This window comes from Nocardia camponoti (assembly GCF_014646135.1).
Lineage (GTDB): Bacteria > Actinomycetota > Actinomycetes > Mycobacteriales > Mycobacteriaceae > Nocardia > Nocardia camponoti.
The window spans coordinates 1029022-1086692 of the sequence record NZ_BMMW01000002.1 but is presented as its reverse complement, the minus strand read 5'-3'; the positions used below and the strand labels follow the sequence as shown (position 1 = coordinate 1086692).

At 65.4% G+C, this 57671-nt stretch carries 46 protein-coding genes, 1 tRNA gene and 1 pseudogene (2 of these 48 only partly in view); 22 read left to right on the top strand and 26 right to left on the bottom strand.

Going from position 1 to position 57671, the window contains the following annotated elements; translation table 11 throughout:
• On the top strand, nucleotides 1-1109 hold the 3' portion of the coding sequence (locus tag IEX78_RS12945; RefSeq protein WP_188829139.1) for a polysaccharide biosynthesis protein. Its footprint begins 307 nt before the window's first position; only the last 1109 of its 1416 coding nucleotides appear in the window; its start codon lies beyond the left edge, outside the window; its stop codon occupies nucleotides 1107-1109.
• A gap of 614 nt (nucleotides 1110-1723) precedes the next feature.
• On the opposite strand, the gene pgfA is transcribed toward IEX78_RS12945, so the two are convergent.
• Complete coding sequence (pgfA, locus tag IEX78_RS12940; RefSeq protein WP_188829138.1) at nucleotides 1724-2908, bottom strand: cell envelope lipid trafficking protein PgfA; 1185 nt, start codon at nucleotides 2906-2908, stop codon at nucleotides 1724-1726.
• A gap of 108 nt (nucleotides 2909-3016) precedes the next feature.
• On the opposite strand from pgfA, the gene IEX78_RS12935 reads away from it, so the two are divergent.
• Nucleotides 3017-4198: an acyltransferase family protein gene (locus IEX78_RS12935; protein WP_188829137.1), complete on the top strand. Its 1182-nt coding sequence runs from the start codon at nucleotides 3017-3019 to the stop codon at nucleotides 4196-4198.
• Between the two features lie 986 nt (nucleotides 4199-5184).
• Here IEX78_RS12935 and IEX78_RS24735 read toward each other — a convergent pair.
• From IEX78_RS24735 to IEX78_RS12915, 4 genes and pseudogenes are all read right to left on the bottom strand, one after another.
• A pseudogene (locus tag IEX78_RS24735) lies at nucleotides 5185-8496 on the bottom strand (alpha-(1->3)-arabinofuranosyltransferase); the annotation flags it as partial.
• Nucleotides 8497-8578: 82 nt separating this feature from the next.
• A complete protein-coding gene (locus tag IEX78_RS12925) occupies nucleotides 8579-8752 on the bottom strand; it encodes a DUF2613 domain-containing protein (protein ID WP_188829136.1) in 174 nt (57 codons plus the stop codon).
• Between the two features lie 42 nt (nucleotides 8753-8794).
• Nucleotides 8795-9883 carry an isochorismate synthase gene (locus IEX78_RS12920; RefSeq protein WP_188829135.1) on the bottom strand — a complete coding sequence of 363 codons (1089 nt, stop codon included), beginning with the start codon at nucleotides 9881-9883 and terminating at the stop codon, nucleotides 8795-8797.
• A gap of 39 nt (nucleotides 9884-9922) precedes the next feature.
• Nucleotides 9923-10375: a universal stress protein gene (locus IEX78_RS12915; protein WP_373291578.1), complete on the bottom strand. Its 453-nt coding sequence runs from the start codon at nucleotides 10373-10375 to the stop codon at nucleotides 9923-9925.
• A 128-nt stretch (nucleotides 10376-10503) separates the two neighbouring features.
• Here IEX78_RS12915 and IEX78_RS12910 point away from each other — a divergent pair, with 128 nt between their 5' ends.
• The 3 genes from IEX78_RS12910 to IEX78_RS12900 all read left to right on the top strand — a co-directional run bounded on the left by IEX78_RS12910 (nucleotide 10504) and on the right by IEX78_RS12900 (nucleotide 13495).
• Nucleotides 10504-11670 carry a glycoside hydrolase family 3 N-terminal domain-containing protein gene (locus IEX78_RS12910; protein ID WP_188829133.1) on the top strand — a complete coding sequence of 389 codons (1167 nt, stop codon included), beginning with the start codon at nucleotides 10504-10506 and terminating at the stop codon, nucleotides 11668-11670.
• Between the two features lie 76 nt (nucleotides 11671-11746).
• A complete protein-coding gene (locus tag IEX78_RS12905; RefSeq protein WP_188829132.1) occupies nucleotides 11747-12346 on the top strand; it encodes a TetR/AcrR family transcriptional regulator in 600 nt (199 codons plus the stop codon).
• A 15-nt stretch (nucleotides 12347-12361) separates the two neighbouring features.
• Nucleotides 12362-13495 carry a DUF5685 family protein gene (locus IEX78_RS12900; RefSeq protein ID WP_188829131.1) on the top strand — a complete coding sequence of 378 codons (1134 nt, stop codon included), beginning with the start codon at nucleotides 12362-12364 and terminating at the stop codon, nucleotides 13493-13495.
• Between the two features lie 323 nt (nucleotides 13496-13818).
• Here the strand turns inward: IEX78_RS12900 and IEX78_RS12895 are convergent, their stop codons facing one another.
• Nucleotides 13819-15780, bottom strand: a complete 1962-nt coding sequence (locus IEX78_RS12895; RefSeq protein WP_188829130.1) for a VanW family protein — start codon at nucleotides 15778-15780, stop codon at nucleotides 13819-13821.
• A 310-nt stretch (nucleotides 15781-16090) separates the two neighbouring features.
• On the opposite strand from IEX78_RS12895, the gene gnd reads away from it, so the two are divergent.
• Nucleotides 16091-17122, top strand: a complete 1032-nt coding sequence (gene gnd, locus IEX78_RS12890) for a phosphogluconate dehydrogenase (NAD(+)-dependent, decarboxylating) (RefSeq protein WP_188829129.1) — start codon at nucleotides 16091-16093, stop codon at nucleotides 17120-17122.
• 53 nt (nucleotides 17123-17175) lie between these two features.
• Here gnd and IEX78_RS12885 read toward each other — a convergent pair whose 3' ends face one another.
• Nucleotides 17176-18498, bottom strand: coding sequence for an acetyl-CoA C-acetyltransferase (locus IEX78_RS12885; RefSeq protein WP_188829128.1), 1323 nt, complete (start codon nucleotides 18496-18498; stop codon nucleotides 17176-17178).
• Nucleotides 18499-18593: 95 nt separating this feature from the next.
• On the opposite strand from IEX78_RS12885, the gene IEX78_RS12880 reads away from it, so the two are divergent.
• The 4 genes from IEX78_RS12880 (at nucleotide 18594) to IEX78_RS12865 (ending at nucleotide 22424) form a co-directional block, all read left to right on the top strand.
• Nucleotides 18594-19952 carry a 3-oxoacyl-ACP reductase gene (locus IEX78_RS12880; protein ID WP_188829127.1) on the top strand — a complete coding sequence of 453 codons (1359 nt, stop codon included), beginning with the start codon at nucleotides 18594-18596 and terminating at the stop codon, nucleotides 19950-19952.
• Nucleotides 19953-20810: a MaoC/PaaZ C-terminal domain-containing protein gene (locus IEX78_RS12875; protein ID WP_188829126.1), complete on the top strand. Its 858-nt coding sequence runs from the start codon at nucleotides 19953-19955 to the stop codon at nucleotides 20808-20810. It begins immediately after the preceding gene.
• Between the two features lie 761 nt (nucleotides 20811-21571).
• Complete coding sequence (locus IEX78_RS12870; protein WP_188829125.1) at nucleotides 21572-21781, top strand: hypothetical protein; 210 nt, start codon at nucleotides 21572-21574, stop codon at nucleotides 21779-21781.
• 199 nt (nucleotides 21782-21980) lie between these two features.
• Complete coding sequence (locus tag IEX78_RS12865; RefSeq protein ID WP_188829124.1) at nucleotides 21981-22424, top strand: DUF6301 family protein; 444 nt, start codon at nucleotides 21981-21983, stop codon at nucleotides 22422-22424.
• Nucleotides 22425-22467: 43 nt separating this feature from the next.
• Here IEX78_RS12865 and IEX78_RS12860 read toward each other — a convergent pair whose 3' ends face one another.
• Genes IEX78_RS12860 through IEX78_RS12850 form a run of 3 tightly spaced genes read right to left on the bottom strand, consistent with a single transcriptional unit; the run spans nucleotide 22468 to nucleotide 23590 of the window.
• Nucleotides 22468-22731 (bottom strand): hypothetical protein, encoded by a 264-nt coding sequence (locus IEX78_RS12860; protein WP_188829123.1) that lies wholly within the window; start codon nucleotides 22729-22731, stop codon nucleotides 22468-22470.
• On the bottom strand, nucleotides 22712-22948 hold the full coding sequence (locus tag IEX78_RS12855; RefSeq protein WP_188829122.1) for a FitA-like ribbon-helix-helix domain-containing protein: 237 nt from the start codon (nucleotides 22946-22948) through the stop codon (nucleotides 22712-22714). Before IEX78_RS12855 ends, IEX78_RS12860 begins: the two co-directional genes overlap by 20 nt.
• 60 nt (nucleotides 22949-23008) lie before the next feature.
• Nucleotides 23009-23590 carry a cysteine hydrolase family protein gene (locus IEX78_RS12850; protein WP_188829121.1) on the bottom strand — a complete coding sequence of 194 codons (582 nt, stop codon included), beginning with the start codon at nucleotides 23588-23590 and terminating at the stop codon, nucleotides 23009-23011.
• Nucleotides 23591-23663: 73 nt separating this feature from the next.
• Between IEX78_RS12850 and IEX78_RS12845 the strand changes: the two genes are divergently transcribed.
• Both IEX78_RS12845 and IEX78_RS12840 read left to right on the top strand, forming a co-directional pair.
• The gene (locus IEX78_RS12845; protein WP_229683920.1) at nucleotides 23664-24635 is read left to right on the top strand and encodes a GlxA family transcriptional regulator; all 972 of its coding nucleotides are present in this window, start codon (nucleotides 23664-23666) and stop codon (nucleotides 24633-24635) included.
• A gap of 357 nt (nucleotides 24636-24992) precedes the next feature.
• Nucleotides 24993-25496: a hypothetical protein gene (locus tag IEX78_RS12840; RefSeq protein ID WP_229683919.1), complete on the top strand. Its 504-nt coding sequence runs from the start codon at nucleotides 24993-24995 to the stop codon at nucleotides 25494-25496.
• Nucleotides 25497-25715: 219 nt separating this feature from the next.
• Here the strand turns inward: IEX78_RS12840 and IEX78_RS12835 are convergent, their stop codons facing one another.
• From IEX78_RS12835 to IEX78_RS12820, 4 genes are all read right to left on the bottom strand, one after another.
• A complete protein-coding gene (locus tag IEX78_RS12835) occupies nucleotides 25716-26150 on the bottom strand; it encodes a Fic family protein (protein ID WP_188829119.1) in 435 nt (144 codons plus the stop codon).
• Between the two features lie 205 nt (nucleotides 26151-26355).
• Entirely contained in the window at nucleotides 26356-27435 is a 1080-nt protein-coding gene (locus tag IEX78_RS12830; RefSeq protein ID WP_188829118.1) for a HigA family addiction module antitoxin, read from the bottom strand.
• 25 nt (nucleotides 27436-27460) lie between these two features.
• Nucleotides 27461-27760 carry a type II toxin-antitoxin system RelE/ParE family toxin gene (locus IEX78_RS12825; protein WP_188829117.1) on the bottom strand — a complete coding sequence of 100 codons (300 nt, stop codon included), beginning with the start codon at nucleotides 27758-27760 and terminating at the stop codon, nucleotides 27461-27463.
• 150 nt (nucleotides 27761-27910) lie between these two features.
• Entirely contained in the window at nucleotides 27911-29746 is a 1836-nt protein-coding gene (locus tag IEX78_RS12820) for an acyl-CoA dehydrogenase (protein ID WP_188829562.1), read from the bottom strand.
• A 199-nt stretch (nucleotides 29747-29945) separates the two neighbouring features.
• On the opposite strand from IEX78_RS12820, the gene IEX78_RS12815 reads away from it, so the two are divergent.
• Together IEX78_RS12815 and IEX78_RS12810 are read left to right on the top strand one after the other, a co-directional pair.
• Nucleotides 29946-30560 carry an alpha/beta hydrolase family protein gene (locus IEX78_RS12815; RefSeq protein ID WP_188829116.1) on the top strand — a complete coding sequence of 205 codons (615 nt, stop codon included), beginning with the start codon at nucleotides 29946-29948 and terminating at the stop codon, nucleotides 30558-30560.
• A complete protein-coding gene (locus IEX78_RS12810; RefSeq protein WP_188829115.1) occupies nucleotides 30557-31018 on the top strand; it encodes a flavodoxin family protein in 462 nt (153 codons plus the stop codon). The genes IEX78_RS12815 and IEX78_RS12810 overlap by 4 nt, the downstream gene beginning before the upstream one ends.
• Nucleotides 31019-31073: 55 nt before the next feature.
• Here the strand turns inward: IEX78_RS12810 and IEX78_RS12805 are convergent, their stop codons facing one another.
• Together IEX78_RS12805 and IEX78_RS12800 are read right to left on the bottom strand one after the other, a co-directional pair.
• Nucleotides 31074-31748 carry a class I SAM-dependent methyltransferase gene (locus IEX78_RS12805; protein ID WP_188829114.1) on the bottom strand — a complete coding sequence of 225 codons (675 nt, stop codon included), beginning with the start codon at nucleotides 31746-31748 and terminating at the stop codon, nucleotides 31074-31076.
• Between the two features lie 25 nt (nucleotides 31749-31773).
• On the bottom strand, nucleotides 31774-32826 hold the full coding sequence (locus IEX78_RS12800) for a glycoside hydrolase family 183 protein (RefSeq protein ID WP_188829561.1): 1053 nt from the start codon (nucleotides 32824-32826) through the stop codon (nucleotides 31774-31776).
• Between the two features lie 315 nt (nucleotides 32827-33141).
• Between IEX78_RS12800 and IEX78_RS12795 the strand changes: the two genes are divergently transcribed.
• Nucleotides 33142-33639 carry a flavin reductase family protein gene (locus IEX78_RS12795; protein WP_188829113.1) on the top strand — a complete coding sequence of 166 codons (498 nt, stop codon included), beginning with the start codon at nucleotides 33142-33144 and terminating at the stop codon, nucleotides 33637-33639.
• Between the two features lie 49 nt (nucleotides 33640-33688).
• Here IEX78_RS12795 and IEX78_RS12790 read toward each other — a convergent pair.
• Nucleotides 33689-33759: transfer RNA gene (locus IEX78_RS12790), tRNA-Gly, on the bottom strand.
• 101 nt (nucleotides 33760-33860) lie between these two features.
• On the opposite strand from IEX78_RS12790, the gene dcd reads away from it, so the two are divergent.
• A complete protein-coding gene (gene dcd, locus IEX78_RS12785; protein ID WP_188829112.1) occupies nucleotides 33861-34460 on the top strand; it encodes a dCTP deaminase in 600 nt (199 codons plus the stop codon).
• Here dcd and IEX78_RS12780 read toward each other — a convergent pair.
• Nucleotides 34373-34885 (bottom strand): hypothetical protein, encoded by a 513-nt coding sequence (locus tag IEX78_RS12780; protein WP_229683918.1) that lies wholly within the window; start codon nucleotides 34883-34885, stop codon nucleotides 34373-34375. The two genes, dcd and IEX78_RS12780, sit on opposite strands and share 88 nt — an antisense overlap.
• A 161-nt stretch (nucleotides 34886-35046) precedes the next feature.
• Here IEX78_RS12780 and IEX78_RS12775 point away from each other — a divergent pair, with 161 nt between their 5' ends.
• The 3 genes from IEX78_RS12775 to IEX78_RS12765 all read left to right on the top strand — a co-directional run bounded on the left by IEX78_RS12775 (nucleotide 35047) and on the right by IEX78_RS12765 (nucleotide 39573).
• Nucleotides 35047-36300 carry a helix-turn-helix domain-containing protein gene (locus tag IEX78_RS12775; RefSeq protein WP_373291576.1) on the top strand — a complete coding sequence of 418 codons (1254 nt, stop codon included), beginning with the start codon at nucleotides 35047-35049 and terminating at the stop codon, nucleotides 36298-36300.
• Nucleotides 36301-36389: 89 nt separating this feature from the next.
• Nucleotides 36390-37637, top strand: coding sequence for a pyridoxal phosphate-dependent aminotransferase (locus IEX78_RS12770; protein ID WP_373291574.1), 1248 nt, complete (start codon nucleotides 36390-36392; stop codon nucleotides 37635-37637).
• A gap of 664 nt (nucleotides 37638-38301) precedes the next feature.
• Nucleotides 38302-39573 carry a YibE/F family protein gene (locus tag IEX78_RS12765; RefSeq protein WP_188829110.1) on the top strand — a complete coding sequence of 424 codons (1272 nt, stop codon included), beginning with the start codon at nucleotides 38302-38304 and terminating at the stop codon, nucleotides 39571-39573.
• Between the two features lie 206 nt (nucleotides 39574-39779).
• On the opposite strand, the gene IEX78_RS12760 is transcribed toward IEX78_RS12765, so the two are convergent.
• Both IEX78_RS12760 and IEX78_RS12755 read right to left on the bottom strand, forming a co-directional pair.
• Entirely contained in the window at nucleotides 39780-41024 is a 1245-nt protein-coding gene (locus tag IEX78_RS12760; protein ID WP_229683917.1) for a DUF7159 family protein, read from the bottom strand.
• A 114-nt stretch (nucleotides 41025-41138) separates the two neighbouring features.
• Nucleotides 41139-42461 (bottom strand): UDP-glucose dehydrogenase family protein, encoded by a 1323-nt coding sequence (locus IEX78_RS12755; RefSeq protein ID WP_188829109.1) that lies wholly within the window; start codon nucleotides 42459-42461, stop codon nucleotides 41139-41141.
• A gap of 132 nt (nucleotides 42462-42593) precedes the next feature.
• Here IEX78_RS12755 and IEX78_RS12750 point away from each other — a divergent pair, with 132 nt between their 5' ends.
• A complete protein-coding gene (locus IEX78_RS12750; protein ID WP_229683916.1) occupies nucleotides 42594-43118 on the top strand; it encodes a YdcF family protein in 525 nt (174 codons plus the stop codon).
• 55 nt (nucleotides 43119-43173) lie between these two features.
• Nucleotides 43174-43944: a DUF3800 domain-containing protein gene (locus tag IEX78_RS12745; protein WP_188829108.1), complete on the top strand. Its 771-nt coding sequence runs from the start codon at nucleotides 43174-43176 to the stop codon at nucleotides 43942-43944.
• Between the two features lie 213 nt (nucleotides 43945-44157).
• On the opposite strand, the gene IEX78_RS12740 is transcribed toward IEX78_RS12745, so the two are convergent.
• The gene (locus IEX78_RS12740; RefSeq protein ID WP_188829107.1) at nucleotides 44158-47322 is read right to left on the bottom strand and encodes a (Fe-S)-binding protein; all 3165 of its coding nucleotides are present in this window, start codon (nucleotides 47320-47322) and stop codon (nucleotides 44158-44160) included.
• A gap of 446 nt (nucleotides 47323-47768) precedes the next feature.
• Here IEX78_RS12740 and IEX78_RS12735 point away from each other — a divergent pair, with 446 nt between their 5' ends.
• A complete protein-coding gene (locus IEX78_RS12735; RefSeq protein WP_229683915.1) occupies nucleotides 47769-48479 on the top strand; it encodes a DUF8020 domain-containing protein in 711 nt (236 codons plus the stop codon).
• A gap of 1078 nt (nucleotides 48480-49557) precedes the next feature.
• On the opposite strand, the gene IEX78_RS12730 is transcribed toward IEX78_RS12735, so the two are convergent.
• From IEX78_RS12730 to IEX78_RS24535, 5 genes are all read right to left on the bottom strand, one after another.
• A complete protein-coding gene (locus IEX78_RS12730; protein WP_188829106.1) occupies nucleotides 49558-50877 on the bottom strand; it encodes a S1 family peptidase in 1320 nt (439 codons plus the stop codon).
• Between the two features lie 90 nt (nucleotides 50878-50967).
• Nucleotides 50968-52326 carry a S1 family peptidase gene (locus IEX78_RS12725; RefSeq protein WP_188829105.1) on the bottom strand — a complete coding sequence of 453 codons (1359 nt, stop codon included), beginning with the start codon at nucleotides 52324-52326 and terminating at the stop codon, nucleotides 50968-50970.
• Between the two features lie 91 nt (nucleotides 52327-52417).
• On the bottom strand, nucleotides 52418-53680 hold the full coding sequence (locus IEX78_RS12720; protein ID WP_229683914.1) for a hypothetical protein: 1263 nt from the start codon (nucleotides 53678-53680) through the stop codon (nucleotides 52418-52420).
• Nucleotides 53681-53703: 23 nt separating this feature from the next.
• On the bottom strand, nucleotides 53704-56181 hold the full coding sequence (locus tag IEX78_RS12715; protein ID WP_188829104.1) for a LuxR C-terminal-related transcriptional regulator: 2478 nt from the start codon (nucleotides 56179-56181) through the stop codon (nucleotides 53704-53706).
• Nucleotides 56178-57671, bottom strand: partial view of an Hsp70 family protein gene (locus tag IEX78_RS24535; protein ID WP_188829103.1) — the 3' portion only. It continues 528 nt past the right edge of the window; only the last 1494 of its 2022 coding nucleotides appear in the window; its start codon lies beyond the right edge, outside the window; it ends in the stop codon at nucleotides 56178-56180. Before IEX78_RS24535 ends, IEX78_RS12715 begins: the two co-directional genes overlap by 4 nt.

Here is a 57671-nt window from a genome sequence, read left to right as displayed (position 1 = left end):
CGACGGTGTTGAACGTTGGGGTGTGGGCTGCTGCTGGCGCGTTGAGTGCGGCGCCGGTGCTGGTGCTCGTTTCCGGCGAGCAGGGAATCTTGCAGGGGCACAACAAGTTTCGTGCGCTTGCTGTCGTGTTGGCCGTTGCTGGATCGGCTCGCGTCGCACCTGCGTTGTGCGCGTTGGCGGTCGGCGGGACGGCCGCGACTGGGCTGTGGGCGGCGACCGGCGGCATCGCTGTCGCGGCGGTGATCGCGGGACGCATCGCGCGCGGGAGTGAGCGAGGCGGAGCGCGCGCCGGCTCGGCGACGGTAGACGCGAGCGGGGGGCTTAGCGATCCATCGGCGGTCGACCGGCCACGTGCGCGCGACGTGTCGGGCCTGAGTTGGACCGACCAGCAGCCGGAAATCGAGCCGCAGGCCGTGCGCGGGGCGCCGGAGCTGAGCGGCGTGAGTGGGCGCGAGCACCCGGGGCTCCGCAGTACCTCGGATATGGCAACCGCATCGACGGCTACCCGACGCGTCGGGGTTGTTCCCGTGCTGCGGGCCGTGCAGGTACAGGCCGCGCTTATGGCACTCTCGTCGGCCGATCTCATTGTTTCGCGGATCGTGCTTGATCCCGACAATGCGAGCCGGTATGCGCTCGGTGCCATCGCTACCAAGATCGCGTTTTGGTTGCCCGCCGCTGTTGGGGTTGTGCTTTACCCGCGGATGGCGCAGCCTGCGCACTCGGCGCGGGCGATCCGGGACGCGCTAACGGTGCTCGTTGGAATTGGCACGCTCGCGGTGATCGGGGCGGCCATCGCGGCACCGCTCGCGCCGTTATTCGCGGGGTCCGATTATGCGCCGATTCAAGGGCTCCTGTGGATGTTCGCGCTGGATGGGGCGATATTGGCGGTGCTGCAGGGGGCCATGTTGTCGGCGATCGCGGTGGAGCGGACGGCGTTGGCGGTGGTCACTTGGATCGGACTGGTCGTCGAGGTTGTCGCGATGCTGACCGTCGCGCACTCGATCAACGGACTGATCACAACCGCAGTGTGCGTGGCTGGGGTCACGACGGCGATTGTCGTGGTCGCGGTGTTGCGGACGGGTGCTCGCACGGTGCGGCAACCTGAGTAACGACGGTTGATCGTCGGGGCTGCGGAAGGGGCTCGCGTGGTGGGCCGGGGCGCCGACCACAATTGTCGTGGTCACGGTGCTGCTGACTTGGGCTCGCGCGGCCGGGGTGACCCTGATGGTCGGGGGCGGTGCAGCAGACCGGAACTCGCCGTCGAGCAGCTGGCGTGACAACCGCAATTGTCGCCGTCGCCCGCGGTGCGGGACGGCGCTCGTGGTGGTGCAGCCTGGGTGACGGCCGCAATCTGCGGTGGACTGGTCCTCGCTGTGGAGCGGCCTGGGTGACAACCGCAATTGTCGCCGTCGCCCGCGTTGCGGGCCGGCGCTCGTGGTGGTGCAGCCTGGGTGACGGCCGCAATCTGCGGTGGACTGGTCCTTGCCATGGAGCACCTGGGTGACAACCGCAATCATCGCGACCACCGCGCTGCGAACAGGGGCCTCGCAAGTAGCCGAATACTCAAGCCCTATGGCATAAACGTGCACGTTCGCGCCCTAACCCCCGAATTCAGGGCCTAAAGCCGCGAATCCGCACGAATATGCCACATTTTGTGCAACCACCCAGTTGCACAAACAGAAACGGGCCCACGAAATGTCGTGGGCCCGTCCGCGAACTGAACTTACTTGTCGCGTTTGTCCAATTCGATCCGCTCAGTCGGGGCGTCGTAATCGCCGCGTTCGAACTGGGTCGTTGGTGCGTCGTCGTCATCCCAGCCGGTCAGGTCCTGGGTGTCGCCGTCGTGCGGGTTCGGGGCGCCCCCTCGCGGGGCCGCGTGCGCGGGCGTCCCGCGACCACGCCACAAACCGAGGAACAAGCCGCCTGCCAGCGCCAACACGCCAAGCACCGCGAAGATGATCGGGAGGATTCGGCCGAACAGGCTGATCTTGTCGGTGTTTTCCTTGGCGATCGCGAGCTGCGATTCCACCGTCGCTTCATCGAAAACGATGTGCGACTTCAGCGCGGTGACGTCCTGCTGGTTCGGTGAGCGGCCGTAGAACAGGTGGATTGCCTCGCCGCCCTTGACGACAGTGCCGGTCTGCGGCTCGACCCAAAGGTCGCGGACGTTGGTGTAGTAGCGCGTCATCGTGACGGGGTCGGTGCCCTCAAGGCCCCACTTATTCGCGGGCAGCGTGAGCCGGTTCGTCGGCGACTGAACAACGTCCCAGGTGCTCGTCACGGGGATGACGGTCTGGAAGTGGTACACCTTCGTGCTGTTGATCTCGGTCTCTTCGATGAAGTTGGCGTCGAAGGACTTTCGCACGTTGATGTCGAAGTACGGGTAGGTCTTCTTTTCCGTGCCGATCGGGAAGCGGTAGCCGAGGCCGGTGTGCTGCACGGGCTCGTTCACCGAGCCGTCCTTGTTGACGGTGACCGCGATCGACCCGTTCGGATCGGCGGCGACAGGTTCGCCGGACTTGCGGTCGATGGTGACGCGGTCGACGGTCGCCGTCAGCAGCCCGGTGTCGCCCTGCACATCGGTGCGACGCAGCGTTTGACCAGCTTGGAGCGTCATTTCGGTCGCGTCGGAAGGTTCTTCGACGGTCACGAAGCGCTGCGAGACAAGCGGGACGTTTTTGTTGACAACCGGGCCGCCGTCGCCACTGGTGAGCGACTTCGAATCGAGCACTAGGCTCTCTTCCCCAGGCTGGTTGACCGCGATCGTCGTGATCTCAAGGTCGAGTGGAGTCTTGGCGACCTTGCTGACCGTATACGTGGGGATCATCAGCGCGGCGACCAGCAATGCCGCACCCAGACCCACGAGCACGCAGGCGACCGTCCTTCTGGTTCCGGCACTCAGTGCCATGCAAACTCTCCTCGTTGTTCGACCACGGATTTGCCGACACTAACAGTCTGCCGCTACTACCGGCCGCGCTGCGCCCGCCAAATCGCCGACCAGGCACACTGGATTCCGATGTCTTCTCAGCCAACGCCCCGCACGTTCATCCCCGCACTTGAGGGGATGCGCGGGTTGGCGGCGCTCGGGGTGCTGTTCACCCACGTCGCGTTCCAGACCGGCGCGACGCGAATCCCGGTTTTCGGGCCGCTCGCAGAACGCTTCGACATGGCCGTCGCGTTGTTCTTCGCGCTGTCGGGATTCCTGTTGTGGGCACCGCACGCGGCGGCCGCGCGCGGGCTCGGGGTGGCGCCGAGTGCCGGACGTTACCTATTGCATCGAGTGGCGCGCGTGCTGCCCGCGTACTGGGTTGTCGTCGTTTTTGTCCTACTTCTGCTGCCGGGGGCGGCGCATTCGGCGAACCTTCGCGTGTGGATTTCGAACCTGTTCTTGCTGCAGGTTTTCGTCCCGTTGACCTTGACAGACGGGCTCACGCAAATGTGGAGTTTGTCGGTCGAGGTGGCGTTTTACCTCGTGCTGCCGTTGCTCGCGCTTGCCCTTGTTCGATTGAAAGGCGACGCCGCTCGCTGGCGAATTCCGCTCATCGCAGGTTCCGCGATTGTGCTGCTGACCTGGAACTTCTGGCCCGTCCCGACCCCCGACGCGATCCACGCCGACAACTGGCTGCCCGCCTATCTGCCCTGGTTCGCGGCCGGGATGCTGCTTGCCGAACTCGCGCAGTTGCCGAGTGCGCAGGGGGCGCGGTGGGCGAGTCGGTCGATTATGTGGCCGTTGGCGCTTGTCGCGTTTTGCCTGTCGGCGACGCCATTCGGCGGCCCCGCCGGACTTGAACGCGCCGAACCGTGGCAGTACGCGGCGAAGATGGCGTTGGGCATGGTGCTCGGGTTCGCGCTGATCGCCCCGCTTGTTTTGCGAGCCGAGCCGCACCGCATGCTCGACTCGCGCCCCGCCGCGACGCTCGGCCGCTGGTCATACGGCATTTTCCTGTGGCACCTTGTGCTGCTCACGGTGGTTTTCCCGGTGTTCGGGCTGGTCCCGTTTAGCGGCAATTTCGGCTACGTGCTTGTTTTGACGACCCTGTTGACGTTGCCGCTCGCTGCCGCCAGTTACGGGCTGGTCGAAGAGCCCGCGCGGTTGGTTGCGCGGCGCCTGGACCGTCGCGGTGGCAAGGCGGCCACCGCGACCGCCGCGACGGCGATCACCGCTGGGGCCTGCGCCCAGAGCGAACCGCCCATGTAAGGCAGGCCCGAGCGCCAGGTGCCGGTCGACAGGGCGGCCGCCGAAGCAAGAGTACCGATGCCCGCGATCCACGGCAGTGCGCGTTGGGTTTCGCGGAACCTGGTGCACGCCAAGGTAATTGCCGCGATGACAGCGCCCGCCGGTCCCGAGATGACGGTGAGCAGGGCGACGACGCCGATGCCGCCGACCCAACGTGGGGCCCAGGTTGGGACTGGTTCCGTGTCGATTACCTCGCGCTTACGACGGGGAATTGCCAAGAGCGCCAACGGGATTAGGAGAAAGAGGCCGCCGAAGATCGCGCCGCGATAGATGCGGTCGGCGGGAAAGGAGACGGTGATGGGGCTTTGGGTGCTCGCTGGCAGCACCCAGGCTTGTTGCCAGCCGTTGACGACGATGGGTTTCAGTAGGGTGCCGTCGGGGGTGCGGGCTTCCCAGCCGACGTTTGTACTTAGCGGCAGGACAAGGAGTTTCGCGTTTGATGAGGTGGTTTCGCTCGGCGCGGGACGGTTTTCTGGACTGACTGTTCCGGAATGAGGGCTCGCGTGGTTGTCGCGAACGGGATCGCGTTCCGGACCCAGCGCGACGTCGTCAGGGTGCGGGCCGCCGCTGGGCGCGGGCTGTGTCGGGTCGGGGGTGCCAGCGCTGGGCGTGGGTGGCTTCGGGTCGGGAGCGCCGGTGTTGGGCGCGGTCTGTTTTGGATCGGCGGCGCCGGACTGGCCGTCGACGAGGTCGGTGCGGGTCAGGCGGACTTCGTCGACGGTGAAGAGGTCGCTTGGGGTCACGATTAGGTCCGGGTGGCCCGGGAGTAAGTCGATTGCCGCGGGGTCGCAAGGTGTCGCGGAAACTGGTGCGCCGCTTCGCAATTCGTCAGCTGTCGCGGTTACCGACGTCGGCACCGTCCGACCAGCGACCGTCAAAACTGGGCCCGCGTCGCAGCCGATCGTGATTTCCCGGTCGCCCGGCAGCGGCGCGGGATATGCCGGACCGACGACCGCGACTTCCGCCAGCCCTGTTGGCTGCGTGAGCACGAAACCTACTGCGGTGCGGTCTAATACGTCGGTCCACGTCTGGATCGTCAGCTCGATGTGGTCGGTGACCGTGGGGAAAAGGTCGACGCGAACGGGTTCGCCATTCTGGTGTTCCGGCAGGTCAACGACCTGCGGGCCGTTGCCGAGATTCACCGCGACCGACGTCGCCGTCGCTGGCAGCTTGCCAAGCGCGGTGGTGATGTCCAAGCCGGTGACGAGTTCCGGTTCCGGAAGGTCAAGTTCCAGTGTGGGTTTCGGGCCCGCGACGGTTCGGACGGTCGTTTCCGGTGCGATCCACGCAGTACGCGGGTCGCCGTCGGTCGCCGCGAATGCGGAGCCGCGCAGGTCGGCGATGTCGGCCTTCCCTCGCGCGATTGGCCGGGCGGGGTCGGCGAGAAGGTCCTCAAGCGCGGGGCCGGGTCGGGCGCGAACCGTGACGGATGGCGTGACGACCAGCGGCTCCGGCACAGCGAGTGTGCGCTCGAAGACGCCGGGCTCTTCGGCGGGGAGCCCGAGCCCCTTGGCGCATTGCACGCGGTCGGGACCGTCGAAACATGAACTGCGACCGGGGAATTCCTGTCCGAGACTCCATCCGGTAGGCGTGACGGCGACGTCCGGCAGCACAATGCGGTGACGAATGTCGACGCGCTTGGGTGCGTCGCGCACGGAGTAGTCGTCGAGGGTTAGCTCGCTAATCCCGAATTGCCCACCGGCCGTGCCCTTTTCGGTGCGTGACGCGGTGATCTGCACCCAATCCGTTCGCCCGGCGGGCAGCGCGACGTTGACCGCCTCGCCCGCCTCGGGAATGCGCGCGGACACGGTGCCGCGCGCGGTGCGCACCTCGACCCACTTCACCGGATCACCAAGGGCCGCAGCACTTGTCGTGAAGTTGAGCGACCCGCTGGTGATGGGTTTGTCGAGATCGATGCGCAGCCACTGGCCGAGCGCGGGTTCGCCGCCGTTGCTGATCCAGGAGGTGGACGGGTCACCGTCGACGGCGGCGGCGGTCGAATTGGCTGGCGCCGAACCGCCGATTTGGGTGGCGTCGGCTGCGGAACTCGACGCGGTCACCTTCGCCCCCGACCATTCGCCGCGCACGAGGGGCGTGTCGGCGACCGGGTAGTCGGGGATGAGGTTGTGCGTGCGGCGGGCGTCGTCGGCGGCGCGCACGGCGGAGTTGTGGTTGTCGACGCGCCCGAAGTCCGTTTCGCGGTCCATTGGCGTGTCGGTGAGGAGAGTTGGTTGCGGGGGCAGCCCGGCGCGTTCGGCATCGGCACGGAAAAGGTAAGGGGACAAAGGGTTTTCGCCGTCGCGTCGCAGTCGTTCGAGGACTTCGGGACCGCCCTCGACGACGGGGACGGAGTTGAGGTCGACGGTGTAGGCCCCGGCGAGCGATGCGGGCGCGCCAGTGCCGCTGAGCACAGTGGTTGGCGATCCCGCCGGAGCTGAATCTGGGCCCGCCGCGTTGCCGCTGTCGCGCGGATTCGGTGTCGCGTGCGCGCCCGGCGCGGCCGAGGGGCTCGCGGGTGTCCCCGGCGGCGGCACCTCAACCCGGTAAATCTCGATCGCCGGGTAGGCCGGTTGCAAGTCGTTGTCGACTACCAAACCCGCGTCCGACGCCTTCGGGCCGATCAGGCTGCCGAACTGTGCCACCTTCGTCAATCCCGGTGAACCATCAATTGCCGCGTGGACCAGCAGCGGGCGCGTTGAGCGGGAAGTTTCGGCGTCCAAGTCGTTGCGCACAACGAGGACGCCGATGCCCTGGTTGGCCAGCGTCGCGGCGAGTCCGGCCGACGGGCGACCATCCGCGATCAACCGCTGCACCGAATCCATCGCCCGAATCGCGCCCGGCGGGTTCAGCGGCACCGAATCGCGAACTGCCCAAGGGGTTTTCGCGAGCGCCTGTAAGGGCTCGTCGCGGGTGAGTCCCCATATTTGGCTGCCGAAGGGCGCGCCCGGGACGACGAGCGCGCGGGTGTCGGCGGCGTTGTGTTCGAGCCATGTGGCGGTCTCCGACCAGTACGCGGGCACTTCGTCGTAGGCGCCGCGCGGGGCGAGCCGACCGGTCCACGCGAGCGACGTCGCCAGCGTCAGCGCCGCGACAACCAACGCCGCAACGGCGACAACCCGGTCGCGTTCGGGGTGCGCCAACGCGCTTCGCCACTGTTTGAACGGCACCGAACCGGGCAGGTGCACGTGGCCTAACAGGTGCGCGAGGCCGAGGACAAGCGGCAGTCGAATGAGCGGTTCAAGCTTGTGGACATTGCGCAGCGGCGCGCCGCCCGCGTCGAGGAAAACGCGCACCGATTCCGCGAACGGGCCGCCCATCGCACCGACGTAACCAGCGCAAATGCCAGCGAGACCAACGCCGAGAATCAGCACGAGTCTGCCGCGATAGGGCATGGTCGACCGCGCGAGTCCGGCCATGCCAGCCGCCGCGAGCAGCCCGGTCGCGAGGACAGCCGCCGGTTGCGTGACCAGCACCGCCCCGGCGATCCGCTCGGGCGAAACGAAGGGTGTCCAACTGTCGGTGCCGCGCAAAACCTCGCTCAGCGACGCCCACTGCGTGGTGACGCCCGACGATTCGATGAAGTCGAGAAACGGCGGACTGACCTTGCCGAGCAGCAGCAGCGGAACGACCCACCAGAACGTCGCGAGCACGCAGAGCGGAGTCCAGGCCAGCGTGAACCGAACCCACCGCCGATCGGGCCGATACGAGGCCCACCAGATCGCGGCGGGCAGAAACGCGGCAACAGTAGCGACGGCATTAACCGACCCCATGAGCGCAAGCGCGAGCGCACTCCCGGCAGGAGAGAGCGCCCCACCCCTCCGCGCAATCCCCACCCCCAACGCCGCAGGCGCCAACAGCACCCACGGCGCCAGCATCATCGGCAACGTTTCCGACGAAATCGAGCCAAGGGTTGTCAAAACTCTCGGCGAAAGCGCGAAAACGATGCCCGCGATTACCCGCGAACCCCGCGCCCCGATGCCCAGCGTTTCGCACAGTCGGACGATGCCCCAAAAGCCCGCGAGCAGCAGTAATGCCCACCAAATGCGCTGGGTTGCCCATGCGGGGACCGACAGCAGGTCGCCGAGAGCGAAGAATGCGCCGTGTGGGAAGAAGTAGCCGTACGCCTGGTTTTGGACCTGGCCCAGCGTTGCCTGACTGTTCCACAGGTGCGCGGCGCGCGCGAGGAAGCCGAGTGGGTTTTCGGCGAGGTCGTACTTGGTATCTGCGACGGTGAGCCCGGGTGCCTGCGCGAAGGTCAGTACGAAGGCGAGGACTACCGAACCGACGAACCAGCGCCAACCGAGCGGCGCTCGATTAACGGGTGACGCGCTGGCACCTAGGTCAGCGGCTGCCGTATTCAGGAGCGTTGAGCAGCGACGAACCCTTGTCGCCGCTGCGGTCGATCGAAGGCGCGGTGTTCTGCTGGACAGCGGCCGTGATGGCGAAGACGGCGATGGCGCTGAGCAGCGCGCCGCCAGCCGCACTGGCCACAGCCGGAACAGCAAACGACTTCATCGCGCACTCCAAATAGTCGATGGGGTTCTTCCAGCCGCCAACCTAGCAGGTGGGCCCGTCGGTCGGGACGGGGCAGGCTAGCGCGCCGAGCAGCGTCGCGAACTTGGCCGTTGTCTCGGCGAGCTCGACGGCAGGGTCGGAGTCGGCGACGATCCCGCCGCCAGCGGTCGCGCGCAGGGTGCGTCGATCGGCCGACAGCTCGCCGCCGCGAATCGCGACAACCCACTCGCCGTCGCCGGACGCGTCGCACCACCCGACCGCACCGCCGTAAAACCCGCGCTGTTCCTCGGCGACGATCGCCTCGCGCGCCTCAGCGAACGGCGTCCCGTTCACGGCAGGCGTCGGATGCAGCGCGATCGCCAGGTCAAGCGCGGTTGGCGCGGGGTCGGCGAGGGTGCCGGTGATCGGGGTGGTCAGGTGCCACACGCTTTCGGTTTGCATCAAAACCGGCTCGTCCGGGATCGACAGTGAAGAGCACAACGGCGTGAGTCGCGAACGAATCCAGTCGATCACATACCCATGCTCGGCCTGATTCTTCTTGCTGTTCAACAGTTCTTGCGATTGGGCGACGTCGGCAACCGGGTCGGCGAGACGAGGCAACGTGCCCGCGAGCGGATGCAAACTCACCTGATTCCCACGTCGAGTGACAAGCACTTCGGGTGTCGCGCCGAGCACGAAAACCCCGGCCTGTCCCGCAGCCGCAAGATCAACGGCGTAGACGTGCGCGTTAGGCCGAGCCGTAAGCAGATGCGCCGCAACAACTTCCGGCTCAAGCGGCTCATCAGCGGCGACGACCATCGACCGCGCGGCAACGACTTTCTCCAAAGCGCAACCAGGATCACGCAATTGATCAACTAACGAGGCAACCCGAGCGACATGCGAAGCGCCACTTGGCAATTCCGCAACGACCCGCATCGCAGGCAACGCGGGAACCGCAGCAGGCTGCCACGGCCCAGCCGTATGCGCCGACCACTCCGGCTCCCATAACGCAACCGGCTCACGCATGTCGAACGGCAGTGCCCCCACAACCAAAGTGCCTGCCGCCGCGGCCGATTCAGCGTCGGCGAATACCGTGCGCATCCCGGTAGCGCGCAGCACCGAGTCCGGCTGGGCGAGCAGGAAATAGGTCATAACTTCGACCCTATAACCGGCCTAGACGTGACGTGGCGCTCACTCCGGCGGCGGAACGAGCAGCACCGGCCGGTGCCCATGCTTGAGCACGGCTTCGGCGACACTGCTGTGCACCAGCGCTTTAAGCCCGCTGACCCCGCGCGTACCAGCGACGATGATGTCGACATCCAACTCGTCGGCGGTATCGACGATCGCGTTCCAAATGGTGGTCCGCGACTCGACCATGCGCGCCTCGGCGTTCATCCCCGCGGCCCCAGCCAGCGCGACCCCTTCCGCGTTGATCTCCTTGGCGTCGGTAAACGCGATGTCCTCGCGCTCGCCGTCGGGCACCCAGTCGGGTTGCATCACCCCGGCCATGCCGGAAACGCGCGCGGCTTGGCGAACCATCGGTTCCCACGCGGTGAGCAGAATGGCGCGGTCGGCGGCAAGGAACCGGCCCGCATACTCGATGGCCCGCTTCGCATGCGGCGACCCGTCGTAAGCGATAAGCATCCGATCGCAACTCATGACGACCTCCAGCCTCGGCAGCAACGCCTCTACCTCGAAGATTACCCCCGAACGCCGCGATTGAACCCTGCCGCTACGGGGCTTCGGGAGCGCGGCGGGCTACGGTGGATGCCATGCGGAAATCGCCTGTGGTCTTCTTCGCAGTTCTCGCCGCCGTCGCGACTGGGTGTTCGAACGGGGGCTCGTCGCCTTCCGACACCACCAGCGCGGCAGCGAGTTCTTCGGTCATCGCGCAGACGGGCGGCCCGACCGACGTGCCGTTAAAGGACGGTTGCGGTGCCGACTACCTCGGCAAACTCTCGCTGCGCGAGAAACTCGGTCAGCTGCTCACCGTCGGCATCACCGGCCAGTCCGACGCGCTCAACGCCGTCGGCACGGACGGCGTCGGCGGCATTTTCGTCGGCAGTTGGACCGACCCGAGCCTGCTCGATGCCACCCAACTCGACGCGGTGAAGGCCAAGGCGAAGGTGCCGTTGATGGTCACCATCGACGAAGAGGGCGGCCGTGTGTCGCGCGCGAAGAACAAGATCGGCGCGTCCCCGTCAGCGCGGGTGATCGCCCAGACACAGACCCCCGAACAGCATTACGAGAACACGCTGACCAGGTCGAAGGCGCTGGTCGGCCTGGGTGTCACGGTCGACTTCGCCCCTGACGTCGACGTCAGCAGCCAGCCCGACGACAGCGTGATCGGCGACCGTTCCTACAGCAGCGACCCGCAGGTCGTCACCACCTACGCCGACGCCTACATCCGCGCTTCCCAAGCCGCCGGTTTGGGCGCGGTCATGAAGCATTTCCCCGGTCACGGCTCGGGTTCGGGCGACTCGCACACCGGCTCGGTCACGACGCCGTCGCTCGATCAGCTGCAAAACGTCGACCTCGTACCGTTCCGCAACCTCGTCACCTCGGGTGCCGCGGTGATGGTCGGCCACCTCGACGTCCCCGGCCTCACCGAACCCGGCGTGCCAGCCAGCATCAGCCCGGCGGTCATGAAACTGCTGCGCGACGGCACCGGCTACAACGCGCCCCCGTTCACCGGCCCGATTTTCACCGACGACCTGTCGGGCATGGCCGCGATCAGCGATCGACTTTCGATCGAGGAAGCGGTCGAAGCCGCGCTGGTCGCCGGTGCCGACAACGCGCTGTGGATTTCGTCGAAGGCCGTGCCGAGCGTGCTTGACCGGTTGGAGCAGTCGGTGTCGGATGGCAAACTGACGACCGACCGGGTCGACGCGTCGGTGCTGCGGATGGCCCGCTACAAAGGCGTGCAGCTGGGCTGCTAGCGCATTCGCGGCAACTGAGCACCGGCCATCTTACTTTCAAGTAAGATGAGTATTTCACCCTGCGGTAGGAGTGTGGATGGCTGGCGGTACCAAACGACTTCCTCGAGCGGTGCGCGAGCAGCAAATGCTCGATGCGGCCGTTGAGGTGTTCGCGCGCAAGGGCTTTCACGAAACGTCGATGGACGCGATCGCGGCCGAGGCCAAGATCTCCAAGCCCATGCTCTACCTGTACTACGGGTCAAAAGACGAACTTTTCCGCGCGTGCATTCAGCGCGAAGGGCTGCGCTTCATCGAGTCGGTCGCGCCCGCTGGCAACCCGCAACTGAGCCCACACGAACAGGTGCGCACCGCGCTGGAAGGGTTCCTCGATTTCGTCGACCGCAACCGGCAGTCGTGGCAGGTGCTGTATCGGCAGGCAATCGGTCAGCAAGCGTTCGCATCCGAGATCGAAAACGCACGCGAGCGGGTCATCGAACTCACCGCGAAACTGCTTGAGTCAAGCGCGAAGCACGCCGAGCCGGGCACCAATTTCGAAGTGGTCGCCGCCGCGGTGATCGGTGCGGGCGAGGCCATCGCCGACCGTGTCGCGACGGGGCGCATCGAAGTCGCCGAAGCCGTTGATCTGCTCGATGACCTCGCATGGCGCGGTTTGGCAGGACGCAAAAAGGCCGAATAAGGCATGCTTTGACCCATGTTCGGGGTGTTGAAGCCGTGTGTGCACGGGGCGGCGAAATACGGCATTGATCCGGGGGACTGGCAGGCGCACATGTGCGGGCTATGTCTCGGGTTGCGCGATGGGCACGGCCAGACCGCGCGGGCGGCAACCAACACCGACGCGGTGGTGTTGAGTGTGCTCACCGAGGCGCAGGGCGTTAGTGCCGAACGGCGAACGGCTGGGCCGTGTGCGCTGCGTGGGATGCGTCGCGCGTCGGTGCTCGCGCCTTCGTCGCCCAGCGTGCAGTTGGCCGCCACCGCGTCATTGTTGTTGGGCGCGGCCAAGATTCGCGATCACGTTGTCGACGGTGACGCTGGTCGGGTTTCGCGGGTGCCGATGCGCAGGGTTGCTGGGGGATGGGCGGCGAGTGCGCACGCGTCGGCGGCGGGGATCGGCCTTGACCTCGCCCCGCTGGTCGCGGCGATCGATGGCCAGCAGGAATTGGAAGCCTCATCTCGCGACCTCGACGCGCTCACCGGACCGTCGCAGGTGTGTGCGAGCGCGTTCTTTGGGCACAGTGCGAAGCTGGCTGGTCGGCCGGAAAACGTTGCGGGACTTGAGGAAATCGGCCGCGAGGTTGGCCGGATCGCGCACGTCGTTGATGCGATTGAAGACCTTGAGCGAGACAAAGAGCGCGGGCGATTCAATCCGCTTGTGGCGAGCGGGACGTCAGCGGACGAGGCGCGGAAGCTAGTGCGCGACAGCGGTTCTCGCGTCGGGATGACCGCTCGCGAACTGGGGCTGGCCGAAACCCCGGCCGTGCGTTGGGCACTGCTTGACCCGCTCGCCGGGTTGGTGCGCCGAATCGGCCATGCGGGCGGAAAGGCTTGCCGCGCAACGCGACACGAGGCAACCGCCCAGAGCGCGCCTTACCAATCTCCTCCCGGCCAGCGCCCCAACCGCCCAGGCCCGTTGCACGCTTCGGGCCTGATCCTCGGCGTGTACTGCACAGGTTTGGCGTGCTGCGTCGACCACACGAGCCCGTGCAGCGGCGAGCGAAAAGATGCGTGGGGCAAGAACTGTGACACCTGTTGCGACGGGTGCGACTGCTGCTCGAACTGCGGCGACTGCTGCGATTGCGACTGCTGCTCGTGCGATTGCTCGTGCTGAGCGGGAGGCGGCCCTGCCCCAGCCCAGCCTAGGTGGGCGCGTTCTCACTCAGTCGGACCGACGTGCTGCTTAGCGAGCTAGCGCGCTCATCCGGCTGACGCTGCATGGCCTGGCTGGCGCGGGGTGGCCTGGCTGGCGCGGGGTGGCCTGGCTGGCGCGGGGTGGCCTGGCTGGCGCGGGGTGGCCTGGCTGGCGCGGGGTGGCCCGGCTGGCGCGGGGTGGCGCCGCTGTCGCTGCGTGGCCAGTGGCCCGTGGTCCGTGGGCCCGGTGAGCCGCCAGCACCCGACGGGCGCCGCGCCATCCGACAGCGCACCACCACCCAACTAGCGCGGCGTCGTCGGGGTCGGCCGCCTGGTCGTCGGGACCGGCTTCGTCGTCGTCGGCGCGGGGTTCGTCGCCGGTGCCGTCGCCGGGACATCCGCAACGGCAGGGGCAGGTGCCGCCGCTTCGGCCGGGTCCTCGCAAATCACCACGGGCACCGGGTCGTATTTCACCGTCCGCGTGTGTTGCGATACCGGCGCGCCCGTCTTGTGGTCGGTGATCACTCGCGTGTCCGAGATCGTGAAGCCGGGCGCACCCGTCGACGCGATGCAGTCTTTGCCCTTGGGCAGTTTCACTTCCGTCGGCTCGGTCGGCTTCGTCTTCTCGCCCGTAATCGATTCAACGTTAACGGTTTTCGTGCCCCACAGGCGGACCGTGATGTCGGAACCCGTGCCGATGGCCTGGATGTAGATGCCCGTCGTCGCTGGGTTGCGGAAGGCGAGGTCGATCGCGCCGTCGAACACCGTCGCTTCGCGCGCTGCCGGGTAGCGCGAGATGTAATAGCTGTGTTCGGTGTGGCCCTCGTCCTCCATGCCAGCGAAGTACGCGGCGTTGTAGAGGGTGGTCGCGAACTGGCTGATGCCGCCGCCGACAGCGGTGCTCGGGCGACCCTTGTCGATGATGCCCGACTCGACGTACCCCTCAGCGGTGGTGCGCGGCCCGGTAAAACCATTGAGCGAGAACACTTCTCCCGGTTTTACGATCGCGCCGTCGACCTTCGCGGCGACCGTGCGGATATTCACGCCCGACGGTCCACTGAACCCGCCGGTCGTGAATTGCCCGACCACTTCGTTGATGCCGAGCGCGTTCGCGGCGTCGGTGGTGAGCTTGGGTTCGATTCGCTGGTGCACGGCGTCAACTGAGCGTGCCGACGCGGTGAGCACGGCGGGCAGCTTCTCCAGCGTCTTCGCCCAGTCGATCTTGTCGCCGACAACGGCGGGAACGACCGTCGGCCGACCGCCTTCAACGGCGAATGTCGCGTCCTTCGGCTCAACCTCGGTTGCCGCGAGCTGTGGCGCGAGCAGCGCGGTCGCGGCTTCGTTAGCGAACTTCGGCGCGAGCCCACCGGCCCCATCGGGCACGAAAGTGAGCACGTCGGCGATCTGGGTGGGACTCAACGTCGCGGTCGCGTCGCGCCCCTTGACCTGCACCGGAGCCGACACCGCGGGCGTCGCGATGTCGCGCAACGTCGCCTGCACGGCCTCAGCCCGCACCGCGACGGGCGCGGCGACAATCGGCAAACTCAATTCACTCTGCGAAGCCCATCGCGTGGTGATCAGCTCACGCGCTGCCGCTTGGTCAAGCACGCGACCAGGCACCGGCAGCACCGCGACGGGCTTGCCGTTCTGGAAGCGCACTGTCCCTTCGACGGTCGGGTTGTCGTGGCTTGCGAAGTCGGCGAGCTGCTTGCTGAACGCGGCGTCGTCGACGGTGCTCACCGCCTGCACGTCGCGGGTGCCGAAAAGCGAAACAAGGCGACGCACCGGGTTCAACGGCTGGTCGCCGACGGCTTCCCAGGTGCGTTCAAAGTCGACGCGCAACCCGGCGGCCGACGGGATCAGCGTGCCGGAAACGTCGCCGATGCGGACGGGAACGGGCTGGTCAGCGCGCGGTTCGAGTTCGGAATGCAGCAGCGCGTTGGCTTCGCCTCGGTCCATGCCGCCCACGTCGACGCCCGCGACGACAACGCCGCGCGGCACTTCGCCCGTCGACAGCGCGAGGTCGGCGAGATAGGCGAGCGTCGCGGTCGCGAACACCGCGCCAACGATCACGCCGACGCGCTTAGCGGTTGGGCTTAAACCGGGCGGATTGGTGCCAGGCCTGGGCGCGCCAAGCTTGGGAATTGGGCGGGTGAGCGCGTCACCGGGGTTGTCGAACGTGCGATTGGCTTCAAGCAGCTTGCGTAGTCCGACCTCGCCCCGGGGTCGGTCGCCCGGATAACCGGTGGTCGACTCGCTGGGCACGGAGGTCCCTTCATTGGGTTTTATAACTTCGTCCTGAGATTGAGATCCGGGGCCAAGGGTAATGCGCACAGGCCGTATCAGCACTGTGAGATCGCACCGCCGCACGGAAAAGGCCCCGTGTAGTTGCCGGGTCGGGGGTCTGGCAACTACACGGAGCCGATCTGTTTATCGTGTCCGATTCGCCGTTGTTACAGGTCTGCCAGCTGGAATTTCGGCCGTGTCGACGACGCCGCGCAGCGCATGAGGAACGCGACGCGCGACAATCGACGGTGAGTCTCGCCACCAGTACCCGACAACGAGGGAGAACTTCATGCAGCTGGGAATGATCGGCCTCGGCCGGATGGGTGCCAATATCGTGCGCCGCATCGTGCGCGACGGGCACACCGCCGTCGGGTACGAACGCCACCCCGGCCCGATCGCCGACCTTGAGGCCGAGATGCCGGGCCAGTTCCGTGGCACCACCGACCTGGCCGATTTCGTCGGCATGCTTGAGGTGCCGCGCGTGGTGTGGGTGATGATCCCCGCTGGCGCGACGGGCGCGGTCATCGACGAACTCACCCCGCTGCTTGAGCCCGGCGACATCATCATCGACGGTGGCAACAGCCGCTACCACGAAGACATCAAGCGCGCGAAAGCGTTGGAGCCCACCGGAATTCACTACCTCGACATCGGCACGTCCGGCGGCGTGTTCGGGTTGCAGCGCGGGTTCTGTCTGATGATCGGCGGCAACCGCGAAGACGTGGATTACCTTGCGCCGCTGCTTTCTTCGATCGCGCCGGGGTACGAGTCGGGCGTGCGCACGCCGGGCCGCACGGGCGAGCCGACCGAGTTCGAGCAGGGTTATTTGCTGTGCGGTCCGCACGGCGCTGGCCACTTCGTGAAGATGGTGCACAACGGCATCGAGTACGGCGCGATGGGCGCGTACGCGGAGGGCCTGAACATCCTCGCCCACGCTGACGCGGGCCGTGAGTACGTGGATGGCGAGCATTCGGCGGAAGAAACGCCGATGGAAAACCCCGAGTACTACATGTATGACCTCGACATTCCCGCGATCACCGAGGTGTGGCGGCGTGGGTCGGTTGTCGCGTCATGGTTGCTTGACCTGACCGCGGCGGCGCTGGTCGCCGACCCGAACCTCGACTCCTACAGCGGTCGCGTTTCGGATTCGGGCGAGGGTCGGTGGACGATCGAGGCCGCGATCGACGTCGGCGTTCCGGTCCCTGTGCTCTCGGCCGCGCTGTACGAGCGGTTCTCTTCGCGCGGTCAGGCGCTCTACGCCGACAAGATGCTGTCGGCGATGCGCAAGGCGTTCGGCGGTCACAACGAGTTGCCGCAGAAGTAAGAAACGAAAACGGCGGGCACCCTTGTTAATTGGGTGCCCGCCGTTTTGGCTATTTAGCGTTCGACGATCGCGACGACGCCCTGGCCGCCAGCCGCGCAGATCGAGACCAGCGCACGGCCAGAACCCTTCTCCGCCAACATCTTTGCCGTCGATGCGATGATGCGGCCGCCGGTCGCGGCGAACGGGTGACCAGCCGCAAGCGACGAGCCGTTCACGTTGAGCTTGCTGCGGTCGATCGAGCCGAGCGCGCCGTCGAGGCCCAGGCGCTCCTTGCAGTACGCATCCGACTCCCACGCGGCGAGCGTCGCGAGCACAACCGAAGCGAACGCCTCGTGAATCTCGTAGTAGTCGAAGTCCTGCAGCGTAAGGCCGTTGCGGGCAAGCAGACGCGGCACCGCGTAGGTGGGTGCCATGAGCAGGCCGTCGGGCCCGTGGATGTAGTCGACCGACGCGACCTCAGAATCGACGAGGTGCGCGAGCACGGGCAGGTTGCGCTGCGCGGCCCACTCCTCGGACGAAAGCAGCACGGCCGAAGCACCGTCGGTGAGCGGCGTTGAGTTGCCCGCGGTCATCGTCGCGTCGCCGAGCTTGTTGCCGAAAACCGGCTTGAGCGTGGCGAGCTTTTCGATGGTGGAGCCGGGACGCAGGTTGTCGTCGCGGGTCAGGCCGAGGAACGGCGTGATCAGGTCGTCGAAGAAACCACGGTCGTACGCGGCGGCCATGTTCTTGTGCGACAGGTAGGCCAGCTCGTCCTGCGCCTCACGCGCGATGCCGAATTCCTTGGCCGTGATGGCCGCGTGCTCGCCCATCGAAAGGCCGGTGCGCGGTTCGGCGTTGCGCGGGATTTCGATGCCGAGCATGCTCGGGCGCAGCTGGCCGACCAGCTTCAGCCGGTCCTTGCCGGTCTTGGCGCGGTTGGCGTTGAGCATCCACTCACGCATGTCCTCGCTGACGCCGATCGGCGCGTCCGATGTGGTGTCGGTGCCGCCGCCGATGCCAGAGTCGATGCGGCCCAAGGCAATTGCGTCGCCGACCGTCGCGATGGACTGCAGGCCGGTGCCGCAGGCAAGCTGCAGGTCGTGAGCGGGGGTGTAGGGCGAAAGCTTTGAGCCCAAAACACTTTCGCGGATGAGGCTGTGCTCGCCGACGCGCTTGAGCACCGCGCCACCGACGACCATGCCGAGCCGCTCGCCCTGCAGGCCAAACCGGCTGACGAGCCCATCGAGGGTCGCGGTGAACATATCCTGGTTGGACGCGTGCGCGTATGCCTTATCCGAGCGCGCGAAGGGGATGCGATTACCGCCGAGAATGGCGACCGGCCGCGCGGTCTTCGCTGATTTAGCCGGGGCTTTCGCCGAGCGGGCTTTGCTTGTCACTCGAGTCTCCAGGTCTCGTCGGTAACGGTTTACATCTAACTTACTCTGGAGTAAGTTAATTGTCGACACCGAACCCGCAAAAGAAGGTAGGAACAGTGGCTGCCAAGAGCAAGGGCGCACCCAACCTCTACGGATCATTCATCCACTCGGCTCCCGGCGCGTTCCTGGCGAGCAAGCTGGGCCTGCCTCAGCCCGCTGAGCTGCGCCGTTACCGCGCAGGCGAACCCGCGCTCCCCGGTCCCGTGCTGCTCGGCGGCAAGGGCCGTCTCGCTGAGCCCATCGTCGCGCTGCTTGGCGACGACTACACCGTCACCGATGCGTTCGACGCTGGAATCAAGTACGGCGCACTGGTTTTCGATGCCACCGGCATTGATTCGATCGACAAGCTCGTTCAGCTTTTCGAGTTCTTCTCCCCCGCGCTGCGTAGCCTCGCGCCTTCGGGTCGCGTCGTTGTGTTGGGCACGACGCCGGAACTGGTTGCGTCGGTCGACGAGCAGATCGCTCAGCGTGCGCTTGAGGGCTTCACGCGTTCCATCGCGAAGGAGCTGCTGCGCGGCGCGACCGGTCAGCTCGTTTACGTTGCGCCCGAAGCGGATTCGTCGGGCACTGGCGTCGAGTCGACCCTGCGCTTCCTGCTCTCGGCGAAGTCGGCTTTCGTTGACGGCCAGGTGATTCGGGTCGGCACCGCCGCTTCCGAAGCGCCCGCCGACTGGGCGAAGCCGCTCGCTGGCAAGGTCGCCGTTGTTACCGGTGCTGCCCGTGGCATTGGCGCAACCATCGCCGAGGTGTTCGCGCGTGATGGGGCAACCGTCATCGTCGCCGACATCCCCGCCGCCGGTGAAGCACTGTCCGAAACCGCGAATAAGGTCGGGGCAACGGCACTTCCGCTCGACGTCACCGCGCCCGACGCCGCTGAGCGTCTCGCCGAGTTCGCGCAGCAGCGCTTCGGTGGCATCGACATCGTCGTGCACAACGCGGGCATCACTCGCGACAAGCTGCTCGCCAACATGGACGAGAGCCGCTGGAGCTCGGTCATCAACGTGAACCTTGCTGCGCCGCACCGCATTACGTCGGGCCTGGTCGCGAAGGGCGTCCTCAAGGAGGGCGGTCGCGTGATCGACGTTTCCTCCATCGCGGGCATCGCGGGCAACCGTGGGCAGACCAACTACGGCGCGTCCAAGGCCGGCGTTATCGGCATGGTCGATGCTGAGGCACCGCTGCTCGCCGAAAAGGGCATCACCATCAACGCTGTCGCGCCCGGTTTCATCGAAACCGCGATGACCGCCGCGATCCCGGTCGGTACCCGCGAGGCTGGTCGTCTGATGAGCTCGCTCCTGCAGGGCGGCCAGACCATCGACGTCGCTGAGACCATCGCCTACTTCGCGTCGCCCGCGTCAAACGCGGTGAGCGGCAACGTGGTTCGCGTCTGCGGCCAGAGCCTGATTGGCGCGTAAATGACGCAAACGATCACGCTCACCGAGGTCCCCGGCAACGGTGGCCTGTACGCGAAGGCGGCGCTCGGTGCGTTGCCGTTGCTGCGCCGCAAGGCCCAGTTGCCCGACCGTGAGGTTCGGATCGAAGGCGTGCGCGTCGACCCGGAGCACTTGGCCGCGTACTGTCGCGCGACCGGGCTGCGCTTCGGCGACACCTTGCCGTTGACGTATCCGTTCGTGCTGGGCTTCCCCCTCACGATGCAGTTGCTCGTCGCACGCGACTTCCCGTTCACCGCGGTGGGTTCCGTGCATTTCGCCAACGTTATCGAGCGCACGCGCGAGATCTCGGTAGGCGAACCGCTCGACTTCAGCGTGCGCATCGAGAACTTGCGTGAGCACCCGAAGGGCCTGCTCGTCGACGCCATCACCGAGGTGCGCGTTGGTCGCGAGTTGGTGTGGAAGCAGACGTCGACGTTCCTGCACCAGCAGCGCACGTCGCTGTCGGGCGGTCCGAAGGCGGTCCCCCCGGCCGACGAGGTCCCCCCACCGCCGTTGCGCACGCAGTTCGTCGACCAGAAAACGGCGAACCGCTACGCGGCGGCATCGGGCGACCGCAACCCGATCCACGTGTCCGGAATCGGCGCTAAGGCAATGGGTTTCGCGCGAACGATCGCCCACGGAATGTGGACATGCGCGAACGTTTTGTCGACGGTAGAGGGCCGAATCCCCCCTGCGGTTACGTACAGCGTGAAGTTTGGCAAGCCGATCTTCTTGCCCGCGACAGTGAACGTGTACGCGGACGCGGTCGGCACAGGTTGGGATTTGTCGGTACTTGACCGCAAGAAGGGTTACCCGCACCTGACGGCGACTTTGCGCTGAGCGGGGATGTTTGACCGGACGCCGCCGCCCTTCGGGGTAGGCGGCGTTCGCCGTTTCAAGATCATCAGGCTCTGAGGGATTTTTCCACTCGGCCGTTGTTTACCTGAGAGCCTGATGGGCAGGCGTCCAGGTTTGGGCTAGCCCAGGGAAAACGGGAGCAGCTGGCTGGATGTGTGGCCTGGCAGTTGGGCGTGCCCGCAAAACGGCGGACGGTCAGAGGCGCCACTCAATGAAGGTAAATCAATACCAGTGTGGCGACCGCCAGGAATAGCACAGCCCACGCGGCGTGTGACAATGCGGCGATCGCCCAGCTCCGAGCGCTACGTCCAGGCCGCCAGCCCGCTTCGGCCAGTCCAGCCGCGATAATGTCCCGAACCGGTTGTTCGCGATCCCGATCGCGCGCCAAGGGATAGCCACCTTCCGTCGGCCACCAGTGTTCAAAAGTTCGAGCGAACCTGCCTCGTTGATCGAGGGTCAACGTGAATAGGTACGGCGTCCGTTCCTGGTTGTGATCGTACGGCCGCGCAACGTGCAGTTCGTCGCGCCCGACCACCCGAACTTCGAAGGACGGGTGGTTGGTCAGCGCTAGTCGCAGCCGCTGTGCCAACTCCGTTCTCGCCGAGTCGCTTTCGCCTCGCATCGCCGTAACCTATCTCTCGTCGGTGGCGGCGGCATTCGCTGCGGCAGGTACTACGGCAGTCGATGTCTAACCGGTCCGAGAGCTATGGTCGACGCAGCGCGCAGCGAAGGAAGGACCAGAAATGGCTTACTCCGAGTACCGGAACATGGCGCTGACGTGGGAATACGGGCGTGATGGGGAGTTCCCGTACAGGAAGACGGTCGACGGGGTCTCGCTGGAGATCAGAGTCGGGGACTTTCCCGATGAGTTCATCTACAACCTGCTTGTCGACGCCGTCGAAGTGGATAACTTCGATGCGTGGCCGGAGAATTGGACCCGGCCGGTTGGCTGATCTCCGCCATACCGTATCCACCCTTACCTAACGCTGTGAATTTCAAGGTGGGCGCCACTGCGTACTAGAAAGCGAAGACGTTCATCGCTCATTGAGGACTAAGCTGCGTCGGCCGCCCCGGCTTTCCGCTTGTGCGCCAACAGCATTCGTTCTATCGTCCGCTGATCACCTCAACGACCCTCATTCAAGGAGAGTCAGGATGTCTCGCTTCGACATGGATGGTGCGACCGCTCTCGTCTTGGCAGCTGCCAGGTTCGATTGGACGTGGAGAATCTACGACCTGCCGCGGTTCTGTCGCGTCGTCGGCTGGGAATTGGTGAACATCGGATCCGAAGGCGCGGAGATGCTCGCGGGCCTCAATGTCCAGCACCGTTCGGTGGTGGCCTATCTCAAAGAAAGTACTCCACGGAAGCTCCTGTGGATGTCCCCAGTTCTCGCTGAACGTGGTGAGTCCGGCAGTCCGCGACTGCTATCCGACTACGTTTCCGCGCTGAGGGCGATTATCGAGCCGCAGTTGGGAAATCCGGCAATGGTTACGACGAAGCCTTCCTATTCGGTCACCTGGCAGTTACCCAACGTGACCTTGACGATCAAATCGATTCATGGGGTTGTTCTGCTGCGGATTATTAATCCTGCTCGGTAGGCAGCGGCTCTTCTTCGGCATCACAAAATGACTACTATTACGGCTATTGCCACCAGTAGTACTGGATGACCTTGAGGGCCAAGGTGAATAGGTACGGCGTCCGTTCCTGGTTGTGATCGTACGGCCGCGCAACGTGCAGTTCGTCGCGCCCGACAACCCGAACTTCGAAGGACGGGTGGTTAGTCAGCGCCAGTCGGCGCTGCGGTGCCAACTCCGTTCTCGCCGAGTCGGTTTGAAGCGGCAAATGCGGCGTAGCGCCCAGTGCGGACGCGTCTACAACGAACTCGTCAATCGCAACGGGCCGCATCCAGCGCTTCGAGAATCGACTCGTTGGTCGCGCCGGGGGTCGGCTTGCCTAGCGCTTCTCGAATGGCCCTCGTGGCCTCGTCTTTTGTCGGCCTGCGCGCGGCCGCGATTAGTCCGCGCCGCACGTAGGCCTGGAGCGACATCCCAGCGGCCTCGGCTCGCCGCCGCAACACCTCGGCGTCCTCTTCGGGAATATCGCGGATTTGGATTGTCGCCATGGCGCTATTATCACGCTGGTTTAGCGTGGAGTCAGCGCCTTTTCGCTGGTTGGCCTATACCTATCCCAAATCGGCGGGCTTCTCGACGACCACGCCGTAAAGATCGCCGATGGTTGCCAACGCGCCGCGGTGCAGTTCGTCCGACGTCACGCCGCCTGCCACCGTGCTCAGCGGGCGGGTTGCGCTCGCCGATGCGACCACCGTCGGCTTGTTGCCGTTCAAAAAGGCGCCCTGGGTCGTGAACGCCACGCACATGTGGGTCATGAAGCCCGCGATTACCACTGAATCGGTGTCGAGCAGGTCGGCCAATTCGGTGTTGATGAAAGCGTTCGGGACCTGCTTCACCACCACCGATTCGCCTTCGATTGGGGACACCTGGGGATGGATCTGGCCGATGGTTTCGCGGATGTCGTAGGGCGTGCCGGGGCCGCCGTCGTTGATCACGTGGATCACCTTCGCGCCTACTTCCCTTGCACGCGAAAGCAATTCAGCTGCCGAAGTCAACGCGCTTTCCCAGCCGTCGAGCTCCATCACGCCCTGGGTGTAGGTGTTTTGGTAGTCGATCAGGATCAGGGTGGAGTCGGCGAGGACGGCCGGGGTGGAGTCGAAAGCATTCAGTTCGCGCAAAGTCGTTGAGGTCATGGGATTAACGGTATGAGCGCGCGCGGGTGTCGGCAATGACAGGTAACCTGCAAATACCGACATGGAGGTTCGCGTGAGTCGACTGGTAGTGATCGTGCTGTTTGATGGGGTCGACCTGCTCGACGTCACCGGGCCGCCCGAGGTGTTTTCCCTGCTAGAGCGCGAATTGGGCGGGGAGAGCGGGTACCGCGTTGTGCTCGCCGCCGCTTCGCTTGACCCGGTTACCACCTCGGCCGGGGTTCGGATTCTGCCCGACGTCACCTTCGCCGACGTCGCCAATGTCGACACGCTGATCGTCCCCGGCGCGGTTGAACCTGACGAGCAGCATGGGGTCAAGGCCGTGGTCAGCGACGATCTGGTCGCCACAGTGCGCGACCTCGCCGACGGGGCAAGGCGTGTCACGTCGGTGTGCGTCGGCGCGCACATCCTGGCCGCCGCTGGCCTCCTCGACGGCAAGCGCGCGACAACGCACTGGTCGACCGCCCGTCAGCTCGCGGCCGAGCACCCAGCTATCGAGGTCGACGCCGACCCCATCTACATCCGCGCCGACAACGTCTGGACCGGCGCAGGCATCTCCGCCTGCCTCGACCTCACCCTCGCGCTCGTCGCCGACGACTTCGGCGACGCACTCGCGTTGCGCGTCGCGCGCCAGTTGGTGATGTATCTGAAGCGGCCGGGTGGGCAGAGCCAGTTCAGCGTCGCGCTTGATCCGCCGTCGACGAGCCGACGCGTAGATGACTTGCGGCACTTCATCACTCGCAATATCGCGGCCGAATTGTCGGGCCCACAGCTCGCCGAGCACGCGCATCTGAGCGAGCGGCAACTCGCGCGCGTCTTCCGCACCGAACTGGGGATGACACCTGCCGCGTACGTGGAGAAGGCGCGGGTTGAGGTGGCGCGGCAGCGGTTGGAAACCACCGACGATGGTTTGCAAAAGATCGCGACTACCTGCGGATTCAACACTGTAGACACGCTCGCCCGCGCATTTCGCCGGCGGCTCGATACGACGCCAGCCGAATATCGGGCTCGTTTTCGCATGAGCTGATCGACGAAAGATGTTGTGCGTTACAGGGATTCGCTGTGAGATTACTCATTTTCGCAGTGGTCATTAGCTAGTGGGTAGCGAGTACGCGCGAGTAACCGAATCGTACTGTGTCTACCTGTTATTTCCTCGCGACGCTAAGTAATTGCGATGCGGCCGTGTGGGCTGCGTTTGGGCTTGTTGCCAGGGTGCCAATCCAATGCGATTGTCGCGCTGGTTAATCCGCGGCATTCGAACATCCGGGTACCCACAATTGTCGGACTTTGAGTCCTTTTAACCGGTTTGTTAGTACTTGTCACAGCGGGCCAATCGGACCGCGCCGACCGCGTCACTCTCGATTTGCGTTGTGGAGGAAGCGTTTTGAGCACATTTTCGACCCGGGTGTTCCGCACGATCGTCGCTGCGGCCACCATCCCCCTATTACTTTGCCCCGCGTTGGCAAGCGCCGACACAGGAAGTGCTGACACGGGCAGCGCGGGGATCGACATCCTTGGCGACCTGCTCGATGTTGGCAGCGGCGTACTGAGCGGTTCCGGCGGCGATGGTTCGTCCGACGGGCCAACGCAGCCATGCAACCGATCGCGCAAATCAGGCGGCGCGGGTGTCACAACAACCACCCATTCGTTGGGTCGCAGCGGTCCGCTTTCGTTCGTGCTCACGTACGAAACGTTCAGCATCCCGGACCGAATTCAGGTGTTCTACCAGGGCGCCCAGGTCCACGACACCGGTTACGTTGGCGACCAAATCAACCAGGGAACCGGTTCGGCGACCGTCCGGTTGCCCGCGGGGTCGGCGACAACGGTGAGCGTGAAGGTAACCGGACCCAGCAACACGCAGTGGGAATACACGGTTAACTGCCCGTAAGCGAGGGGTAGGGGACGGTTGGCGGACCGTCCCCTTCCAGCTACACGTAGGACCCGCGCTCGTGATCAATCCGTGATAGAAATGCGCAACTTAGTTAGAGGAGTTACGCATGAAGACCACCCTGATCGCCGATGCCGACGTCGCTCTGTTCGACGCCATCACGAACTTCGCCACAATCTTGTTCCTCGGTTCGTCCACGCTCACCGCGTAGAAACCGGATCAGATTTCCCCCGACATCACCGCTAGCACCTCGGGCGCCGCGAAGAAACGTTGGCGCCCGCGGGTGATCTCTACGAGAATGCCTGCGGCAACAAGCTTTTCGAGGTTCAGCGTGGCTGAGCGATGGGTGACGTTGAGCGCCTCCTTCGCACCATTAATGCTGATAATCGGCACCCGAAATAGCTCATCGATCAATGCGGGAAGAAGCGCCGACGATCGGGCCTTCGCCACCCGACCGCGCAGTTCGCTGCGCAGCGCGTCCAAACGAAGTGCCCGGCCAAGACTGTCGTGCGCCTGTTCGGTGATCACTTCGAGGAAGAACTCGAACCAACTGAGCCAATCGCCCTGCGTCGAAACACCAAGCAGCCCAGCGTAATACCGGTCCCGGCGAGGCTCGATGTACGCCGTGAGGTCGAGCAGGGGCGCGGGCAGCAAAATACCTGCACGCCGACGGCGACCTTCCGCCGCTGTCTGGAGAGCACGGCTTCGCGGCGAACGAGGGCGCGAGCGAATATCTCGGGACTGGAAGTCCTTGAGAAGCGCGCCGACTCCCTCAGGGCTTGTGATACTTTTTCGGCCGAAAAGTATCACAGCGGGGAGCTAGTGCTACTTAAGTAGCACAAGTGCGGAGCACCATCTCCTACTCCCAAACGCTGAGATAGGTTCTGACGTTGGGTGTCAGATCTCGGAGGTGCGACCACGGCAGCTTGCCCTGGTATTGCAAGCGACCCACGATGAGACCCGGGTGGACGCCAAGTGCTGCGGCGCGCTGGGTGACGGCGCGTTTCGAAATCGGTGCGGAGATCCCCAGTGGCTCCGGCAACGCCCAGCCCATCGCGCACCGATCAGCATCGCGCTCGGCCTTATTCTCGGTGGCCGCGCACACGTCCGAATCGAGGGCTATTCCGCTAGTCAGGTGTCCTAAATACACGTGCGCGAGCTCATGAAGCAGCGTGAATACGACGCTGTCGATGCGCTGAATTCGGCCAGACAACGCGATGACGGGTATGCCTGACCTATCGAGGTATGCCCCACCATCGATCTTGCCCGCCTTGAAGGGCGGTACGTGAACCAGGCGGATCCCGTACTCAAGGAACAGGTCCGGCAAGCCGGAAAGGGCCTCCGGTTCGGCTACCCGACGCACTACCTCGCTCGCGAGCTCCCGGATATCTCCCAGCGGACGGGCGGCGGAATTATCGAGGCGCGCGGCTCGCTTCACGCAGGAAATCCAGGCCAACTGCGCGGGGGAGATGGGCGCACCTTCGTCTGATCGCCGTGCGGCGAACTTGATCGAAGGCGTGCTGGTTGTGTCACTGATTCCGAGGAGCGCGCACACGGCGGCCTCCTCCTCGTCTATTCCCGCGTCCTGGGGCACGATCCCACGCTGTCGCAGTTCGTGCATTGGAACGAGCTGCGACAGACGGGCGCGCCGGGAAACCGTTGCGGCCTTTTGGGGTTCAGCTCGCGCGACCTTCCAGAGGCGGTAGGTGTCCTGCAGGCGTAGCCAGGTGGATGCCTCGGTCCCGGTTGCCGCGGCAATTTCCACCGCGGTTTCGACGGTGATCTCCTTGTGCCCGTTGAGGATCTCCGACACTGCCTGAGTTGGCCTGCCCAAAATGTGGGCGAATTCGGCAACAGACCATCCGCGTGCGTCGATTTCGTCTCTGAGGTACTCGCCAGCGGGAAATGCTTGCGCGGGCAGCCCAGTCTTTTCGCTCATGTCTAGGCCTCCCCTTCCGTACAGGTCAGTGGTAGTCGCAAAGTTCGAGGACAACCACGACGCGGCCCTCGTGATCAGTCTTGAACTGTAGGATCAAGCGCCACTTTCTGGTGAGCCTGATTGAGTACTGTCCCTGGCGGTCGCCTTTGAGCTTTTCCAGGTTGAGCGCTCGGAAGTTGCGTAGCTCGACTTCACTGGACGCCGCTTGCAGGAGGTTGACCTTCTTGCGATACGCGGTAACCGCCTCGGGGTCCAGCCCTTTGATTCGAAACTTCTCCACTTCCCAGAGGGAACGAAGTTCTGCCTTCGCGAACTCTAGCCGCACTCCGTTTCCCCTCCTTCACCCTATAGGTGATGGTGAGTTTACACAGAGTGTTGGTGGAGTCGAAACGCAATCTTGACCTGTGGAAACAGCGAAGGCCCGGAGTTGGGGGCAACTCCGGGCCTTCGTGCTACTACTTCAGATCATCGCGGATCAGAACGCTGCTTCGTCCAGTTCCATGATGTCGTTGTCCAGGTTGGCCAGGATCGCGCGGGTCGCGGTGAGCTCGGGGAGCACGTTGCGGGCGAAGAACTGGGCCGATGCGACCTTGCCGGTGTAGAACGCGACGTCGGCGCCGGTCGCGCCGTTGTCGAGTGCGGCGAGGGCGATCTCGGCCTGGTTCAGCAGCATCCAGCCGATGAACAGGTCGCCGACAGCCATCAGGAAGCGGACCGAACCGAGGCCGACCTTGTACAGCTCGGTCGGCTGCTCCTGCGCACCCATGAGGTGGCCGGTGAGGGTGGCGGCCATCGTCTGCACGTCTTCGAGCGCGGTGGCGAGCAGCTTGCGCTCACCCTTGAGGCGCTCGTTGGCGTTGTCGGCAGCCAGGAACTTCTGGATCTGACCGGCGACGTGCGCCAGAGCAACACCACGGTCACGCGCGATCTTGCGGAAGAAGAAGTCCTGCGCCTGGATGGCGGTGGTGCCTTCGTACAGCGAGTCGATCTTGGCGTCGCGGATGTACTGCTCGATCGGGTAATCCTGGAGGAAGCCCGAGCCACCGAAGGTCTGCAGCGAGTCGGTGAGGTACTGGTAGGCACGCTCGGAGCCGACACCCTTGACGATCGGGAGCAGCAGGTCGTTCACGCGGAACGCGACATCCTTGTCAGCACCCGAAACCGCTTCGGCGATCTCCGGGGTCTGGTGCGCCGCGGTGTAGAGGTAGATGGCACGCAGGCCCTCGGCGTACGCCTTCTGCATGGCAAGCGCGCGACGCACGTCGGGGTGGTGGGTGATGGTCACGCGAGGCGCGGCCTTGTCGGTCATCTGGGTGAGGTCGGCACCCTGGACGCGGGTCTTGGCGTACTCAAGCGCGTTGAGGTAGCCGGTCGACAGGGTCGCGATGGCCTTGGTGCCAACCATCATGCGGGCGTTCTCGATCACGTCGAACATCTGCGCGATGCCGTTGTGGACCTCGCCGACGAGCCAGCCCTTGGCCGGGATGCCGTGGCCGCCGAAGGTGACCTCACAGGTGGCCGAAGCCTTGATGCCCATCTTGTGCTCGACGTTGGTGACGAACACGCCGTTGCGATCGCCGAAGGTCTCGGTCTCGAAGTCGAAGTGCGTCTTCGGGACGTAGAACAGCGAAAGACCCTTGGTGCCCGGGCCAGCGCCTTCGGGGCGGGCGAGCACGAGGTGCATGATGTTTTCGAACAGGTCGTCGGAGTCACCCGAGGTGATGAAGCGCTTGACGCCCTCGATGTGCCACGAGCCGTCTTCCTGCTTGATGGCCTTGGTGCGGCCCGCGCCGACGTCGGAACCCGCGTCGGGCTCGGTCAGGACCATGGTGGCACCCCAGTTGCGCTCGGCGATCTTGGCCGCCCAGCCCTTCTGCTCTTCGGTGCCGTTGTTGAAGAAGACCTGCGCGAAGCCAGCGCCAGCGGCGTACATCTGGATGGGCGGGTTGGCACCGAGCACCATTTCGCCGAGCGCCCAGGTGATCGCCGAAGGGGCGTTCAGGCCGCCGAGCTCCTCGACAACACCAACCTTGGCCCACTCGCCGTCTTCAAGCGCCTTGTAGGACTTCTTGAACGACTCGGGGAGGGTGACCTTGTGGGTGTTGGGGTCGAAGGTCGGGGGGTTGCGGTCGGCGTCGGCGAACGACTCGGCCAGCGGGCCCTCGGCCAGACGACGGACCTCGGAGAGCATTTCCTTCACGGTGTCGGTGTCAAGATCACCGAACGTGCCCGCGTCGAGCAGCTTGTCGATGCCGAGGACCTCGAAGAGGTTGAACTCGAGGTCGCGAACGTTTGCCTTGTAATGGCCCATGTGAGTACTCACTCTCCATTGAGTTCTGGTGCGGTCGGTGGTGGTGCCGTTCCCGCCCGTCGTGACGTCCACCGGGTAGCTATCCGGTTTTCCGCATGCTACTCGCGGGTAACTTAACTGCCATATTACCGCTGAGTAATGCCCTGGGCAAAGGGGTGTCGAGCAATGTGACGCGGAAAACACGCGGCTAGGGTTGGGTGTGCGCATCGAGACCACATTCGGGCCTGCGGAGGTTGATCTTGACGAGGTCGACGACCCGCGATTCCTACTCGCGATCACGCACGGCGCAGGTGGTGGGTGCGATACGAAAGACATTGTGGCCGTTGCTGATTCAGCACGTGAAGCCGGTGGTGTTGTCGCTCGGATCACCCAGCCCTATCGCGTCGCGGGCCGTCGCGCGCCCGGTTCGGCGGTGAATCAAGACCAAGCGTGGCGCGAAATCATCGCGGCATTGCGTGACCGATTCGGGGCCATACCTGTCATGGTGGGTGGACGGTCAAACGGTGCGCGCGTGGCGTGTCGAACGGCCGTCGACATCGGCGCGGCGGGCGTGGTCGCGCTGTCGTTCCCACTGCACCCGCCGGGCAAGCCGGAGAAGAGTCGGCGCGACGAACTGCTCGCGACCGGCGACATCGACGTCGTCGTCATCAACGGCGGCAGCGACCCGTTTGGCGTCCCGGATGCGGCCGACGCCGCCGAAGTGCGGGTAATTCCGAAACAGGCGCACTCGTTTAGAACAGGGTTCGACACGATCGCGGAAACGGTGCGACCCTGGTGGTCACGGTGGATCGAGGAAGGGGGTTCGAAACCATGAAGGCTGTCATTGTGTGCGCGTCGAAGTCGCACGGGAACACGCGCGCGATTGCGGACGAGATCGGGTCGGTGCTTGGCGCGAAGGTGGTGACGCCGGGCGAATTTAATCCCGCTGAGCTGGGCGAATACGACCTGATCGGGTTCGGATCGGGCGTCTATTTTATGTCGCTCGACCCGGTGCTCCGGCAGTTGGTCGCGTCGTTGCCGCAGGTGTATGGCAAGGACGCGTTCGTCTTCGCGACAAGCGGAATAGCCGAGCCGGGGCTGCGGCCGTACCTGCGCAATTTCAGCGCTGACCTTGAGGAAAAAGGTTTCGACGTGGTCGGTGGGTTCTCGTGTCGTGGGCTCGACACGATGGGTCCGCTGAAGTTGATCGGCGGGCTGAATAAGGGGCGGCCGAATGCCGACGATCTGGAATCGGCGCGCGGGTTCGCGGAGATGTTGTTGGGGCGGTACTGAGCGACGAACCGTGCCGCGCAGCCGCGCTCGTATCGGGTTCGGCTCCGCGGCGCGTCTACTCGCTCGGTGCCGGTTCGGGTAGCGGTTTGTCGGCGATGACAAGCGCGTCAATGGCGTCGGCTGCTTCGGTTTGGCGAAGGACAACGTCGGCGACGCGAATCGACAGCGCCCCGTTTAAGTCGGCGACAACGTCTTCGGGGGTAAACAAGATCGACGGGTCTTGCGGGCCGCCGTAGCCCTTTTCGATGTTGCGGGTGTCGTGGCCGAGCACGAGCAGCACGCCGCCCGGCGACAGCATCGCGGCGAGGTCGGTGAGCAAGGCGCGACGCTGGTCAGCGGGCAGATGGACGAAGACGACCAAGATCAATTCGTATGGCCCGGTGATGCCCGCTTCGCGCAACGCGGTGATGTCGGCGCAGGTCCAGTCGATGCGCGAGCGGACCGAACGGGAAAGACGAGCGGCGACCGTGCGGCCCTTATCGATGCCGACCTGGGAGAAATCGACCGCGTCGACCTTCCAGCCGTGGGTGGCGAGCCAGAGGGAATGCCTGCCTTCGCCTGCGGCGAGGTCGAGGGCGCGCGGTTGGTCGGGTGCGGGACCGCTCGCCGACGGGAGTAGCGGAATGCGCCGGTCAAGGCCGTAAACGTATTCAACGACCGTGCTGTTTGGCGGTGCGCCCCACACTAATTCGGTGCGGGCGTACCGCTCGTCCCATTCCCGCGCGTCCATGCGGTTCAGTGTATGGACCCCGGTGCTAGAGCGTGGTGCGCATGAGCACCACGTTGTACTGGTGATGGATCGTGGTCATGAAGTACAGGTCGCGCCCGGTTTGGTACGGGAAGATCGACGGCGCATAGGCGCTCGGCAATTCGCGGGTGTCGATGAGCACTTCCGGCGCGCTCCACGGACCTTCCGGCGAAGGTGCGCGGCGCATCACGATGGAGTCGAACGGGTCGCTTGTCAGCGAAACGTACTGGCCTAGGTAGTCGTTGTACTGCACCGATAGCTCGCCGACGTGCTGCATGATCGGGGCCGCGGTGTTGATGTCGCGGTTCCAGCCGCCGCCGTCGAAGTACTCGTACGCGCCAAGGTCTTCGAGCTTGTTTTCGGGAACGCGCGCGACGTACGCGGTGCGATCGCGACCCGCCGCCGTCCCGTATTCGTACAGGTAGCCGCCCGATTTCACGAAGGCGTTCATCTGGAAGTTCGCGTTCGCGCCCTCGTTCGGGCGACGCGTGTGGTCGAGTTCGTGCCAGGTCTCGCCGTTGTCGGTCGACGTCGCGAGCCCGGCGAAGTTGGTCGTCCACCCGCCCGGGCGGTCCCACGTTTTCACCGACATCAGCGACATGTACTGGTTGCCGTTCGCCGCGATGCCCGCGGTGGGGATGCGGCTGATTTCGACGAAGGGGATTTTCGGGCTTGGGATGAGGTCGCGTGCCTGGCCGACCACGTCGCGTACGACGCTGTCGAAGTAAATGCCGCCCGACGGATCGCGAGTATCGCTGCGCACCAAGATGTTTGAGCGCCATTCCCACAAACTGCCGGTCAGCAACGTTGGCACGCCGACTCCCGCCGTGTCGCCGAACGCGGTGAGCATTTGGCCGTGGCCGTTGTCCCACATGATGCCCAGGTCGGTGCCGAGCACGTTGTAGTGCTGGGTGTTGTTCGGGCTCGCCATGCCCGTCACCTGGAATACGGCCTGGGTGCGGCCGTTGAGGGCGGGCAGGCCGACGGTGCCGTTGAGGACGGGGATCGGATTAATCAGGTTGGGATTCGCGCTCGCCGGGGTGGCGCCCGCGATCAGCATTGCCGCCGCGCTCACCAAAGCGGCGGAAAAGATGGCCGAACCTGTTTTGTGCACGATCGCCGATACCTCCGGGGTCGAGCCGGTAGGTGTGTCGGGCACCACATTCGGCTAGCTGGTGAATCGTCGCGACGCTAGCAGGCTTGTGAGTGAAGTGTGTAGGTTTCACAAAATTCTCGGTGAGCAACTATTAATATCGAACATTCTCGCGTGAAAGAGCGAGTTTAATCAGCTTGATCGTGGGTAAAGCCGCTGCGAATAAAGCTCTCAACGAGTGCAACCCTCGTAAGTCGACAGCGGCGGTGCTGCACTTGAACCGTGCGTGAACTACTTGATTACCCCGCAGATGGCAACGGTCTCCGCCGCGCCTTCGCCAACTTCCCGAGCGGGGTGGTCGCGGTGGCCGCTCGCGTCGACGGTGAGCCGCACGGCCTCGCGGTCGCGACGTTCGTCCCCGTCTCACTCGACCCGCCGCTCGTCTCGTTCTGTGTCCAAAACTCGTCGACGACGTGGCCGCGCATCAAAGATGTTGGCCACCTTGGCCTTTCACTGCTCGGCACCGACCAGGCTCCGGCCGCTAAGGCGCTTGGCGGTCGCAACGGAGATCGCTTCCGCGAGACGGCATTACACGACGGGACCGGCGAAGCGCTGTTCATCGACGGGGCGACGGCCTGGATCGAGGGCGTGCCGGAGTCGCAGGTGGCGGCGGGCGACCACACGGTGGTGATCTTGCGAGTGAACCGCATCGCGGCCCGAGACAACGCGGACCCGTTGGTCTTCCACGCAAGCCGCTTCCGGACGTTGCGAGCGGGATAGTGGCTTGAAAAACGAAAAAGCGCCCGGTTGCCTGGGCGCTTTTTCTTTGAGCCGATGACGGGAATCGAACCCGCGCTGTCTGCTTGGGAAGCAGAAGTTCTACCATTGAACTACATCGGCAGGCGCTCGGTTGAGCGCGATCGCGACTCTATCAGATGTCGCTACCGGACCAGCAAGGGATCGATCGAACTTCCAGCGCTAACTCTGCCTACACTTGCCCCGTGCTGCTCTCCGATCGTGACATTCGCGCCGAGATCGCCGCAGGTCGGCTCGGGGTTGAACCGATGCTCGACTCGATGGTCCAACCGTCGAGCATTGACGTGCGCCTCGACGGGCTCTTCCGCGTGTTCGACAACTCGCGCTACACCCACATCGACCCCGCTCAGCAGCAAGACGAGCTCACCAGCCTCGTCGAACCAAAGCCGGGCGAACCGTTCGTGCTGCACCCCGGTGAGTTCGTGCTCGGGTCGACGTTGGAGATGTGCAGCCTGCCCGACGACCTGGCAGGCCGACTCGAAGGCAAGTCGAGCCTGGGCCGCCTCGGCCTGCTCACGCACTCGACGGCAGGGTTCATCGACCCGGGTTTCAGCGGCCACATCACCCTTGAGCTTTCCAATGTGGCCAACTTGCCCATCACCCTGTGGCCAGGGATGAAGATCGGGCAGCTCTGCCTGATCCGACTCAGCAGCCCTGCCGAGCATCCCTACGGCAGCGCCGCCGTTGGGTCGAAGTATCAGGGCCAGCGCGGCCCAACCCCGTCGCGTTCGTATCTGAACTTCCCCCTCTCGCCTGACTCGCTTAACGCCGTCGAAAACCGTTGAGGCCCAACCTCAATCGCGGTTCGCAACACCGCCGACAGCGCGGGTAGCGCGTCGCCCAGTTGCGGGAACCGCACCCAATAGCACCCTTCGCGACTCCATTTGCCAAGGCTGGTTGGCAACATCACCGCGCTGCCAACGCCGGGCACGTCGACGTCGAGTCCGGCCAACTCGTCCGCCAACGGCCCGGCGGGGCGTTCGTCGGGCGTGGCGAGCACGCTCCAACGAATGTGGCGCGCGAGCACTGGGCCATCTTCGGCTGACGCGCGCATCGCGGCCAGCACCTTCTCAGCACGCGCGCTAGGCAGGTGCACCACACAGAGATTCGCGGTGATGGGCAGCATCACGAAACCGCCCCGCTCGCGCACGGGCAGCCCGAATTCGCGCTGGTAGCAGCGCACCCAATCGGCGACCGTTCTGGCTTCCACCTATCCAGGATCGCGCGCGAACACTGTCGCTGACCACTGCCCCGCACCGCCCTTTTACTGCCTCTGGCAATCGATTTCGCCGAAGGTGTGGTGCGTATCACTGTCGCGCTCGTACTCTGGAGTGCGAAAGTTCGCCGTGGTTGGTCACGAAAGGGGGTGTCGTGGTCGGGGAATGGACGGGCAGGGAAGCCAGGGCCCTGCGCGATGCCCAACGCATGAGCATCCGCGAGTTCGCCGCGCACCTTGGCGTGCACGAACGCCTCGTCTCCAAATGGGAGGCGGGTGGTTCGCGCGTGCGGCCGCGCCCGGTGAACCAGGCCGCCCTCGACACCTCGCTTGCCCGCTGCGATGCCGCCGTGCACGCGCGATTCGCCAGCTTCCTTGCCCCGGCCGCCGAACCTGACCTGCTTGCCGTGCCCGAGGTGATGTCGGAAAGGGAGTTGATCATGGCGGCAGCCCACGAAGCTAGCGAGCACGCGGCGAAAGCCGAAAGCACCAACGTTGGTACGACGACGTTGGCTCAACTCGACGCCGATGTGCGGCGCATCGCGCGCGAATACGCCCTTGCCGCACCAGCTTCGATGACGGTGGAAATGCTGCGGGTGCGCAGGCGCGTGTATCGGCTGCTTGACGGGCATCAGAAGCCGGTCGATACCAGTCACCTGTATTTGTTGGCTGGCACGTTGTCGGGGTTGCTCGCCAACGCGAGTACCGACCTCGGCTACCTCGACGCCGCTGGCGAACAGATAAGGGCCGCGTGGGCTTACGCGGAACTCAGCGGCAACAACGGGTTGCGCGCGTGGACACGCGGCATGCACGCGCTCATCGAGAACTGGTCGGACCGGCCGCGCAACGCCATCCAATTAGCCCGCAGCGGCGCCGAATTCGCGCAATCGGGCACCGCGACCGTGCGGCTGTTGAATATCGAAGCCCGCGTGTGGGCTCGGTTGGGTAGCGAAAGTGATGTCGATCGGTGCCTGCGGCAGGCCGAGTCGTGCACCGACGCGCGCGTCGACGACCTGCATGACGACGTCGGCGGGGTCTTCGGCTTCGCCGCGCCCAAGGCGGCCTATTACGCGGGAGCCACCTACGTGCAGCTGGGTCGCGCCGACCCCGCGCTCGCCGCGACCGAGCGCGCGATCGCGCTGTACGAAGCAGGGCCAGCCGCGCGGCGTTCGTATGGCACCGAATCGCTCGCCCGCGTCGACAACGCGACGGCGCATTTGCTCAACGGCGGCCTCGACGCTGCCGCCGACGCGCTTCGCCCGGTGCTCGCGTTGCCAGAAGATCGCCGGATCGCGCAATTGGGCGAACGGCTCATCGGAATCCGCCGTCGCATTGCCGCGCCCGGCTATCGCGATGCTGTCGAAGCACGCGGACTCGACGAGCAAATCGAGGATTTCTGTGCGTCGTGACACATCGATCCAGTTCAGCGCGCCGGTAAAGACCACTTGACGTCAGCCTTGCACAGAATCCGTTTGCCGCAGGTGGCACCATAGACGGGGTGAGTGCCAACCAGTTGCCGCATGTCCCGCCCCGCGTTCTTGAGCAGTCGACCAAGCTGCAGAACGTGCTCTACGAAATCCGTGGGCCGGTACACGCGCATGCGGCGAGGCTCGAAGCTGAGGGTCACCGCATCCTCAAGCTCAATATTGGCAACCCCGCGCCGTTCGGTTTTGAAGCGCCCGACGTGATCATGCGCGACATGATCGCCGCGCTCCCGGTCGCCCAGGGTTACTCCGAATCGAAGGGCATTCTGTCGGCGCGACGCGCGATCGTCACCCGATATGAGCTGGTACCGGGCTTTCCTGAGCTCGACGTCGACGACATTTACCTCGGCAACGGGGTCTCCGAACTCATCACCATCGTCATGCAGGCGCTGCTCGACAACGGCGACGAGGTGCTGATCCCCGCGCCCGACTACCCGCTGTGGACGGCGATGACCAGCCTCGCCGGTGGTACGCCCGTCCACTACCTGTGCGATGAGGAAAACGGCTGGCAGCCCGACATCGCCGACATCGAATCGAAGATCACCCCGCGCACCAAGGCGCTGCTGGTGATCAACCCGAACAACCCGACGGGCGCGGTGTACTCGGCTGAGGTGCTGCAACAGCTCGTCGACCTCGCGCGCAAGCACCAGCTGTTGCTGCTCGCCGACGAGATCTACGACAAGATCCTCTACGACGACGCCAAGCACATCTCGCTGGCGACGCTCGCACCCGACCTGCTGTGCCTCACGTTCAACGGTCTGTCGAAGGCGTATCGCGTCGCTGGGTACCGCTCGGGTTGGCTCGCGATCACCGGGCCGAAGGAGCACGCCGCCGGGTTCCTTGAGGGCATCGACCTGCTCGCTTCTACTCGACTGTGCCCGAATGTGCCTGCGCAGCATGCCATTCAGGTCGCGCTGGGTGGGTATCAGAGCATTGACGATTTGATCCTGCCCGGTGGGCGGTTGCTTGAGCAGCGCGACGTCGCGTGGGAGCGGCTCAACATGATCCCCGGCGTTTCCTGTGTGAAGCCGCGCGGCGCGCTGTACGCGTTCCCGCGCCTCGACCCGAACGTGCATGAGATCCACGACGACGGCAAGCTTGTGCTGGATCTGCTGCTGCAGGAAAAGATTCTGATGGTGCAGGGGACCGGGTTCAACTGGCCCGACCATGACCATCTGCGCATCGTCACGTTGCCGTGGGCGCGCGACCTTTCGGTGGCGATCGAGCGGTTTGGCAACTTCCTCTCGTCGTACCGGCAGTAGCGGACGGGACGGTTAGTAGCGTTACAAAGTGCCGCTGACCTGCTAACCGTCAAGGGCGCTATGCCCGTCACGCGCTCGTGTATGTCGCCAGAAACAGACCGCAAGTTCGGAAACTGTCCTTATTTGAAGACCTACTAGCGCAAAACTCGAATGTTTGTGTACAGTAGTCCTCGGCGCTACGGCGCCCGGCCCGGTTGTCTACCCCCCCTGGACAACCGAGAGCCTCAGGTATGAGCGCCTACCCCCCTGGGCGCCGCCTGCGGCGGCGGAGACATCCCCCTGCTCTCCGCCGCCCCTGAGTTTTTCTGTGTTTTTTCGCAGCTGACGCTGCGGGGTTTTTGGCCCAGTGACCTCTCGCTTGCGGCACATTGCTTCGGCTTCGCCGTTACGCAATGCACCGCAAACGAGAGGGGGCCAAAAACCTTGCCCTGTTTGCTTGACGGGGGGATCCTGCGTTGGGTGCCGTGGTCAGTTGGGATATTCGAATCAGGCCATCTGATAGTTGGCGTCTTCGGTTCGGCCACCCTGGTCGCGTGCCATGTTCGATCGGGCCTCCGTGATCAGCTGGCACCTTCGATCGGGCCTCCGTAATCAGTGGCATCTTTGATCAGGCCCAGCCTGGGGTCAGGCTTGTCTTCGCCCGGGTCCGTTAGGGTCAGACCTCGTGAGCGAGCATCATCATCACCACGACCACTCCGGACCGATCGCGATTAGTGCGAGCGCCGCCAAGGTGGTGGTTGGGCTTCTCGTTGCCGTTGGGGTGATCGTGTTGATCGCGACCGCCTGGTTGTGGCCCGGCGACCAGAAGGTTGAGGTTCCGCTTCCGCTGCAAACCATCTCCGGTGGGGCGTGGGAGACCGAAGCTGGCACTGTTGTCTCGCAGGATGTTGGGGCGTGCGGCAGCCCGTCGAACGGAAAAGTGTTCGCCGACAAGCCACTTGCGCCGCGCGTCGCCGCCTACGACTGCCAACGCAGCATCATCGACATTCGCTCCGGGCCGGATAAGGGCAAGCGGACGCTGTTCGAAATCGCGCCTGGCCCAGGACAACCCGACCTTTCCGCCGGCGACAGCATCCGCATGGTCCGCGCGAGCGACCCCGGCGGGCAGACGATGTACGGGTTCGAAGACTTCGCGCGCGGGCTGCCGCTTTCGCTCATTGTCGCCGCGTTCGTGATCGTGATCTGCATCGTCGCGCGGTGGCGTGGCTTCCGTGCGGTTGTCGGGTTGCTCTTCGCGTTCCTTGTGCTCGTAAAGTTCCTGCTCCCAGCACTTTTGGATGGAAAGCCAGCGATTCCGGTCGCGCTGGTTTCCGGCGCGCTCATTCTGTACGTGGTGCTCTACCTCGCCCACGGGGTGAACTTGCGGACGTCGTCGGCGCTGCTCGGCACGCTCGCATCGATGCTGGTCGCCGCAGTTTTGTCGTGGGTCGCGTTGAAGATGACGCACCTGACGGGACTTTCCGAAGAACAGAACACGACGGTCGCGACTTACCTCCAACACGTGAGCATCACCGGATTGTTGTTGGCGGGCTTCATCATTGGCTCGCTCGGCGTGCTCAACGATGTCACGATCACGCAGGCGTCAGCGGCGTTCGAACTCGCTGCACTCGACGAAGGTGCGACACGGCGCGAAATCTTCACCGCCACCATGCGAGTGGGCCGCGACCACATCGCGAGCACGGTCTACACGCTTGTCCTCGCGTACGCGGGTGGGGCGCTGCCGCTGCTGCTGCTGTTTAGCGTCGCTGGGCGGTCGTTTACCGATGTGCTCACGAGCGATGCGGTCGCGATCGAGATCGCCCGCTCGGCGGTTGGCGGTATCGCCCTGTCGCTTTCGGTGCCATTGACGACGGCGATCGCGGTGGTTTTGGCGCGGCCGTTTGGAAGCGGGCCGAAGCCGGAGGTTGCGCCGCGGGCACGTCACGCTCGGCACTGAGCGGCACCGACCAAGATCAGCACGCTGTGGTGGCGAAACCCACTCGGCCGTTGCCGCCACCAAAGCGTGCTCACGGGGTTGGGTGTTGAGGCAGCCGGGTCGCGCCAGCGGAACTCCGGTCGGGAGGCTTCACTCGGGCGAGGCGCTGAGCCTGCGGCGTCGCGCCGGGGAAGTTCGGCCGAGGTGAGTCCACCGTTCAGCGGCGCTTACAGGCCCGGTAGGACTCCTGGGGGGAGGGTCGGGAGGATGACCGGGGGGAGGCCCGGGACGACGGTGATCGTGTTCGGGCCGGGGGCGGGGGGTGCTGGGGCCGTTGTCGTCGGTGCCGTTGTCGCCGGGGGTGCGGCGGCGGTTTCGTGTTGCATTTCCGTCGTTGTTGGCGTGAGCGACGTGGTCGGTGAATGGTCGCTTGGGCGCGGTGCGGTGGTCACCGGGACGGCCTGGGTGTCGCTTGTCGACCCGCGTTCCATGACCTCAGGGCCGAAACCGAGGCCGAGGCCGATCGCGCTGAGTACGACCAGCGACGAAACCGCAGCGGTCGCGGCGCTGATCTCCCGACGCGAATGCGTGCGATCAACCAAGGTGCGCAACGGGTTTGGGCGTCGCGCGGGTGCGGTCAACCACGCTGGGGTTTCGGTGTCAGCGAACTGCTCAGTGAGCGGCGACGCGGGCGCGATCGCGACGTTCGCTGGTCGGGCGAGGAGCGCGGCACCGCGTGCCAGGACCGTCTCCGGTTCCGTCGGGACGATTACCCCGACGCCGATCGTGCGCTCAAGAACGCGCGCGATCAACGGGATTCGACCGCCACCGCCGATCACCAACACCGCCTGAACGGGGTGCTGGGAGCGGATGATGGCGTCGCGGGTCATGCGTGCCGACGACTCGATCGCCAGCATCATCAGCGCTTCAAAATTCTCGCGAGTAAGCAGGACAAGGCCCTGCTCACTCGGTAGCGCGACGGCGTTGTTGCTCGACAACTGCTCTTTCGCGGCGCGGCAGTGCGCGTCGAGTGCGGCAAGCCCAGCCGGGTCGGCTGGGTGCGCGATGCGACCCGATGCGATCTGCTGCTCGCGGATCAGCGAATCGAGGTAGTCGCCGCTGATGTCGCTCATGCGCTCGGTTTGGTAGACGTCGCACGTGCGGGTGTTGATCACGCTGACCGTGAGCCCCGTCGCGCCGAGGTCGTATACGGCCAGTGCGGTGACTTCGCGCAGATCGGCGGTGGCGTGCGCGAAATGGACGGCGGCGACGGCTTCGGGGACAAGCTGGTAGTTCGTGACCTGCCTGCGTGCCATCGCCGCACGCAACCCGCGCGCTTGGCCCTCGGTGCGGAACGTGATGGTTGATGCCGCGACGTCCGGCGTCGACGTGATCGCCGCCGCTGCCGCTTCCTCAACCTCAGCTTCGGGAACTGAAACAGATTGCAGCTCGAATGAGTAAGGCGGCTGCATGGGATCCCCGTGCACCGGACGCGCGAGACGTACGGTGCCCGCCCCCACCGAAACTCCCAAAACCGAACTCATCTGATGCCCATCTCGTTGCCAACACCCCGCTGGGCCGCCACTTTACGGGGTGCCGAGTCCTGCGTACACCCACCCGGCATCGCGCCAGGTCGCAGCGGTTAAGCAATTACGGCCGTCGATGATCGAACGGGAACGTACCACCGGGGCGAGGTCGGCCGGAGTCAAAGCGGTGAACTCGTTCCACTCGGTGAGCACGAGCACCACATCGGCGCGGTCACACGCTTCGGCGATCGACGTCGCGTAATTGAGCGTGGGGAAAACGCGCCGACTGTTTTCGACGGCTTTCGGGTCATAAACGGTGACGACCGCGCCGTGAAGTTGGATCATGCCAGCGACATTGAGCGCGGGGGAGTCGCGCACATCGTCGGACTCGGGTTTGAACGCCGCGCCGAGCACCGCGACGTTCGCGCCGAGTAGCGAACCACCGCATGCGCGGGCGGCCATGTCGACGACCTTCGTGCGACGCCGCATGTTGATGTTGTCGACCTCACGCAAAAACGCGACGGCGTGGTCGGCACCCAACTCACCCGAACGGGCCATGAACGCGCGAATATCTTTTGGCAGGCAGCCGCCGCCGAAACCGAGGCCGGCGTTGAGGAAGCGGCGGCCGATGCGGGCGTCGTAGCCGAGGGCGTCGGCGAGCATGGTGACGTCGGCACCGGTTGCTTCGCAGACTTCCGAGACGGCGTTGATGAAGGAGATTTTGGTTGCGAGGAAGGCGTTGGCGGAGACCTTGACCAGCTCGGCCGTCGCGAGATCGGTTAGGAGGAACGGGATTTCGCTGTTGATGAGGTCGGCGTAGATCTCGCGAATCTGTTCTTCGACCCAATTCGATTGGGCGCGTTCGCGATCCAGGCCGAGCACTAGTCGATCGGGGGACAGGGTGTCTTGGACGGCGAAGCCTTCGCGAAGGAACTCTGGGTTCCACGCGACTTCGACGTTGACGCTTGCCTTTTCGCGCGCACGCTCACCGAGGGCGGCGGCGGTGCCGACGGGCACGGTCGACTTGCCGATGATCATGCCGTCGCGTTCCATGATCGGCGCGAGCGAATCAACAACGGCGTGAACGTATTTCAAGTCGGCGCCGTACTCGCCCTTCTTCTGCGGAGTGCCGACACCGAGGAAATGGACGTCGGCGTGTGCGGCCGCGTCCTCGTAGTCGGTCGTGAACCGCAACCGGCCCGCTGCCAGGTTGCGTTGAAGAACTTCCTCAAGGCCGGGCTCGTAAAACGGGACGATCCCGTCGGCGAGCTTGGCGACCTTGCCCGGATCGACGTCGACCCCCACCACATCGTGGCCCAGTTCGGCCATACACGCGGCATGCGTGGCCCCCAGGTACCCCGTTCCGAAGACTGTGCATCGCATGTACTCGTTGGTAAGCGCCGTGCGTTGCTACGCCGCGTCACGCGGGTGGTTTTGCGCGCAACACTTGGTGTACAGGGGGAGACGCGAGGGTTCTACCTGCGGTTTCTTGGTTTGGCCGGGTACGATCGGGCGATGCGGCTGATGGTTAGGGGGCTTGTCGTCGCGGTCGCGTTTGTGCTTGGGGTTTGGGTGATGCTGTGGCCGGTTTATGTGCGGCCGGTTGTTGACGAGCCGCTTGTCGCCGACGCGATTTTGGTGCTCGGCGGTGCGCACGACGGGCGCGAGGAACTGGGTTTGTCGCTGGCCGCCGCCGGTTACGCACCGCGCGTGCTGATTTCGGACCCATACGAATACAGCGGCTTAGTGAACCGAATTTGCCACGGCGGCTACAGCTTTGAGGTGGTGTGCTTCGACCCATCGCCGCGCACGACGCTTGGTGAGGGACGGGCGTTGCGTTCGTTCGGTGCGAATTGGTCGAGGGTGATCGTGGTGACCTTCACCCCGCACATCTCCCGAGCCCGCCACGTCCTCGGCGAATGTTGGTCGGGGGAACTACTTTTCGTCGACGTTGGCCGCGAACTGACGCCGTGGCGGTGGGCGTACGACTACGTGTACCAGAGCGCGGGGTATGTGAAGGGTGCGTTCGTTGAGTGCTAGAGGTCTGCTCTAGCCGTATCGTTGGCAGCCAAATTCGGGTAGTACATTCGGTCGAATGCCGACAACCCCGAGAGTGTGGGCCTACATCGACGAAACGGGCGACCGTGGAAGTGGGCCAAATTCCAGCCCGGTCTTCGGCATGGCGGCGGTAATAGTCGACGACCTGAGTGCGCCGGAGTTGCGTTCCGCCGTTACTACGTTGCGGACGGACTTCGGCGTGCCTGCCGGAAAAGTGATGTCGTGGAAGGAGCACGTCAAGAACCACGACCGGCGCAAGCGGGCTTCCGCAGTGCTCGCCGGAGTGCCAAACCTGCACGTCTGTTATGTCTTTGCCGTGAAGAACGAAGTTGACCCGAGCAGCTATATCTGCGACCCGGTGCGTTTCTACAACTTCGTTGCCCTTGAGACTTATCGGTCGGTCGCAGGAGCAGCACGTGATCTATATGGCACTGACGCGCGGCTCTGGACTCGGTATGGGCATGTTCGGGGGCACGACCACAACACCACGGACGCTTACATCCGCAGGAAATCCCAGACAGACGAGCGGATTCCTTGGCACATGGAGCAAGGGCTTCGGTGGGTATCGGCGGATAAGTACCTGGAGAGTCAAGCTGCCGACCTGTATGGAGGGTTCCTCAAAGCCGCGATCTGGCCGTCCGGTGAGTTCGGCTACACCGAGTCGGCCTATCTCATGTCGATTTGGCACCAGATTCGGGCAAGCGAACACTGCGTTGTACCCCATGGACTCAGATCGATGCCGGATACCGGACTCGTGGCGAAGATGGAGTGGTTCCCGTGCCGCCCATGCCCAAAGATCCCGTCGTAAGGCGGGAGATTACAACAGGTCCTTGAGAGCCTCCGTGGGCCGATCCACTTAAGGAGGGCGGTGGCAGCACCGCTGGCATTCCACGGCAGGCGCTCAAAGACCTGTATACGAACACGATAGCTGATGCACCGGACCTGGGCCATCAGGGTGCGACCCGATACACAAGTGAGGCGCGAACCCGGGGGGTCGCGCCTCACTTGGGATGTTCAGTTGTTAGTTCTTCTTGCCCGGGGCCTTTGCGTTGGACTTGAAGCCCAGGCCGCCTGGCTTGGCGGTGGGGTTCGCGGGCGGGGTGCCGTTGCCGTTGTCGGTGGGCTCGGCTTGCGCCGTTGCCTCCGGCTCGGGGATCGGGGTCGGCTCCGGTTTAGGGGCCGGAGCTGCCGGGGCTGCTGCGGGCTTCGCGCCGGGGGCCTTTGTTGTCGGGCGCTTGAGGCCCGACTTCATTGCCAAGCCCTTTGCGGCGATCGTCGGCTTTGCTTCGGCGGGAGCCTCAGCGGTCGGGGCCGCTTCCGCTGCCGGGGTCGCATCGGGTTCCGCTGCCGGAGCCGCGGGCGCCGCTGCGGGCTTCGCGCCAGGGGCCTTCGCCGCCGGACGCTTAAGGCCCGACTTCATTGCCAAGCCCTTTGCCGCGATGGTCGGCTTCGCCTCGGCGGGCGCCTCGGTCGACTCAGCAGCGGGAGCCGCCTCTGCGGCCGGAGCTGCCGGGGCAGCTGCCTTCGCACCGGGAGCCTTCGCCGCCGGGCGCTTAAGGCCCGACTTCATCGCGAGACCCTTCGCCGCGACAGTCGGCTTCGCCTCAGTTGCTTCCGCAGTGGGCTCAGCAGCGGCAGGCTCGGCCGCCGGAGCAGCCTTCGCGCCCGGTGCCTTCGCGCCACCCTTCATGCCAAGTCCGCCACCGGGTGCCTTTGCCGCACCCTTCATGCCGAGACCCTTGACCGCAGGAGCAGTGGCTTCCTCGGCCGGAGCAGCCTTCGCACCAGGCGCCTTAGCCGCGCCCTTCATGCCAAGTCCACCGCCGGGAGCCTTCGCAGCGCCCTTCATGCCGAGTCCGCCACCAGCGGGCTTCGCAGCAGGCGCTGCGGCCGGGGTAGCGGCCTCAGCGGGCGCGGGAGTCGGCTTCACTTCCGGCTCCGGCTCGGCCTTCGGCTCCTGCACCACAACAAGGTTCGCCGACAATTCGGCTGGGTCGAGGCGCTTGATCGAGTCGAGCATCAGCTGCGAAACGTCGACGACCTCGACGCCTTCGCCCTGACCCTCTTCCTGACGCGCGGTGACACCGTCGGTGAGCATCACGCGGCAGAACGGGCAGCCGGTCGCGATCTTGGTGGGGTTGGTCGACAACGCCTCGTCGACACGGTCGACGTTGATGCGCTTGCCGAGCTGCTCTTCCATCCACATGCGCGCGCCACCGGCACCACAGCAGAACGAACGCTCAGCGTGACGCGGCATCTCAACCAGCGTGGAGCCCGAAGCTTCCATCAGCTCACGCGGCGCGTTGTAGATCTTGTTGTGGCGGCCAAGGTAGCAGGGGTCGTGGTAGGTGATGTTCTGCGCGACAGGCGCGACCGGGATCAACTTCTTGTGTCGCACAAGGCGATTCAGCAGCTGCGTGTGGTGCACGACCTCGTAGGTGGCACCCAACTGCGGGTACTCGTTGTTGAGCGTGTTGAAGCAGTGCGCACACGTCACAACGATCATCTTCTTCGACTGCTCAACGCCTTCGAAGACCGAATTGATGACCGCGATGTTCTGCTCAGCGAGCTGCTGGAACAGGAACTCGTTGCCCGCGCGACGGGCCGGGTCGCCGGTGCAGGTCTCTTCCGCGCCCAACACCATGAACTTGGTGCCGGAGGTGGCGAGCAGCTCGGCAACCGCCTTGGTCGTCTTCTTCGCACGGTCCTCGTAAGCACCGGCGCAACCAACCCAGAATAGGTACTCGTAGCCGTCGAAGCTGTCGGCGTCCTTACCGAAAACGGGGACGTCGAAGTCGAGCTCGTTGATCCAGTTGAGGCGGTCCTTGGAGTTCTGACCCCACGGGTTGCCCTTGTTTTCCAGGTTGCGGAACAGGCCAGCGAGCTCGGTGGGGAACTCGCTTTCGATGAGCACCTGGTAGCGACGCATGTCGACGATGTGGTCGACGTGTTCGATGTCGACCGGGCACTGCTCAACGCACGCGCCACAGGTGGTGCAGCTCCACAGCACCTCGGGGTCGATGACGCCGAGCGCTTCGAGGTCGCCGACCAGCGGGCGCTTCGACGCCTCGATCGCGGACTCGGGGACGCCAGCGAGCGCCTTCTCGTCGACATGGCCCTCGTCGTTGACGAGCCCGGTCTCGTTGCCTTCGGGGTCGCGACGACCGCCAGCGAGCAGGTAAGGCGCTTCGGCGTAAAGGTGATCGCGCAGCGACATGATCAGCAGCTTCGGCGAAAGCGGCTTGCCGGTGTTCCACGCGGGGCACTGCGACTGGCAGCGACCGCACTCGGTGCAGGTGCTGACATCCATCAGGTCTTTCCAGGTGAAGTCCTGGGTGCGACCAACGCCGAGGTTGTCGATCTCGGGGTCGACGTTCTCCATCGTGAGGTCTTTGCCGTTCGACGTCATCGGCTTCACGGCACCGAGCGCGACGGAACCGTCGGCGTTGCGCTTGAAGTAGATGTTGAAGAAGGCGAGGAAGCGGTGCCAGGCGACGCCCCACGTGACGTTGCGGCCGACGAGGTAGAGGAAGGCCATGCCCGACATGAGCTTGATGAACGCGAAGATCGAGATCAGCGTGATGTTCGCCGGAATGATTTTGGCGACGTGCATCGTGAAGAAGTCGGTGTAGGGGTTGCTGTGGCCGGTGAGCGAGATGACGCCCGCCTTAACCACGATCATCCCGAGGCCTTCCATGAAGACGATGGTCTCGATGATGTAGGCCGGGATCATCTTCGAACCGCTGAAGCGCGACAGGCGCGCGGGCACTCGCGGCGAGTTGATCTGACGGATGATGATCAGCGCGGTGATACCGACCAGGGTGCCGATACCGAGCAGTTCGTCCACGAAGTGGTAGATCGGCCAGTCGCCGATGATCGGCCACTTGAATTCGGGGTTGAACGTCTGGCCGTACGCCTGGAACCACAGGATCATGCCGAGCAAGAAGCCGAACATGACAAGCCAGTGCGCCCAGCCGACGGTGCGGAACTTGTTCATCCGCGTGTGCAGCACGACCTCGATGACCATGTGCTTGAACCGAGGAATGAAGGGTCGCCAACGGTCCGGCGCGGTCTGGCCGATCGTGATGGCCTTGCCGATATTCCACACGCCGCCGATAAACGACGCCCAACACAACAGGCTGAGCAGCGCACCGAAGGTGCCCAGCGTGATAGTCAGGGCATTCATGTCGCGACCTTTCTTTAGAGGCAACACGCGGGTCGTCGCGACCCAGTTGGCTCGTATCGTAACTGCCCCTAAGTTACCCGTCAGTAACTAGGGATGTCTACCGCAAGGTGAGTTCTTGCGCGTCGACGGTGTTTACTGCGCCTTGACCTAGAATTTGCCTGTGAGCAACATCACAAAAATGTTTACTCACGTGTACCTAGATCGACTCGCTAACACCGTAAACCGTGCCTGAACTGCGAAAGCGTTAAGGATAGGCTTAGTTCCATACCCGAAATCTGGTATGGCATGCGGGGATTCGGTGGATTAAGCTCCAGCTGTTCGGTCTGCTGTGCCATTCTTCACACTGCTCGGGGAGAAGTCGCCAACCTCTCACAAAAGGCGCGACTTGACGAGTCTCGCGTGTGAACAGTGGCTCGCCGCTCTACACCTGATGGATTGGAACTTGAATGAACTTCCGTAGGACCGCCGCGGCGGCCGCGCTGGTCGTGGGCGCGATGACCGTTGGTCTTGGCACCGCTCACGCCGAAGAACCGGCACCCGAGGGGATTAAGTACTCGGTCAAGCTCGTCGACAAGACGGTCGTTGCGACCGTTAAGAACGGCACCTTCTCGTTGGTTGAGAAGGATGGGGAGACGCCTGAGGCGCCGAAGAAGACCGTTGCCGAGATCAAGGACTCGCGCGGCGACGTGCAGGTTGTTGTCCCGATCGCGTTCTCGATCAACGGGACCAACATCGCGACCAAGACTGAGGTTGTCGAGGACTCGACGGTCCTCAAGCTGACCCCGGAGAAGCCTGCGAACCTGGTGCTGTCGGCTGACCAGAATGTGGGCGTGCGGCCCGTCGCCGAAGCGAAGGAGATCGCTTCCGCGCAGGAGAACCAGCGCGCGATCAATGACTTCTCGACCAAGTTCTCGGTCGGCACCGCGATCGGCGCTTTCCTTGGCACCGCGGTTGGCGCACTGGTCGGCTGCATCGGCGGCATCGTCACGGTTGTCGGCTGGCCCGCGCTTTGCCTCGGCGGCATCGTTGGCGGCGCGGCCATCGGTGGCGTTATCGGCACCATCGTCGTCGGCGGCCCGGTTGCCCTCGTCGCTGGCATCGAGATGCTGAACGTCTTCCAGGCACCGGACGGCACCACCGTTTGGGCTGACAAGTAGTCAGAAGTACTCGCGAAGGGCCTCACCGCACGGATTACGGTGGGGCCCTTTGTGTTTGGGGCGTTTTAGGGAAAGGGCCCGCGCGCTTGCGTCGGGGGTTCTTTATGCGGCGGTTTCTAGACCGCCCGCCGTTGCCACGGGTATTCGGTGGAGGGATTCGGTACATAACTGTGTTTTTGGCGCGCTGGCGCGCGCGTGTCGCGGCCCTGAGGTCCGTCCGTTCAGGCACCGTTGCTTGCTCCTTCGTCGCCTACGCAACGGCACCTGAACGGACGGACGGCCGCGACCGGCCCCTTCGGGGCCGCCGCTCCTCGAGGTCGCGGGTGCGGGGCTGAGTTTTCGCGAACGTGTCGATTGCGGGGGCGCGGTCCCTCGCTTCGCATCGGGGCCTGCGCGCAACCTTCCAGATTCGATTGCTCGACCGTGCACGTTCGAATGTCGCAAACGCTCGTTCTGGGCGCGTTCCCGCAAACGTGTCGATTGCAGGGGCGTCCCTCGCTTCGCGTCGGGAGCTGCGCGCTGCGGCGACTGGGCACTTGCCCTGTTCGCATGGTGCGGGCTTGGGTGGTGACGTGGCGATTGCAGGGCGCGTCCCTCGCTCCGCATCGGGAGCTGCGCGCGGTCGCGACTCGGGCACGCACTTGCCTTGTTCGCATGGTGCGGGCCCGGGTGGTGACGTCGCCATTGCAGGGCGCGTCCCTCGCTACGCGTCGGGAGCTGCGCGCGGTCGCGACTCGGGAAGACACTTGCCTTGTTCGCATGGTGCGGGCCCGGGTGGTGACGTCGCCATTGCAGGGCGCGTCCCTCGCTCCGCATCGGGAGCTGCGCGCGGTCGCGACTCGGGAACACACTTGCCTTGTTCGCATGGTGCGGGCCCGGGTGGCTACGTCGCCATTGCAGGGTGCGTCCCTCGCTCCGCATCGGGAGCTGCGTGCGGTCGCGACTCGGCGCTTGCCCTGTCGCGGTGGCGGGCCCGGTGACAATCTTGCGATTGCCAGCGACCAGCTCGCTTCGCTTCGATGCAAAAAGGGCCGGTAGCTTCCGCTACCGGCCCTCAAGCATGCTCCCTACAAACGCATCAGTTCGTGCGAACCGACAATCCCGGGTTGTCGTTCAGCACCACGCTAATCGGCTGCGCGAACAGCTGCGGTGCGTCGCCGGTCAAAGCTCCGAGGATGATCGGGATTTCGCAGATCGGGTAGTCGGCAACCGATGACGCGCTCGAAATGCCAACGGCGAGACGGCCGCTCACGATCGCACCGCCCGAGTCGCCGGGGAGGGCGCAAAGGTTGGCCGAGAATGACTGGGTCATCTGGCGGTCGCCGACCTGCACGGTCTGGTCGACGCCGTTGATCACGCCGCAGCTAAAGCCGGTGCGGGCACCGGACTTGCAGACGGGGGCGCCAACGACGGGAGTGGCAACACCGTCAATGGCGATCGGGGCCGCGCCGGGCACGCGCACCAGGTTGTTTTCGAATCGACCCTTCGCACCGTCGTTGATGCGGATGATCGAGTAGTCCTGTTCGCCAAGCACGGTCTTGCCGAAGGTGCCGAGTTCCGCGCCGAGCGACGTGTTGTTGCGCTCGTAAACCGCGGCAGCGCCAGCGGTGCCGCCCGTCTCAACGTCGGGGTTGCAGTGGCCCGCCGAGATGTTGACGACGTTGCCGTTGCGGTCGGTGCCGTTGAAGCCAAGCGAGCAGTGCAGCTGGCTGCGGCCCAGGACCGACGCGTAGGCGTCGCCGCCGCCGAGCGCGCCGTTGCCCGCACCCGCGATGGGGCTGGCGGCAAGGTCGACTCGTTCGCCACCGACGGGCGGCGCGGTGACGACAACGCGCGACGGGTCGATGAACGCGGGCAGCTGCACGCCAACCTGGTTGACGCGAACGGCGATCGCGTTATTCACCGTGTCGATGACAACGCCACGCACCGCCGCCTGCACGGGAGCGGGCGCGGCCGACAGCCAGTTTTCGAACGCGGTCTTCTCGCCACGCAGCGCGGACTCGCTCTTGGCGACGTTGCGCACCTCGTGACCGGCCGAAACCGCGGCGGCGCGAGCCTCGTCGGCACCGGGGCCGCTGGTGATCGCCACGACGGACTTGCCCGCTTCATTGAGCCACGCACCCGCGTACACCTGCGGGAACTGACGCTGCGCGGTGACGCCGAACGCGGCGACTTCCTGGGCGGCGTCGGCGCGACGCAGGTATTCCTGCGGCGACATCTTCAGGTCGCGCTGCACAGCTTCAATGAGCTGGGCCGGAAGATCAGTGCTGGGCGCGGCGTCGGCAACTGCGACAGCGGGGCCAAACAGCAGAATCGCCGCAGAAGCGGCGATAACGGACTTTCGAGCTCGAGAGGAGCTTCGCGCGGATGGGGTGCGACCCAGGCGTGGCAGGAGCATGATCGAACTATATGGGCTCGTGCGAGTTATGCCTACTCGTACCGGGTAAGAGATGTCACTCACCCGGTCCGAGTCGGCGAGTCGACCGGCTTAGCTAGCGCGCGGCGCGGTACGAACGGTGATTCCGCTGCCCAGACCGCCCGCGGAGTTGGCCTCAATGTCAGCCAAAATCGACCGAATTCCCACGCCCAGAGATGCTGTGCCACCGTACGGTGCCAGTTGGGTATTGGCTTCGTTGCAGTTGGGCGCGTCGGCCGCGTTGGAACCCGAGGTGATCCCGAGCGCGAGGGTGCCGGTGATGATCGCGCCGCCGCTGTCGCCGCCGAGGGTGCACGCGCTGTCGGCGAAACCACGGATGGTCTTGGAGACACCTTCGGCGGTGAAGAGTTGCGTTTCCACGCGATCGGCCGAGACGAAGCCGCAGGTGAACGTCGACGACTGGCCGGTCTTGCACACGGGCGCGCCGGTGACGGGGTCGGCGATGCCGGTGACCGTCAGCGTGGTGCCGTTCGCGCCACGCACGCGCGGCCGGTCCATGCCAGCGTTCACCGCGCGCTCGTTGAGCTTGATCACCGAGTAGTCGAGCGCGGCAGGACCACCGAGGACGGTCTTGGCGAACTGGCCAACCTCGACGCTGTTCGGGAGGTCACGCACGTTCGGCACGTACACCGAGGCGGGACCGCCGTCGGTGCGCGGATTGCAGTGTCCCGCACTGATATTCAGGGCGTTGCCCGCGGCGTCGGTTGAGTTGAAGCCGAACGAGCACACGTCGACGCCACGCAGGGTCGCGTCGTGCAGGTCCTTGGTCGAGCTGATGTAGGTGTCGCCACCCATCGGCCGGTACTCAACCGCGCCGCCGCCACCTGGCGAAAGGACAACCTTGATGGTCGCGATCAGCGTCGGCAGGTTCAGCATGTGCCCGGTCGGGGTGTTCGCGACGTTCAATATCAGCTGGCTATTGAGCGCGTCGATCGCGATCGAGCTGATGGGTGCCGCGATTTCGCGCGGCAGGCTCGCGACCCACTGGCTCAGCTGCAGCAGCGCGCCTTCGAGACCGTTCGCCGAAATCGGGGCGATTTTGGTCTGGTAACCGTCGGCGGCGGCCAAGCGCTGCGCGTCGGCGTTGGTGACGGCGATGACGCCCTTGCCCTCGGGCGTGAGCCACGCACCGGCGAACGCGTCGGGGTGATCGGCGCGGAAATCGTTTGCGTACGAACGCAAGTCCTGCGCGGCGACGGCGCGGTCGAGGTACTGCTGGGGAGTCATGTGCAGGTCGCGCGAGATCGCGTCGATCATCTCGGCGGGTAGGTCGCCGACCGAAAGTTGCTGCGGTGCGGCGCTAACCGCGCCAGCGCCGAACACGGGTGCCAGTAGTACGGCAGCGGCAAACCCAACCGACACAGCATGGGCAGCTCGAACCGTGGCGCGACGCGCCCCCAACTTGCGCATGGAATCCCTTCGTCGGTGACCGGGGCCACCCGAACGGGCGCACATGACGGTCAGCGCATCACTCTAGGGCACGCGCGGAAAACCGGCCAGGTTACCGTGGTTCGCTCTCGGACGACCCACTCTGACCAGCGCCGGGCAGTGCTGGGGGCGCTGGCAGCTTGGGTGTTGTCTGTTCCCGTCCGAACAGGCCGCCGGGGAACAGGTCGGCGGGCGTCGGGGTTGGGGTTGGCTTTTTGGTTGTCGGTGCTGGCGCGGCCGGGGGCTCAGGGGGTTCCGTCGTTGTCGGCTCGGGCGGTTGGGTGGTCTTCGGGACAACGACCGGCGGCACCCACGTGGGTTCCGGTGTCTCCGTTGTGGTTTCAACGACCGGCGGCGCGACGGGCGGGGGCGCGCTAGTTGGCTGCACAGTCGCGACCGCGTCGGTGATGGTTGGCGGCAGCGTCGGGGTTGACGAGCGCAGCGCGAGCGCGACGCCCAGTCCGCCGAGCAGCAGGCCGAAAACCACCGCGACGGCGACGATCAGCGGAGTGCGCGGGGTGTTCGAACGGGGCGGGAGGGCGACAGGCGGGCCGACCGTCGTTGGCGTGAGGGTTTGGGCGAAGCCCGATGACACCGGTTGATTCGTCACGTAACCGGTCGCGGAGGGAGCGGAAAGGCTTGCCGCAGGCGCTTCGACGGGCACGCGTGGCGTCAACTGCGCGTCCGCGAATGACATCGGGAACGCACGCGCGGCTGGGATCGCAGCCGAATATGCTTGTGCCCCAACGTAAGTGGTGCGAACCGACGGCAGTACGTCGGTGTCGCCCAGCGGAGCGGCCGGTGCGGTCGGGTCGGGCGGTGTCGAGCCAGCTGGCGTGGCGAGCACAGCCACCAGCGCGGCCTCAGCGGCTTTGGCGGCGAAGGAACGCCCCTGGTCCTCGCCCAGCGCGGGCGCGGGCAGTTCGTTTTCGCCAAGCAGCGCGATCGACTTCAAGCCAAGGTAGTCGAGTGCTTCGCGAACACCGCGCACCTCTTCAGTCGACCAATCGCCGGGGTGGGTCGCGTAGAACTCGGCGGGGCCGTTGAGGTGGGCGGTGGTGAGGTCGATGAGGCAAAACAGTGCTGTGGCGAAGAGGTCTTCGGCGCGATAGGGCTCGCCGCCGTCGACGTCGATGCCAGCGGGGTCGCCGATAGCGGCGACAAATCCACTGATCGAATGCACGCCAAGCGGAGGCTTGCCGCCAAGCGCGGCGTCGCCTTCTTCGGACATGTGCAGGACCGAGTCGCGCACGACGAAAACCGTCGTGCCGTCCTCAGTGACCACAGCCGCGGTAGCGGTATTAGCACCGATCCGCAGGCCCACCCCAGTGGCCATGGGCTCCCATCCTTGTTACCTCGTCAAACAAGCAATGAGCCGTGACCCATCGCGCGAAGCATTGACAATAATTCGGAACGCGACCCAGCGCCTATTCGGCGGCGAATTCGCGCGACGTGATGTTCGACAGTCTTAGCCGAAATATAGAGCCGAGCACCGATCTCGCGATAGGTCAGCCCGAGAAGTACCAGCTCAGCGACCTCGCGTTCGCGATCACTCAACGCGCGAGGCTCGATAATGGCGGCTCCCGACGAATCTTCGGTCGGCTTGGCTTGCTCGGGGCGCGCGGGAATGCGGACCGAGCGGGCGAGCTTGAGTAGTTGGTTCGCCGCTGTCGCGTCGCCTGCCGCGTTTTGCGCGTGGGCGGCGTCGCCCGCCAGGCGCGCGGCGTCGAAAGTGTGGCCTTGGGCGGCCAGCGACGAGACCGCTGACGCGACGGCGTGCATATCGACCTGGCCGCGCAGCACAAGCAACCAGGTGCGACCGGCGTCAGCGAGCACGGCGGCTTGCGGGTCGCCGTCGGCGGCGGCGCTCTTGAGTGCGTGCGCGTGCGGCAGGAGATTCTGCGGCGACTGCTTCGCGATGGCCGCCTGGACGCCGTACCAGTGGAACGCGTTCGTCCACGCGGGCGCGCGACCGAGCTTGCGGATGAGCGCGAGCGCGGCTGAAACGAGCGGTTGGATGCGTGCCTCGTCGCGCAGGCCGATGCCTGCGAGCCAGAGCTCGCCGACGGGAAGCAGGCTCAGCAGGTCGACGTCGATCTCGTCGAACAGCGGAAACGCCGCCGTCCACGCGTTGTGCAGGGCTTGGGCGTCGCCGCCGCGGCGAGCCAGACCGACGGCGAGTGCGTGCGCGAGGAGTTTGTCGCGCGGGGCGAGTTGGGTCATGTCGATGCTGTGCATGAGGTCGGTCGCCGCGCACTCGTCGCCGATCCGCAACGCGTTCCACGCCGAAAGGACAGGCAGTTGCGGGCCGGAACCGGCGGCGGCGCGCACGGCGTCGGCCGCGCGTCGGGGCTCGCCCGCGCTCATGCTCAACAGGGCGGCGACGGTGACCGCGCTGCATGGGACATCGTCGCCTTGGCCGGTGTGCGCGGCCTGGACCAGCGCCGATATCGCCGCCGGGGTTGCCGCGCCGTGCGGGTCGAGCGACTGCAAAAGCGCGTTGGCGATCAAGCGTGACTCGGCCGCCGACTGAGTTGGCGGCCAGCGGTCGGCGTTGTCGGCGGCGTCGCTGGCTTCGACACCGTCGCCCGCGAGCGCGAGGATCGTTGCCGCAACCGCCCAGTCCGCGCCAACGCGATTCGGGCCCAACCAGCGGTAAAGCGCGGCGGCGCGATTCACGAGGCCACGTCGGGTGAGCACGCTCGCGCACACCCGAACCGCGCCCGCGAGTTCGCTTGGCGCGGTGTCGTCGCGGTCAAGCAGCGGTTCGGCGAGGCGTTGAGCGGTTTCGTCGTCGCCAGCGCGGGACGCGGCGTCGGCCCACTGCATCGCGATCGGTCGCACTTCCGCGCCCGCTGCTGCCGCCGCCGCGTAGTAGCGGGCGGCTTCGGCGCGATTGTGCTGGGCGCTGTTGATGAGGAACTCAGCGAGGCGAGGGTCGCGGACGCCTGATTCGGCAAGCAGCGCGCCGGTTTGGTCGCGCAGGAGGCCAGCGTCGAGTCGCGTTTCGAGCAGGCGGCGCTGCACCGCGACATATCTGCGGTCGCCGAGCATCACGCGCAACTGCGGGACGGCCGCGCCGAGCAGCAGGTCAGCGTCGGTGACCAGGGCGCATGCGCGGGCCCGCGCGAGAAGGTCGGTCGCTGTCGCGCTGTCGACGTTGAGGACTTCGGCGAGTTCGGCGGCGTCGAGGCCGGTGCCGGTCGCCGCGACGACGAGGGTGTCGAGCAGGGCGGCGTCGGCGCCAGCGAGCTGCGAGCGCATCCAGTGCGCGAGCGCTTCGTCGACCGCCGACATGCCAGCGTCGAGTCGCGCGGTGCCAGCGGCGAGCAGGGCCGCGACGACACCACCGTGAACGCCTGCCGTCGCAGTGTGAATGTGGCTGATCACCGTGCGCGGGACGGTGACGCCGAGCTCGCGGGCGAACGAACCGATGTCGGTCGAACCGAGCGCGCGGAGTTCGACCGAGCGGCCCCTTCGCGTGACGGTTTCGGTGAGCGCGCGCAACGCCGGGTTCTGCGGGCGCGGCTGCATCGCGCCGACGAACGAGCGTTCGCCGGACTCGATCGCGGTGCGCAACGCGTCGAGTTGCGGTGCGGACAGGTTTTGCAGGTCGTCGGCGACAACGACAGCGCCGTTGTCGCTTGGCTTCGGAACGGACGCGATGGTGCTGAGGCCCTGGGCGCGCAGCCGTTGTCGAATTACGTCCAGTAGCAACGACTTTCCCGTACCCGACCGGCCAGAGAGCAGCAGCACGACCGGGGCGTTGCCTGCCCCGTCGACCGCGCGCAACACCTCACGCGCGCCTGGCATCGTGTCGAGCGCGATCGGGCTCAATTGCCTCCTCCGAGCCCAGGAACCAGTCCGGTCACGCCGCCGAGGCCCTCGGTTACGCCGCCGAGCCCTTCGGTGGCGGGTCCGGTCGGGGCCGAGGTCGGCGCGCGATTGAGGAGGCCGCCGGTCGTGCCGCCGACGGTGTCGCTCAAGGTGCCTCCGGGGTTTTGGACGATGCCGCCAACGTTAGGCGGGCTGATGGGGAGCTCGACACTAGGCGGCTGGGGGATGGCGGGAGCCGGGGCGGGGTTCGGGGCCGGGGCGGGGTTGGGATTGGGCGCGGGGGCTGGTGCTTGCGGCGCGGGTGCTTGTGGCGCGGGGGCCTGCTGCGCTGGCGGTTGGCCTGCTGGTGCCGGTTGGTTGCCTTGCTGGTTGCCCGGTTGGGTGCCGCCCTGTTGCGTATTGCCTTGGGCGGGTTGGCTTTGCGTACCGCCCTGCGCTGGCTGGGCTGGGGCAGGTTGGCCAGCTTGGGTTTGGCCTTGTTGTGCGGGCAGGCCCTGCTGACCGCCGACCGTTGCGCCCGGCTGCGCTGGTTGGCCGGTCTTCGGGTCGATCGGCACTTCGACGACCTTGCCGTTCGCGTCGACCGTCGTTGCCGTTTTCACCTCGACGGGCTTGCCGTTCGCGTCGACCGTCGTTGTTGTCTTGACCTCGACCGGCCTGCCGTTGGCGTCGACGGTCGTTGTCGTTCGGACGCCGCTAGTGGCGGGGCTGCCGTCGGTGCCGACGGGCGTGATCGACGTGTCGGGCGTGCTTGGCGTCGCGAACTGTGGCGCGACGGCGAGTGTGCCCGCGGTGAGCGCGGCGAAGGTGACGAACGCGGCGGCGACGATCGCGATGCGTTTGCGATTGTCGGCCGGGGCGAGTGGGTCGTCCTCGATGTCGCTCAGCGGGGTGATGTCGGTTGGCTCATCCGCGCTTGATTCCGCCGCGCTCGCTTCGGCCGAATCGACGTCGGCGAGCGACATCGGCACCGCCTTCGCAAGCAGCGCGCCTTCGGCGGCGACGAGGTCGGCGGCGAGTTCGGCAGCACCGGCCGCGCTGGCTGTCGCGGGGTCCGCTGTCGCGACAACGGGCAGGCCGAATTCGGCGGAAATCAGCTCGGCGACCAGCGGGATCGCGCCGCCACCGCCGGTGAGCAGCACCGCGTCGATGCCGGCGAAGTCGAGGCCCGAGCGCTGCACCGCCTCACGGACGAGGGCGAGCGAATCGCGGACATCCGAGCGAAGGAGGTCTTCGAGCTCGCCGCGCACGAGTCGCACCTGTTCGTCGCCGGTGGCGCTGAGCGCGCCGAGCGAAACGACCGTCGCGGTTTCGGTCGACAATTGTTCTTTCGCTTCCCTGCTGCGTTCCCGTAATCGCGCGAGTTCGGCTTCGATGTCGGGATCGAAAGGATCAAATTCGTTATCACCACTAGCGTTTGCCAGCACGTAGCGCATTGTCGCGAGGTCGAATTCTGAGCCAGCAATATCGGGATTATGGACCGGCGTGCC

Excerpts from the sequence above, each read along its gene's own strand:
- pgfA (WP_188829138.1), bottom strand. The coding sequence starts at position 2,908 with ATGGCACTGAGTGCCGGAACCAGAAGGACGGTCGCCTGCGTGCTCGTG.
- IEX78_RS12935 (WP_188829137.1), top strand. The coding sequence starts at position 3,017 with ATGTCTTCTCAGCCAACGCCCCGCACGTTCATCCCCGCACTTGAGGGG.
- IEX78_RS12925 (WP_188829136.1), bottom strand. The coding sequence starts at position 8,752 with ATGAAGTCGTTTGCTGTTCCGGCTGTGGCCAGTGCGGCTGGCGGCGCG.
- IEX78_RS12920 (WP_188829135.1), bottom strand. The coding sequence starts at position 9,883 with ATGACCTATTTCCTGCTCGCCCAGCCGGACTCGGTGCTGCGCGCTACC.
- IEX78_RS12915 (WP_373291578.1), bottom strand. The coding sequence starts at position 10,375 with ATGCTTATCGCTTACGACGGGTCGCCGCATGCGAAGCGGGCCATCGAG.
- IEX78_RS12910 (WP_188829133.1), top strand. The coding sequence starts at position 10,504 with ATGCGGAAATCGCCTGTGGTCTTCTTCGCAGTTCTCGCCGCCGTCGCG.
- IEX78_RS12905 (WP_188829132.1), top strand. The coding sequence starts at position 11,747 with ATGGCTGGCGGTACCAAACGACTTCCTCGAGCGGTGCGCGAGCAGCAA.
- IEX78_RS12900 (WP_188829131.1), top strand. The coding sequence starts at position 12,362 with ATGTTCGGGGTGTTGAAGCCGTGTGTGCACGGGGCGGCGAAATACGGC.
- gnd (WP_188829129.1), top strand. The coding sequence starts at position 16,091 with ATGCAGCTGGGAATGATCGGCCTCGGCCGGATGGGTGCCAATATCGTG.
- IEX78_RS12875 (WP_188829126.1), top strand. The coding sequence starts at position 19,953 with ATGACGCAAACGATCACGCTCACCGAGGTCCCCGGCAACGGTGGCCTG.
- IEX78_RS12870 (WP_188829125.1), top strand. The coding sequence starts at position 21,572 with ATGGCTTACTCCGAGTACCGGAACATGGCGCTGACGTGGGAATACGGG.
- IEX78_RS12865 (WP_188829124.1), top strand. The coding sequence starts at position 21,981 with ATGTCTCGCTTCGACATGGATGGTGCGACCGCTCTCGTCTTGGCAGCT.
- IEX78_RS12860 (WP_188829123.1), bottom strand. The coding sequence starts at position 22,731 with ATGCGGCCCGTTGCGATTGACGAGTTCGTTGTAGACGCGTCCGCACTG.
- IEX78_RS12855 (WP_188829122.1), bottom strand. The coding sequence starts at position 22,948 with ATGGCGACAATCCAAATCCGCGATATTCCCGAAGAGGACGCCGAGGTG.
- IEX78_RS12850 (WP_188829121.1), bottom strand. The coding sequence starts at position 23,590 with ATGACCTCAACGACTTTGCGCGAACTGAATGCTTTCGACTCCACCCCG.
- IEX78_RS12830 (WP_188829118.1), bottom strand. The coding sequence starts at position 27,435 with ATGAGCGAAAAGACTGGGCTGCCCGCGCAAGCATTTCCCGCTGGCGAG.
- IEX78_RS12820 (WP_188829562.1), bottom strand. The coding sequence starts at position 29,746 with ATGGGCCATTACAAGGCAAACGTTCGCGACCTCGAGTTCAACCTCTTC.
- IEX78_RS12810 (WP_188829115.1), top strand. The coding sequence starts at position 30,557 with ATGAAGGCTGTCATTGTGTGCGCGTCGAAGTCGCACGGGAACACGCGC.
- IEX78_RS12805 (WP_188829114.1), bottom strand. The coding sequence starts at position 31,748 with ATGGACGCGCGGGAATGGGACGAGCGGTACGCCCGCACCGAATTAGTG.
- IEX78_RS12800 (WP_188829561.1), bottom strand. The coding sequence starts at position 32,826 with ATGCTGATCGCGGGCGCCACCCCGGCGAGCGCGAATCCCAACCTGATT.
- IEX78_RS12760 (WP_229683917.1), bottom strand. The coding sequence starts at position 41,024 with ATGCAGCCGCCTTACTCATTCGAGCTGCAATCTGTTTCAGTTCCCGAA.
- IEX78_RS12755 (WP_188829109.1), bottom strand. The coding sequence starts at position 42,461 with ATGCGATGCACAGTCTTCGGAACGGGGTACCTGGGGGCCACGCATGCC.
- IEX78_RS12750 (WP_229683916.1), top strand. The coding sequence starts at position 42,594 with ATGCGGCTGATGGTTAGGGGGCTTGTCGTCGCGGTCGCGTTTGTGCTT.
- IEX78_RS12745 (WP_188829108.1), top strand. The coding sequence starts at position 43,174 with ATGCCGACAACCCCGAGAGTGTGGGCCTACATCGACGAAACGGGCGAC.
- IEX78_RS12740 (WP_188829107.1), bottom strand. The coding sequence starts at position 47,322 with ATGAATGCCCTGACTATCACGCTGGGCACCTTCGGTGCGCTGCTCAGC.
- IEX78_RS12735 (WP_229683915.1), top strand. The coding sequence starts at position 47,769 with ATGAACTTCCGTAGGACCGCCGCGGCGGCCGCGCTGGTCGTGGGCGCG.
- IEX78_RS12730 (WP_188829106.1), bottom strand. The coding sequence starts at position 50,877 with ATGCTCCTGCCACGCCTGGGTCGCACCCCATCCGCGCGAAGCTCCTCT.
- IEX78_RS12725 (WP_188829105.1), bottom strand. The coding sequence starts at position 52,326 with ATGCGCAAGTTGGGGGCGCGTCGCGCCACGGTTCGAGCTGCCCATGCT.
- IEX78_RS12720 (WP_229683914.1), bottom strand. The coding sequence starts at position 53,680 with ATGGCCACTGGGGTGGGCCTGCGGATCGGTGCTAATACCGCTACCGCG.